The organism is Arthrobacter sp. MMS24-T111 (genome assembly GCF_054888995.1).
This window is the reverse complement of record NZ_JBTZRO010000001.1, coordinates 1,312,743-1,369,220: the sequence shown is the minus strand read 5'-3', so window position 1 is coordinate 1,369,220 and position 56,478 is coordinate 1,312,743. Positions and strand designations below refer to the sequence as shown.

The following is a 56,478-nucleotide window of genomic DNA, read 5'->3' as shown; positions in this document are numbered from 1 at the left end:
AGGGAATGGGCGACGACGGCCGGGCGGCTCCTGCGGCTGCCTCCAGTCCTGCGGCACCAGGCGCTGCCCCGGCCGCGAAGAGTCCAGGCTGCACCGGAGTGGTTTCCAGCCGGCGGGCGATGTCCGCCGCCACGGCGTCATCGAACGCCCGGCCCACCACCGTGACGCCGAACTGGGCGCCGTCCACCTCGCCGGCCGGGACAGCCACGGCACAAAGATCGAACAGGTTGCAGAAATTCGTGTAGGTGCCCATCAACGAGTTCACGCCCACCGGATCCGCGGCCACCTCGGCCAGGGTGGGGTGGAACGGTGCCGTCGGAACCAGGAGGGCATCGAAGCCCTGGAGGCGGCCCATGGCGGTGGCCTTCAATTCCTCCAGCCTGGCGGTGTCGGCGACGTACCGGGAGGCGGACACCGTGCCGGCGGCCCGGATGATGCCTTCCACGGTGGGGTCGATGCCTGCACGGCCGTCCGTGCCGGCGTCGTGCTTTGTCAGGAAGTCCCCCACTGCAGCGTGGCGTTCGGCCACCAGTGCTCCGTCGTAGAGCAGCCGTGCTGCCTGCAGGAACGCGTCGAATTCGATCGGTTCGGCATCCACCCCGCTGGAGCGCAGGCGGTCAACCTGCCGCTGGAATTCGGCAGCCCACCCAGGCGGCAGGGCCGGGAGGCTCGCGGGGTAGGCCACCCGGGGCCGGGACGGCGCTGCGAGCTTTGTGTCCGCCGGCCACGCCCGCGCACCGCCGGCCATGATGCCCATGGCGAGCTCGGCGGTGGCCAGGTTCCGGGCGAAAATGGTGACGGCGTCCCAGGACCGGCAGGCGGGCACCACCCCTGCCGTGGAGACGACGTTCAGCGTTGCCTTGACGCCCACAATGCCCTGCAACCCGGCGGGGACCCGGCCGGATCCTGCCGTGTCGGTGCCGATGGCGATGTCCACCAGTCCCAGCGCCACGGCCACGGCGGACCCGGAGCTGGACCCGCCGGAGATCCGGTCCGGCCGGCGCGAATCCCGGACGGCGCCGTAGGGGCTGCGCGTCCCCACCAGGCCGGTGGCGAACTGGTCAAGGTTGGTTGCGCCGAGGACCAGGGCACCGGCGGCGCGGAGCCGCGCCACGGCTTCGGCATCCTGCTCCGGCACGTAGGCGAAGCCGGGGCAGGCCGCCGTGGTGGGGATCCCGGCCACGTCAACGTTGTTCTTGACGGCCAGCACCAGCCCGGCCAGCGGCAGGTGGGCACCCCGGGCAACGGCGGCGTCGATGGTTGCCGCTTCGGCCAGGACGTCCTCGCGGCCGCGGAGCGTTATCCAGATTTCCGGGCGGTCCACGGCTTTAACCGCGGCCAGTGCTGCTTCGGCGCGCCGCGTGGCGGCGCCGGTGGGTGCCGGGTTCATACCGTTGCCCCTTCCAGTTCCAGGTCCTCAACCTCGAGCAGCGCGAGGTCGCTGCTGCCGAGGACAACCACTGCCTCGCCGGCAACCACCTGCGAACCCGCCGCGGGCAGGACCCGGAGCACCACGCCGTCGCACGGCGCCTCCAGGACTGTTTCCATTTTCATGGCCTCCAGTGACACCAGGGGCTGCCCCTTGGCCACGCGGTCGCCTTCGGCCACATCCACTTTCCAGACGCTTGCGGCGAACGGGGCGGAGACCAGGGACCCGCCGTCCGGAACCACCACGTCATCCGCTGCGGGGGCGGCGACGGCGGCGAGCGCCTCGGCACGGTCGAACTCGCCGGCGTCAGCCCAGGCCTGCCGTTCCACAGCGAAAGCCGCACCCTGCTTGTCCCGGAACGCCTCGATGGACACGCGGTTTTCGGCCAGGAACTGTTCGTGCTCAGCGAGCGAGAACGTGCCGTCCTCGATCTCCACGCCGCGGCCGCGTCCGGCGGCCATGTCGGCGCGCAGGTCCAGGAGTTCCTCCGGGCTGACGGGGTACCAGGAAATCCGGTCGAAGAAGCGGAGCAACCAGGGCGATCCGGGTTCGAACGGAGCGGAATCGGCGTACCGGGACCACACCTGGGTGGTGCGGCCCACGAACTGGTAGCCGCCGGGGCCCTCCATCCCGTAAATGCACATGTAGGCGCCGCCGATGCCCACCGCGTTCTCCGGGGTCCAGGTGCGCGCCGGGTTGTACTTGGTGGTGACCAGGCGGTGCCGCGGGTCCAGCGGCGTGGCCACGGGCGCACCCAGGTACACGTCGCCCAGGCCCAGGACCAGGTATTCGGCGTTGAAGACGGTGTCGAAGACGTCATTGACGGAGTCCAGTCCGTTGATCCGGCGGATGAACTCGATGTTCCACGGGCACCACGGTGCATCATCCCGGACGCCTGCCATGTAGCGTTCGATCGCCTCGCGGGTGGCGGGGTCGTCCCAGGACAGCGGCAGCCGGACGGTGCGGCTGGGAACCACCAGCTCGAGCTCGCCGGCAGGGCTGCCTCGACCTCCTGGACCAAGCCCAGCAGCCGGCGGGTGGACAGGGCGGACGGGTCCACCTTGATCTGCAGCGACCGGATACCCGGGGTCAGGTCAACGATGCCGGGCACCCGGAGCGCTTCGATCTGCTGGTGCAGGGCGTGGACCCGGGCACGCAGGCCCAGGTCCAGCACCATCTCGCCGTATTCCACCAGCAGGTTGTCATCGCCGGAGCGGCGGTACGTGACCGCGGGCCGGCCGGAACCTTCCGGCACCCGGCCCAGCACGCCGTCGTCGCCATCTCCGCGGACCGGCCCCGGCGCTGCCGCTGCCCCTGCCGGAAGCTTCAGGGCGGCACTGCCGGACCAGCCGGCGTCGCCCGGGAGGACCAGCTGGCGGCCGGGTCCCAAGTCCGTGGCCGACGGCGCCTGGCCGGCTTTGATGGGCACGAACCGGACCTTGTCCCCCGGGCGGAGCTGGCCGAGCTTCCAGCGCTCGGCCGTCACGACGGTGACGGGGCAGACGAACCCGCCCAGGCTGGGCCCGTCCGGGCCAAGCAGGATGGGGGTATCGCCGGTGAAGTCCAGGGCGCCCACCGAGTAGGCGGTGTCGTGGATGTTGGAGGGGTGCAGGCCTGCCTCGCCGCCGTCGGTCCGTGCCCAACGGGGTTTGGGGCCGATCAGCCGGACGCCGGTGCGGGCGGAATTGAAGTGCACCTCGTACTCCGCGGCATACAGTTCCTCGATGTCTTCGCGCTGGAAGAACTCGGGGGCACCGTGCGGCCCTTCGGCCACTGCCAGCTCCCAGGTGGACACGAGGACGGGGCGGCTGTCGTCGGGCACCGCTGCGGCCGGCCCTGCGGCCGGTACCCCGTCCACCGTGACCGTGCGAAGTACGTCGCCGGCGCGCAGCACCCGTCCGGCGTGGCCGCCGAACTGGCCCAGGGTAAAGGTGGACGCGCTGCCCAGGTAGGTGGGAATGTCCAGGCCGCCCTGGAACAGGATGTAGCCGCGCAGGCCCTTGCCGGTGGCCGTGCCGGCGTCGAGCGTCCCACCTGCCGGGACGGTCACGGGGGTCCAGGCGGGCACCTCCACGCCGTCGACGGTCACTGTGGCCTCCGCTCCGGTCACGCAGACGGTGGTGGCATGCGTGAACACCAGGCTGGGTCCAGTCATGGTGAACTCCAGGCCCGGGGCTCCTTCGGGGTTTCCCAGCGCCGTGTTGCCCAGGCGGAAGGAGAGGTCATCCATGGGGCCGCTGGGCGGAACGCCGATCTGCCAGAGCCCCGTGCGTCCAGGCCAGTCCTGCACGCTGGTCTGCAGCCCGGGACGTTCCACGGTGATCCGCGGCTCAGGGTCCCCCACGTTGTCCAGGGTGCTGGTGGAGTGCTCGACGGCGCGGACCACGTCCATGCCGCTCACGGCGCGGAGCAACCCTAGGTTGGTCTCGATGCCATCGATCCGGGTGTTGCCCAGCGCAACGGCGAGGCGGTCGAAGGCCTCGGTGCGGCTTGCGCCGGAGGTGATGATTTTGCCCAGGAGGGGATCGTAGTTGGTGGAGACGTCGGTGCCGGTTTCCACCCAGGCATCCACGCGTGCTTCCGCCGGCCCAGGGTAGGCGGCGTTGGTGACGGTTCCGGCACTGGGCTGGAAGCCGCGCGCCGGGTCTTCGGCGTAAACACGGGCCTCCACGGCGTGCCCGGATACCGGCAACGCATCCGGCACGTCCGCCAACACCGTGTGCGCCTCGGCGCCGCCCTGGGCCAGCCGGAGCATCCATTCCACCAGGTCCACCCCGGTGACGGACTCGGTGACGGGGTGCTCCACCTGGAGCCGGGCGTTGACTTCCAGGAAGGAGGCTTCCTTGCGGGCGGAGTCGTAGACGAACTCGACCGTGCCGGCGGAGCGGTAGTTGAGGGAGGCACAGAGGGCGCGGAGCTGCGGTGCAGTTCCTCACGCAGATCGGCGGGCAGGTCCGGGGCGGGGGCTTCCTCGAGGACTTTCTGGTGGCGCCGCTGGAGGGAGCAGTCCCGGTCGCCCAGGCTGACCACCCGGCCTTCGCCATCACCAAAGACCTGGACCTCCACGTGGCGGGCGTTCTCCACATACCGTTCGGCGAAGACCCCTGCCGTTCCGAAGCTGGCACCGGCAAGCCGGGCGACGCGGGGGAAGCTGTCCACGAGCTCGGCCTCCGTGCGGCAGACCGTCATGCCGATCCCGCCGCCACCGCCGGTGGCCTTGAGCATCAGCGGGAACCCAATGGTTGCGGAGGCCGCGACGGCGGCGTCCACGTCCTCAAGCAGGCCGGAACCGGCGATCATGGGTACCCCGGCCGCCCGTGCGGCGTCGCGCGCGGTGTGCTTGGTTCCGAAGATCCGCAGCTGTTCGGGCTTGGGCCCAACAAAGACGAGACCTGCGGCTTCCACGGCCTCGGCGAAGGCCGCGTCCTCGGACAGGAAGCCGTAACCCGGGTGGATGGCGCCGGCGCCGGTTTCCTTTGCCGCGGCCAGGATCGCCTCCACCCGGAGGTAGGACTCCTTGGCGGGCGCTGGCCCCAGCAGCACAGCCTCGTCGGCGAGCCGGACGTGCTTGGCGCCCCGGTCGGCCTCGGAGAAGACGGCGATGGTGCGAAGCCCCAGTTTCCTGGCGGATTCGATGATGCGGCACGCGATTTCGCCGCGGTTGGCGATCAGGAGGGTGTCGAAGAGTTTTGTGGTGGTCACAGTGCAGCCTCCGGACGGGTGACGATCATGCGGACGGGCGTGGGGTTGAAGCCATTGCACGGGTTGTTGATTTGCGGGCAGTTGGAGACGAGCACCAGGGTGTCCACCTCCGCCTTCAGCGCAACGCGCTTGCCGGGGGCGGACAGTCCGTCCACGATCCCCAGGGCGCCGTCCGGGTCCACCGGGACATTCATGAACCAGTTGATGTTGGACACCAGGTCCCGTTTGCCCAGGCCCCAGCGGGAGCCCTCGATCAGGAAGTTCTCCACGCAGGCGTGCTGTTCACGGGTGTGTTGGCCGTAGCGGAGGGTGTTGGATTCCTGCGAGCAGGCGCCGCCAATGGTGTCGTGCACCCCCACTTCGTCCGCCACAACGGTCATCAGGGCAGCACCGGTGTCGGCGCGCAGGACCGAACCGGTGGTGAGGACGATGGACTGCTGTGCGGCGATGGTGGCTGCCGCCGAGTAGCGCACGGTGGTGTCCCCGGCTGCGTAGAGCAGGCAGTCAACGGCCTGGTTGCCTTCCAGGTCCACGATGGTCAGCACGTCGCCGGCTGCCACCACTGCCGACCAGGGGCCGCGGGCTTCGACAAATTCGTCCAGGATCAGGGTGCCGGGGGCCAGTGCCGTGCCTGCAGCGTCCGGGCGGGTCTCAATGGCGGTGTTCATCGGGCGTTCCTTGCGGTGAGATCGTGTTCGGTATTGAGCAGGGCCTGCAGGTGTTCCGGGGCCAGTGGGCCAACCAGGCGGCCTGCTTCGAGTTCGCGAAGGTCCTGCGGCGCGTGCCAGGCAAGGATGTCCACGGCGGTTCCGATGAACTCCCGGCGGGGGTCCAGCGGGTGCGCTGTGTTGGCCAGGACCAGGACGGCGTCCAGGTGGAGAAGGAGTTCGACGGCGGCACCGGGGCCTGCGCTGCCGGTGAAGGTGATGCTGCCGGCCGGGTCAACGGTGATGCCCTTGAAGAAGGACAGCGACGGAGCGACGTCCCGCGGACCCATCCCGTTCTTCAGGGCGCCCAGCGTGAGCAGTTCGCGCGCCGCCGGAGATGCGCTGTGGACTGTTCCCGCACCGTATTTCGCGGTGTTGCCGGTGAGCGTGGTGGCGCCCGTCAGGGCATCATGCCGGGCGGAGGTATCGGCCACGATGGTGGCCATCAGCCGGCCGGCGTCGGACAGCAGCGGGTGCCCGGCAGCGGGATAGGCCTGCCACGGGACCTTGACGGTGTCGGCGACATTCAGTCGTTCGTGGGTTGCACCGGTCCGGTACAGGAGCGCGTGGACGCAGCCGTCGCCGGCGGTATCCGTGAGCCGGATCCGGGTGCCTCGGGCCAATGCCATGGTGGTGTAGCGGCCGAAGGCGAGGGACTCCGCCCAGGTGGGGGACGCGTCGTCGGGCATCCCGGACAGGAGGCGCTTTGGCGCGGAGGCTGCCGGGACGAAGCGCATGGTTTCGGCGGTCTTGCCGTGCTGGTCCCTGGCGTGGGCGCGGGCGCCGGCCGTGGTGGCGGTGCCGGTGGCGGTGCCGGTGGCGGTGCCGGTGGCGGCCGTTTCGATGGTCTGTGTCATGGTCGAGGTCCTGGTTGTTGTCGGGAACGATGGGAATTTAGGCCTCAGGCCTTGGTGGCTGCGAGGTTCCTGCGCCGGACCCAGACGCCCAGGAGCAGGACGGCGGCGACCATGAGCGGTGCGGACCACAGGAGCAGCCCGTTGTCGCCGGAGGGGTCGTACACCTCGGGCCGGGGCCAGGCGAGGTTGACCACCATGAGGCCTCCGTAGAGGACGGCGAGGATGTTGACCGGCAGGCCCCAACGGCCCAGGGAGAACAGGCCGGCAGGCATGGTCTGGCCCACCCGCGCCCAGTCACCGCGGAGGCGGTTGATCAGCTGCGGGACGGTGACCAGGAGGTAGGCGATGTAAACCATTACGATGCAGACGCTGCACAGGGTGGTGAAGAGGGCGGCGTTGCCGACGTTGATGGCCAGCACGGCAACTGCCAGCGCGCCGATCACGATCGAGGGCCACATGGGCGTCCCGCGGGTGGGGTGGACGGAGGAGAGCAAGGCCGACGCCGGGAGCTTGCCGTCGCGGGCCATCGAGAATACGAGCCGGGAACCGGCGGTCTGGATTGCCAGGGTGCAGACGAAGATGGCAATGGCAACGTCAACCAGCAGGACCTTTCCCCAGAAGGTTCCCAGGACGGCGGTGAGGACGTAGGGCAGGCCTTCGGTGGCGAGGCGGCCGTCGTCGAGGCTGGGGGCGGCCATCAGGGCGGTGATGATCATCAGGGCGCCGCCAATGCCGGAGATGAGCAGGGCGGAGAGGATGGTCCGCGGTGCGGTGCGGCGCGGGTCCTTGGTTTCCTCGGAGAGCTCCCCGGCGGAGTTGAAGCCCACCATGACGTAGGCGGCCATGAGCCCCGAGACCAGGAAGGCTCCCACGGCGCCGAGGTCCGAGCCCTCAAGGACGGTGGTGTCCGCCACCACGTCCGGACCGCGCTGGGCGGCGCTGATGAGGGCGAGGATCACGGCTGCGACGCCGACGATTTCGCAGGTGACACCGACGGAGTTCACGTGCGCCATGAGCTTGACGCCCAGGGAGTTGATGATGGTGGTGGCCACCAGCAGGACGGCACCCAGGATCACCGCGTTGGATGCCCCGGTGACGGTGTTGAGGGCGGGGTCACCACCCACCACCTGGAATCCGTCCCACAGCTGGGGCAGGACCACCTGCAGGGCGATGGCTGCGGCTGCCGCGGTGACCACCTGCGCGATGGCCATGAACCAGCCGGCAAACCAGCCCACGGCTTCCCCGCCGACGCGGCGCGCCCACTGGTAAACAGCTCCGGAGAGCGGGTAGCGGGCGGCGAGTTCGGCAAAATTGAGGGCCACGAGCAGCTGGCCCACCAGCACTACCGGCCAGGTCCAGAAGAACGCGGGACCAGCGAAGGAGTAGCCGAAGGCGAAGAGCTGGAAGATGGTGGTGAGGATGGAGACGAAGGAGAAACCGGCGGCAAAGGAAGCGTAGCGGCCGAGCTTTCGGTGCAGGGTGGGCTGGTAGCCAAGGGACGTCAGGTCTGCATCGTCCTGGTGGACGGTGGGAAGAACGGTGGATGTCATGGGAATCTCCGGGGCTGGAAAGGGATCTCGGGGGCGAAGCCTTCCGGCAGTGCAGCGCTCGGCCGAAGGCTGCGGATTACCGGTCACTTGATAGTTTTCCAGCGCGATGTCCCCAAACAGTTTCCCCTCTGTAAAAGGCGGATAGACATCTTGTTTCGGGGATATTTCCATCCCCTCACCGTTCCCGCAGGGCACCTTCGAGCCCGCTTTGCGGTGCAAGAATGAGTCGGTGACTTACGCCGGACCGGGACGCCCCCGCCACCAACAGCCATCACGGCCAGGCGCCACCGCCCGCGACGAAATCCTCGATGCCGCGGCGGAACTGTTCACCACCCAAGGTTTCGCCAGCACCTCCACCCGGTCCATCGCGGACGCGGTCGGGATCCGGCAGTCATCGCTCTACCACCACTTCAAGACCAAGGACGACATCCTTGAGGACCTGCTCGAGGGAACGGTGTCCGGCGGCCTGGAGTTTGCCCGGGCCGTGGCCGCGCTGCCCGCCGGCAGCGCAGGGACCGAAAGCCCGGCCGGGAGCCGGCTGCACGCCGTCGCGCTGTATGACGGCACGCAACTGTGCAGCGCACGGTGGAACCTCGGCGTCCTCTACCACCTGCCCGAGGTCCGGAGCACGCGTTTTGCCCGGTTCCTGGCCGACCGGCAGGAACTGCGGCGGCTCTACGGGGAACTTGGCAGCGGCCTGTCCGCCACCGCCTCCGGGCCGGACGGCGGCGACTTCACCTTCCGCCTGGTCGAATCACTGATCTACCTCCGCGCGGACGGTGCGGCAAACGCAGAATCGGCCCTGCAGGCGGCGGATGCCGGGCTCATCCTTTGTGGACTCGGCGCGGAACTCCCGGACATCCGCGCAGCCAGCAGGGAGCTGATCGGGCGGCTCGCCTGAGCCTGGCCGCACCGGCCAGTGATGCCCGCACCCGGCTTGCTCGGCTAGGCTCGGAACATGACGCGAGAGAACATCAGGACCCCCGACGGCGGCACTGTGGAGCTCTTCTCCACCGGCGCGGAACTCGCTTCGGCTGGTTCGGGCGTGGTGGTGGTGCCGCCCTCCATGGTGACGGCTGCGGACTACACCAAATTTGCCCAGAAACTGAGCGCCGCCCTGGGCCGGCCGGTGCACACGTTCAACCGCCGCGGCCGCGGCTCATCGTCCCCGCAGCCCGAGGACTACACGCTGGACGTGGACATCCGGGACCTGGACATCGTCATGAAGCACACCGCCAGCACTGACGTCTTCGGCCACAGCTTCGGTGGAGCGGTTGCCCTGCACGCGGCACGGACGCTGCCGGTGGAACGGCTGGCGGTCTACGACCCCGCCGTCTCGGTGAACGGCAGCGTCACGGCCAGCTGGATCGTGGAGTACGAACGCGCCGTTGCTGCCGGAGACGACGACCGGGCCCTCGCGGTGATCCAGCGCGGCCTCGAGGCCGGCGGCACGTTCTCCTCGCGCATGCCGCTGTCCATGCTGACGCTGGCCAACAAGCTGACCGCGGGCACCACGGAGGGCAAGCAGCAACGCGAACTGATGCGCACCGGTGTCCGCGAGATCAAGGCCATCATCGCCGCAGACATGCCGGCCGAACCGTTCCAGGCGCTCCCCCTGGAGACGCTGATCGTGGTGGGCGAAAAGAGCCCGGCCTACTTCGGCATCGCGTGCGGCCAGATCCATGACGTCCTCTCCGGCTCCAGCTACACCATCCTGCCCGGCTTCGGCCACGACGGCGCCATCAAGGCCCCCGACAAGCTGATCAAGGAACTGAGCGACTTCTTCGCCGGCTGATCCCGGCCCGGTTGGGCTAGTGGGCGCCGTGGCCCGGTCCGGCGCCTTCAGTCTTGCGCATCATTGCGGACAGCACGACGGCGGCAAGGGCTATGACGGTTGCCGTCAGGAAGGCGGCGCTCATCCCGGCGACAAGCCCCGACGTCGCACTCACCACGGCGAAGATGGACACGAGCAGCGCCGTCCCGGCGGCACCGGCCACCTGCTGGGTGGTGCTCATGATCGCGGAGCCGTGCGAGTAGAGGTGCGGTGGCAGCGGGTTCAGGCCGGTGGTGAAGGCCGGGGTGAACAGCAGGGCCAGGCCGAAACTCAGCCCGACGTGCAGGGTGATGATCCACCACACCGCCGTGCCCGCGTCGAGCATTGAAAACTGCCAGAGCGTCACCACCATCAGGATGGATCCCGTCACGGTGAGCGGCAACGGGCCCACCCTGTCGAACGCGCGGCCGATCACCGGGCCGAGCAGCCCCATGGCCAGGCCGCCGGGGAGCAGCGCGAGTCCGGTTTCCAGCGAGCCCAGGCCCCGGACTTCCTGCAGGTAGAGCGGCAGCAGGATGACCCCGCCGAACAGTGCCATCATGGCCACCACCATCAGCAGGACCGAGACGGTGAACATCCGGAATTTGAACGCACGCAGGTCCAGCAGCGGCGCAGCGGCCTTCTGCAGGCGGACCTGGCGGAGGATGAAAACCGCGAGGGCGGCCACGCCGATGACCAGGGCGGCGATGGCTGCGGCGCCGGGACCGGACTGGCCGCCGTGGCCGCCGCCGATTTGGCTGAGTCCGTACACAAGGCCGCCGAACGCGGGGACCGTGAGGAGCACGGAGGAGAAGTCCAGCTTGGTCTTCTCCGCCTCACCCACGTTGGTGAGGAATTTTGCGCCGATGGCCAGGGCCGCCAGGGCCACCGGCAACACGAACACGAACATGAAGCGCCAGGTGAAGTGTTCGAGGATCAGCCCGGAAACAGTGGGGCCCATGGCCGGGGCGACCGAGATGGCGATGCTGACGTTGCCCATGACCGCGCCGCGTCTGGCCAGCGGGACCAGGGTGAGGATGGTGGTCATCAGCAGCGGGAGCATGATGGCCGTGCCGCCTGCCTGGACGATGCGTGCCAGCAGGAGGACTTCGAATCCGGGGGCCACGGCGGCAAGTGCGGTGCCGCCGGCAAACAATCCCATGGCCAGCATGAAAACGGCCCGGGTGGACAGGCTTTGCAGGATGAAACCGGTGGTGGGGATGACCACGGCCATGGTGAGCATGAACCCGGTGGAGAGCCACTGGACCGTGGGTGCGTCCACGCGGAGGTCCACCATGAGCCGCTGCAGGGCGACGTTCATGATGGTCTCGTTGAGGATCACCACGAACGTCGCCACCAGCAGCGTGCTGATGATGGTCACTGACTCCCGGGACATCTTCTCCGGCGCAGCGGGCCCGGTGCCCGTGCGGGGTTCCGCGACGGTTCCTGCGGCGGGAACGGACTGGCCGCCGGCGTTGGGAGAGACTTCGGTAGACATGGGTGTTCCCTCAGGGGTTCTTGAAAGTGATGGGCGGTCGGCGCCGCTGCAGATGCCAACACTCTACCCGCTGGAGTAATTCCCCGGCACGGGAATTTCCCCTAAACCCTGAGGGAACAGTTGGGGCTTTAGGCTGTCTGGCCCGCGTGCCGGCCTTCCGAGATCTCCTCCACCAGCTTGCTGTTGAATGCCGGGAGGTCATCCGGGTTGCGGCTGGTCACCAGGCCTTGGTCCACCACAACTTCCTGGTCCGACCAGTTGGCGCCGGCGTTCTTCAGGTCCGTCTCAAGGGTGAAGTAGGACGTGACGTTCCGGCCCTTGATGACTCCTGCATCAATCAGCAGCCACGGCCCGTGGCAGATGGACGCCACCGGCTTGTGCTGTTCAAAGAAGCTGCGCGTGAAGGCCCGGGCGTCCTTGTCCACCCGCAGGTGGTCCGCGTTGACAACCCCGCCGGGAAGGACCAGCGCGTCATAATCGGAGGGATTTGCCTCCGCCACCGTGAGGTCGACGTCGAAGGTATCGCCCTTGTCCGTGCCGTTGTAGCCCTGCAGCTTGCCGCTCTTGGGCGCCAAAAGGGTGGGCTCGCCGCCGGCGTCCTTCACGGCCTGCCAGGGACTGGTGAGCTCCACCTGCTCCACGCCGTCAGTCAGCAGGAATGCGACCTTCTTGCCTGCGATGTTGTGCTCCGACATAGCTCCTCCTTGCCTGAGGCGGACCATGCACCACTGCGGTGCCCGGATCCGCTTCCAGAGTTGAATTCCTGACAACTTCCACCCTAGGAAAGGTGAAAGTGATAAGCAAGCTGACTATATTGGAATCCACGTGACGCCGTGGTGGCGGTTCCTTCCCGGGACCTTCGACTCTGGCGGTGCGGCTGTATGCGGGATCGGGGTACAGACAGGACCCGGTTTCCGGCAGTAAGGTTTCACCTACGCGCAGTGCTCTCGTAGCCGCAGCGGCCACCCCACGGGCCACTTCGGATTGGTGCAAGGAGGCCCCGATGACAGTAGAGCGAATGTTCCAAGGCGTCCCCTCGGACCCGGACCCGTGGATGTCCGGCGACACTCCCGAGGACGTCCGGCAGTTCGCCATCGAATCGCTCCGGTGGCAGGCGCAGGAGATTATCGATGAGGTGCTCTGCAGCAAGGATCCGCGGGAAGAGTGGGTGCGGGACCGGCTCCGCGGGTGCGTGGCCAGGAATCCCGGGCGCCCGGAGCGCGCGCTCCTCGAACAGCTCATGAACAGCCCGGACAGGCCGGGCTGGTAGCCCGGGCCATGTGACGCCGGGCTGCAAGCCGCCGGCGCTCAGGAACTCAACGGCATGTTGTCGATCAGGCGGACCGGGCCCACCTTGGCCGCGATGAGGGCCAGGGCGTCGCCGCGGAACGGGGTCTCCCTGCAGTTTTCCGCCAACGGCTCAAGCGTGCCGGGGTCCACCACGTCGAAGTAGTCCAGTTCCACCAGCGGCTGGGACTCCACCAGGGCCAGCGCCGATTCCAGGTCCAGCGGTTCGTGGGCATTTGCGCGCTGTTCCAGCAGCCGCAGTGCCCGGGACAGGACCAACGCGGCTTCCCGCTCGTCCGCGGACAGGAAGCGGTTGCGGCTGGACAACGCCAGCCCGTCCGCAGACCTCACCGTGGGCACACCAACGATCTCCACCGGGAAGTTCAGGTCCGCCGCCATCCGCCGCACCAAGGCCAGCTGCTGGGCGTCTTTGTGCCCAAAGTACGCCCGGTACGCCGGCAGTCCGCCGGGCAAAGCCGGGTTCGCGGACCCGGCCGGAAGACCGGCAGCGGGCATGCCGTAATGCAGCAGCTTCGCCACCACGGTCAGCGCGCCGTCGAAATGGCCCGGACGCGACGCACCCTCCCACTTTTCGCCAAGGCGGCCGGAGGTGATCCGAACCAGGGGTTCCCCGTTTGGATAGACCTCCTCCACGGATGGCGCGAAGGCCAGGTCCACGCCCTGTTCCTCCAGCAGGGCAAGGTCCGCCTCAAGCGTCCGCGGGTAGCGGTCCAGGTCCCCGACGTCGCCAAACTGCAGGGGGTTGACGAAGATGCTCGCCACCACCACGTCGTTCTGCTCGACGGCGGTGCGCGCCAGCGCGGCATGGCCGTCATGGAGTGCGCCCATGGTGGGTACCAGCCCCTGCGAGAGACCCTTCTTGGCGCCAAGGAGCCTGGCGCTCTCGGCGTGCAGGCCTGCGACGGTGGTGACGAGTTGAATGGACATTCAGTCTTCCTTCGGGTCGAGGGCCTCGCGCAGCCCCTTCAGCTGGTCGGGTTTGAGCAGTCCGCGGCCCTCTGCCCGCAGGGCTGTGGCCCGGGCCATCGCCAGGTAGGCTTCCAGCACGTCACCGTGCCCGCCGCCGTCGAACTCCCGCAGCGCTTCCGCGTGGGCACGGACCGTTCCCACGTCACCGCGGGCCACGGGGCCGGTCAGTGCGGATTCCCCGGAGGCCAGCGCGTTTTCCAGCGTTGCCCGCAGGAGCGGGCCGAGCATGCGCTCCGGCAGCTCCACCCCCACCTCGCGCAGCAACTGGGATGCCTGGGCAACCAGGGTGACCAGGTGGTTGGAACCATGGGCCAAGGCGGCGTGGTAGAGGGTCCTGTCCGCTTCGGCGATGGCCACCGGCTCCGCCCCCATCTCCACCACCAGGGCCTGGGCGATCGGCAGCATGGCGGCATCTGCGGTCACGCCAAAGGTGCAGTCCAGGAGCCGGGTAAGGTCCAGGCTCATGCCCGTGAACGTCATGGCCGGATGCAGGGCCAGCGGCACGGCACCGGCGGACCGCACCGGGTGCAGCACGCCCACGCCGAACCGGCCGGAGGTGTGGGCCACCAGCTGGCCGGGCTGCCAGGCGCCGAGCTTCGCCAGTCCCTCCACGAGGCCCGGCAGGGCGTCGTCGGGCACGGCCAGCAGCACCAGCTCGGCGCGCTCCACGATGTCCTGCACCTCCAGGATGGGAACGCCCGGCAGCAGGGCCTCAGCCCGTTCCCGGCTTGCGTCCGAGACCGCCGAGACCCCGACGACGGCGTGCTCTGCTGCGCGCAGGGCCGCGCCCAGCACGGCCCCCACCTTTCCGGCGCCGATGATTCCGACGCCGAGGCGTCCGGGTTTAGCCATGCTGCTGGCCCTCCTGTTGGTAAGGGGTGCTGGTGGTCATAGGTCCCGCGGCCGGGGCAACCTGCTGGAGCCACTGTTCCGTGGTTTGCCGTTTCCGGGCCAGCCGGGCACGCGCAGACTGGTCGTTGAAGAGCTGCCGGGCCTCATCCAGGCCCGCCTGGGCCAGCCGCGGGGCGACGGGCCCGGCGGTGGTGTGCAGCACCAGGTCCGCCACCCGGAACCGCCGCGCCACGGGCCCCTGCTGCAGGGCCAGCGACTGCGTCCGCTGATGGGGAACCACCACCAGCTCACGCCACCACCGCCCGGAGCGGATCAACAGGGCCGTGTCCGTGGCGGCAAAGCCGTTGCGGCGCCACGCAAAGGGTGCCAGCAGCCAGGCCCGCCGCGGCGTGGTGATGAACCCGCCGTCGGAATCCCTGCCGTTCAAGCCGGCTGCAAAGACGGCCGCAGGCTGGTCAGTACCGGGGTCCGGCAGCACCAGCGAGAGCATGGCCAGGACATCGGGAAGTTTACCCACCGGCAGGAGGATGGTCCGGGTATTGCCCTCGACGGCGTTGCCGGACTGCCCGTAACCGGCCACGTTCACCTGCATCCGGTACCAGCCGAACGGGCGCCACAGCGGGGACTGGGCCACTTTTACCGCCTGGATCCGGCCGGGCGGAAGGGTCTGCGCCTGGGTGTCCAGCAGCCCGTACCTCAGCCGGATGCCGTCCGGCGAGACTGCCGCCGTGAAGTTGTAGCCCCTGTTGAAGAAATTCCAGTAGCCGGCCGCCAGGCCCAGCACCGCCGGCACCAGGTAGAAGTAGAAGGCGCGGTTGTCCGTCACCGCGGACAGCACCACGGAGGCGGCGCCGCCCACCACCACGAAAAAGCTCTGCTCACTCAGCAGCAGCGAACCGAGAAGGCGCGACGGCGGGACGGCAAGTACCGGGAATTCCGGCGCCTCGGCGGCCCGGGCCGGCTGTCCCGCCCCGGAAGTGCCGGCCCCGGGCACGGCGACGGCTGCGGCACCGGACGCGCGGGCCAGGATGGTGGCGCGCAGTTGGCGCGCATCGTCGATTTTGAGGTAGGCGAGCCGCACCGCGGACTCCCCTGCGTCGGCCACCTCGAATTTGAGTTCGGCCAGGCCGAAGATGCGGGCCAGCAGCGGCTGCACGATGTCGATGGCCTGCACCCGGTCCAGCCGCGCCTGCCGGTGCTGGCGGAACAGCAAGCCGCTGGTGACCCGGACGTAGCCGCCGGACACCTGGTATTTGGTGAAGTACCAGGTCAGTACGAACCCCAGCACCGCCACCACCAGCACGGCCGCGCCACCGCCCAGGAGCCACGGAGCGCGCCGCCCCAGGCCTTCCTCGAAAACGGGCTGGCCCTGCAGGGCCCGTTCAAAAATGTCCCGCCCAAAGAAGAACGCAATGGCGGCCAGGGCAAACCAGCCCCTCACAAACGGTGACGCGGGGTGCACCCGCTGCCAGCCGTCGTCGGACTCGGCTGCGGTGTCCCGGCCGGCCGCTGCGGGCGGCACCGCCGGCAGCTGGCCGTCAGCGGTCACAGCCCGGCCAGCCTGGCTTCGCCGCGTGCCGTCAGCTCTTCCCTGAGCCGGGCGCCCTCAGCCACCGGCAGGCCGGGAATGCGTGCATGGGTTCCGGGCGAGGCGGTATGGAGCTTCAGCGTGCACAGGCCCAGGGCCCGCTCCACCGGCCCCACGGCGATATCCACGTACTGCATGCGCCCGTACGGCACGGCCATGGTGCGCTGGAAGAAGATGCCGCCCCTGACCAGCAGGTCCTCGTCCCGCTCGGCGTAACCGATGGCCCGGACCTGCCGCGGAATGAGCACCAGCCGCCACAAGGCCAGCACCAGCATGGCGGCCGGGACGGTCACGGCAAGCCACACAGGCGGCCAGGACCACCAGCCCAGGATGACAAACACCAGCGGAGCGGACAGGACCAGCACCGCAACCAGGTTGCCGAGGGCCCACTCCGCCAGCCGGACCGTGACGTACCGTGGCGACACCCGCTGCCAGGAAATACCGGGCGGGTCAATCGCCTCGGTACGCATATTCGCCTTCCCCGGCAGCCTCGCCGCGGGCAGGGCGGCCCTTGCCATCGGTGCTGGTGGTGTCGCCGTCCTCCGGAGGGATCCGGCAGAACCGTTCCACCACGAGCCCCACCACGATCATCACCAGGCCGCCGCCGGCCATGGCCAAGGCAAGCCAGGTGATGCCCTGGTCGCTCCGCAGGCTCCAGATCCGCAACTGGTCCAGGACGATGCCCGCGTGCCAGCCCAGCAGGACCGTTCCGGCGTAGGCGCACGCCTGGGCGAGGATCAGTGTCCTTGCGGCCAGGAGCGGATCAAGTTGGGTCTTCTTTGCCTTGCTGCCGGGCTTGAGGCTGTTGCGCCACCGCACGACGCGGATGCCCAGGATCAGCGTGATGATGACGATGACGCCCATGGTGGCCAGCGCGGTGGCGGGAAGGACTGGTGTGGCAATGCTGTAGCGGCTGGTGACCACGGTCGCCGACCAGCCCGCGACGGCAAGGATGACGCCGATCAGCATCAGGCGCAGCGGGTTGATGGGTTTCATCGCGGCTCCACCGCTCCTGCCGTCGGCATCCCGTCGAAGTCCCCGAAACCGTCGAACGGCGCAAGGTCGCCGAAGTCCGGGGCACGGACCGCCAGGGCGCTGATCCGTTCCCCGCCCAGCATGGCGGCGGGTTCGATCAGCGACCACGGGTACAGGACGAAGGCCCGGGTGGCAGCACGGGGATGCGGGAGCGTCAGCGCCGGATCGTCACTGTGCAGGTCGCCATAGGTGATGATGTCGACGTCGAGCGTCCGCGGCCCCCAGCGGACCTCGCGGACGCGGAGGTGCTTGTTCTCCACCGCCTGGCAGTGCTCCAGCAGTTCCTGCGCACCCAGGCTGGTCTCCACGGTAATCACCATGTTCAGGAAGTCCGGCTGGCCGGACGGGCCGCCCACGGCTTTGGTCTGGACGATCGGGGAGACAGCCAGGAGCCTGACTTCCGGCGGATCCACGAGGTCGGCCACGGCTTCGGTCAGGGTTTCATTCCGCTCGCCAAGGTTGCTGCCCAAGGCCAGCACGGCCTTGGTGTAGGCGCGGTTCATGCCGGCTCCCCGGACAGGCCGCTGTCGGCCGGGACACGGCTCCGGTGGACGGTCACGGCGACGTCGCCAAAAGGCACTGCGATGGGAGCCTGGGGTTTGTGGACGGTGATGTCCACCGCCTGGAGCGGGAATTCGTCAAGCAGGCTCTCGGCAATCCGCACGGCCAACGCCTCGATGAGGTTCAGGGGTTCCCCGGCGATCCAGTCGGTAATACGCTGCGCCACCTCGCCGTAGTGCGCGGTGTCCCGGACGTCGTCTGACTCCGCTGCTGCGGCGAAGTCAAGATAGAGCACCGCGTCCACCACGAAAGGCTGGCCCTCGCGGCGCTCAAAATCAAACACGCCGTGATGACCGACGGCGGTCACGCCCGTCAGCGTAATCCTGTCCATGGGGTCCCCCGGCCCTAGTGCGTCTTGGGTACGGCTTGTGGCGTGGGTACCGCTGCCATGCGGGCAGCGACCTTGACGGCGTCAAGGCTTGGCCCGACGTCGTGCACGCGGACTGCCCATGCGCCGCGCGAGGCGCTGATGGCGGTGATTGCCGCCGTGGCACCGTCCCGTTCCTCCGGAGCGGCGGACTTGCCGGCCACGGTGAGCAGCGTGCCCAGGAACCTCTTGCGGGAGGCCGCCACCAGGACCCGGTGGCCCAGGCTGTCCAGCTGGTCCAGGTTCTGCAGCAGCTCCCAGTTGTGGGCGTCGTTCTTGGCGAACCCCAGGCCGGGGTCCACGATGATCTGCTCGTGGCTGACTCCTGCGGCGTAGAGCTTGTCCCGCACCCCCGCCAGCTCGGCCACGACCTCGCCTGCCACGTCCGTGTACTCAGCGAGTGAATTCATGGTCCGGGCGTCCCCGCGGCGGTGCGTGAGGACGTAGGGGACCTTGGATGCTGCCACGAGCTCCGCCATCTCCGGTTCGATGGTCAGCCCGGAGACGTCATTGATGATGGCGGCGCCGGCCTTCAGGGCGGCGGCCGCAGTGGCGGCGTGGGTGGTGTCGATGCTGACCAGCGCACCGGCCTTCACGAGTGCTTCGATGACCGGCAGGACGCGCCGCTGCTCTTCTTCCGGCGTGACGTCCTCGGCACCGGGGCGGGTGGACTCCCCGCCGACGTCGATGATGTCCGCCCCTGCGTACAACATCCGCAGGCCGGCAGCGATGGCGGTGTCCGCGGTGGGGTGCTTTCCGCCGTCGCTGAAGGAATCCGGGGTGACGTTCAGGATCCCCATGACCAGTGTGCGGCCGGTGGGGAGGTCCTCGAAGCGGGCCGCCGGGCGGGGCTTGCGGAGGATGGGCAGCGGCGAGGTCGCGGGCCCCGTTCCGGGGGCTGCGGCTAGTGAATCCATGGTTTGTTACCTTCCGAGGATGAGGCTCATGGCCTCGGCACGGGTGGCCGGGTCATGCAGCTGCCCGCGGACCGCACTGGTGACGGTCTTCGCTCCGGGCTTGCGGATGCCGCGCATCGACATGCACATGTGCTCGCATTCGACAACGACGATCGCCCCGCGGGGCTTGAGGTAGCGGACCATCGCTTCGACGATCTCCGTGGTCAGCCGCTCCTGGACCTGCGGGCGGCGGGCGTAGATGTCCACCAGCCGGGCCAGCTTGCTCAACCCGGTGACCTTGCCGTCATGCGACGGGATGTAGCCAACGTGCGCCACCCCGTGGAATGGCACCAGGTGGTGCTCGCAGGTGGAATAGAACGGAATGTCCTTGACCAGGACGAGTTCCTCGTGGTCCAGGTCAAAGGTGGTGGACAGGACCTCGGCGGGGTCGTGGTGCAGCCCGGCGAACACCTCGGCGTACGCCTTCGCAACCCGTTTGGGGGTATCTACGAGCCCGCCGCGGTCCGGGTCCTCGCCGATGGCGAGGAGGATCTCGCGGACGGCCGCCTCGATCCGGGGCCGGTCCACTCTTTCATGTTTTGAGGACCGGTGACCGCCTTCCGCCAGGTGATCGGCGGAGGCGGAAACGTCGTCGTCGTCGAAGGAAGTCACAGGGAAAGCTTAGCCGCGAAGGGTGCCGGGCCCCGATTCGGGGGTGCCGCCATGAAACGGCGCATCCTCCGCAACACCTTGGGAATGCGGCGGCTGGGCGTCCAGCGGCTCGTCCATCCGGGCCTTCTTCGCTTCCTCCTGGGCCTCGCGTTCTGCCCGCTCCAGGCGGCTCTCCACCGGACCCGCCATCTGCACGGGGCGGGTTTCCTTGGACAGCCACACCTCGCGGAAGTCACGCTTGCGGACGTCACGGAAGATGTCGGCGATCTCGGCCTGGTTCAGGGTTTCCCGCTCCAGCAGTTCCAGGGCCAGGATGTCCAGGATGTCCCGGTTTTCGGTGAGGATTTCGTACGCTTCGTCATGGGCCTGCTCAATCAGGCGGCGCACTTCCTCATCCACGACGTACGCGATCTGGTCCGAGTAGTTGCGCTCGTGCCCGGCGTCGCGGCCCAGGAACGGCTCGCCGCCGCCCTGGCCCAGCCGGACCGCGCCGACGCGTTCGCTCATGCCGTATTCGGTGACCATCTTCCGGGCGGTGCCGGTGGCCTTTTCGATGTCGTTGGAGGCGCCGGTGGACGGATCGTGGAACACGATCTCCTCGGCGACGCGCCCGCCCATGGCGTACGCCATCTGGTCCAGGAGTTCGTTGCGGGTCACGGAGTACTTGTCGTTGTCCGGCACCACCATGGTGTAACCCAGGGCCCGGCCGCGCGGGAGGATGGTGATCTTGGTGACCGGCGCAGAGTTCCGCAGGGCCGCGGCAACCAGGGCGTGCCCGCCCTCGTGGTAGGCGGTGATCTTCCGCTCGTGTTCCTTCATGACGCGGCTGCGCTTCTGCGGGCCGGCCATGACGCGGTCGATGGCCTCGTCCAGGGCGCGGTCATCAATCAGGTTCGCGTTGGAGCGGGCGGTAAGCAGGGCGGCCTCGTTGAGGACGTTCGCCAGGTCCGCACCGGTGTAACCCGGCGTCTTCTTGGCGACGGCCTTGAGGTCGACGCCCGGAGCCATCGGCTTGCCCTTGGCGTGGACCTTGAGGATCTGGTCGCGGCCGATCAGGTCGGGGGCCTCCACACCGATCTGGCGGTCGAAGCGGCCCGGACGCAGCAGTGCCGGGTCCAGGACGTCGGGCCGGTTGGTGGCGGCGATCAGGATGACGTTGGTCTTGACGTCGAAGCCGTCCATCTCCACCAGCAGCTGGTTGAGGGTCTGCTCGCGTTCGTCGTTGCCGCCGCCAATGCCGGCGCCGCGGTGCCGGCCCACGGCGTCGATCTCGTCCACGAAGATGATGGCGGGCGAGTTGGCCTTGGCCTGTTCAAAGAGGTCGCGGACGCGGGAGGCACCGACGCCGACGAACATTTCCACGAAGTCCGAGCCCGAGATGGAGAAGAAGGGGACGCCTGCCTCACCGGCCACTGCGCGGGCCAGCAGAGTCTTACCGGTGCCTGGCGGGCCGTAGAGCAACACGCCCTTGGGGATCTTGGCGCCGACGGCCTGGAACTTTGCGGGCTCCTGCAGGAATTCCTTGATTTCCTGCAGTTCCTCCACTGCCTCGTCGGAACCTGCGACATCGGCGAAGGTCACCTGCGGCATGTCCTTGCTGACCATCTTGGCCTTGGACTTGCCGAACTGCATGATCTTGGAGCCGCCGCCCTGCATCCGGGTCATCAGGAACCAGAACAGGGCGCCCAGGAGGATCACGGGGATCAGGAGCGAGAGCAGGCCGGAGAACCAGTTGCTCTCGATGGGCTGGTCTGTGAAGCCTTGGGCGGGCTTGGCGTCGGTGACAGCCTTCACCACATCCTGCGCGCGGGCGTCCACGAAGAAGAACTGCACGCTCTTGCCTTTGTCCTGCCCGTTCACCTGCAGGTTGTCCTTCAGCGTGAGGTCAACGCGGTTTTCGCCGTCGAAGATCTTGGCCTGCTCCACCTTGTTGCTGGAGAGCAGCTCCAGGCCCTTGTCCGTGTCGATCCGGGCTGCACCGCCGGGGGCGAGCGTTGCAAAAGCCACCAGGAGCAGACCGACCACAACGACGATCCAGATGCCCGGGCCTTTGAAGAAGTTCTTAGCTTTCATCTGTTCGGGGGCTCGCCCCGTCCCTTCCGGTAGTGCTTCACGGCGAGTAGTCTGCGCGCGTGATGGTGCTGCGTCAGCTTCTAGCTATACACCGTCCGGAGTACATCACGCATAGCGAAAAGCAAAAGTTCCCTGTGGGCGTAGCGGGCCCGGAAGTCAGGGAATGCCCCGGTCAGGGCTGTTCCGGCGGCGCTGCGACGGACCCGCGGGTTACCAGCGGGCAGCCGAGGAGCACCGGGCCGGATGTTCCGCCGCGGGCGCCGGCGCCGCTTCTGGGGGCTTCGCCGGATTCGGCTTCGATGGCGTCGGCTTCGATGGCGTCGATCAGCCGGTCCGCCGCCCACGCACCCATTTCGTAGTGCGGCAGGGCCACGGTGCTCAGGCCGGGGTGGAGGCTGGCGGCAATCAGTTCCTGGTCATCGAAGCCGACGACGGACAGGTCGCCCGGGATGGAGAGGCCCAGTTCCGCGGCCGCGCGGTAGGCGCCCATGGCCATGCGGTCGTTGTAGCAGAAGAGGCCCGACGGCGGGTGGCCGCTTCCCAGCATCCTGCGGGCGGCAGCGTATCCCCCGGCAGCATCGGACGACGCCGGCTCGACGGGGGCGGAGGAACCGTCCAGGCCCGCGCGGGTCAGCGTGTCCCGGAAACCCTGCAGCCGCCGGACGGTGGAGGGAACGTCCTCGGTGTTGTTGATGAACCCGATCCGGGTATGGCCCGCGGCAAGGAGGGCTTCCACCGCGGCGGCCGCACCGCCGTACTCGTCCGGGACCACTGCCGGAAAACTGTCATCCGCTGTGACGGCATCCACCAGAACCGAAGGGACCTTGCCGAGGTTGGCAGGCGCGTGCAGGTACCGGTGGTACATGGTGGCGTAGAGGATGCCGTCCACCTGCCGCTCCAGCAGGGACTCCACGTCGGCTTCACGGGAGCCGTGGTCCGCCGAGCCCGCCGTGTTGATGATCATCAGGGTGTAGCCCCGGGCGCGGGCCGCTTCGTCGGCGCCGAGGATGATGCGGCCGGCATGCGGCGTGGTGGCCACGTCCTCGCTGACCAGGCCCAGCACGCCTGACTTGCGGCTGCGGAGGGCCCGGGCCAGCCGGTTGGGCCCGTACCCCAGCCGGGCCGCCGTCGACTTCACTTTTTCGCGGGTTTCGGGGCTGACGCGGGCGTATGGCGCGTCATTGAGGACATGGGAGACGGTGGTGGCGGACACCCCTGCCGCCCGGGCCACGTCCCTGATGCCAACGTTCCTGCTACCCACGGTGGTGGCCCCGGGCAGCAGGGGCTGCTGTCGCGGGCAGCTTATTCGTAGACGTGCGGGGCGAGGGTGCCCACGAAGTCCAGGTTGCGGTACTTTTCGGCGTAGTCCAGGCCGTAGCCCACCACGAATTCGTTGGGGATGTCGTAGCCAACGTACTTGACGTCGATCTCCACCTTGGCGGCGGTGGGCTTGCGGAAGGCTGTGCAGATCTCCACCGAGGCGGTGCCGCGGGATTCCAGGTTGGTCTTCAGCCAGGACAAGGTGAGGCCGGAATCGATGATGTCCTCGACGATCAGCACGTCCTTGCCCATCAGGTCGGTGTCCAGGTCCTTCAGGATCCGCACCACGCCGGAGGACTGCGTCCCGGAGCCGTAGGAAGACACCGCCATCCAGTCCATGGACACGTGGCTGTGCAGGGCCCGGGCCAGGTCCGCCATGACCATCACGGCCCCCTTGAGGACACCGACAACGAGGATCTCGCGCCCTTCATAGTCCTTGTCGATCTGCGCGGCGAGTTCGGTGATCCGCTGCTGGATCTGTTCCTTGGTGTAGAGAACGTGCTTGAGGTCTGCCTGGACGTCGTTTGAATCCACCAATGGCTCCTGTTTAGATGCGGGGTGCGACTATTTTTCGGGCGGTTTTTGAGGCCGGAATACTAGCTTCCCACAGCGCGCCCGTTCACGGGGAACGGAAGCGGCGCCTCCCGGGCTGCCGGCACCGGCAGGCCGTTCCAGTTGCGCCAGCGACAACCGGTACACGCTCACGCCGCCCGGAAGCTCCACCGGGCCTGCGGAACCCTGCCGCCGAAGCAGCGCTTCCGCCGCCAAAAGGCGCTGGTAGCCGGGCTGCTGGCCGCCGGCGTCGGCCGCTGCCTTGGCAATCACGCGGAACCTGATGGCTGGGGCCAAAGCCCCCAGCGCCTCCTCCGGCAGGCTGAGGTCCGTGCCGTCCCGCTCCACGAGGGAGGCATAGGTGCTTTCCGCCACATCCTCCAGGTAGTCCGCGTCCAGCTGCAGGATCGCGGCGGTGCGGGCCAGGGACTCGGCCACTCCCGGACCCAGCTTTTGCTCAAGGTGCGGGAGCACTTCCACCCTGGTGCGCGAGCGGGCGAAGGCAGGGTCGGTGTTGGTGGGGTCGTGCCAGGGTTCCAGCTCCTCGACGGCGCAGATCTCCTCCGTATCTGCCCGGCGCAGCCCCAGGAAAGGGCGCAGCAGCACGCTGTGTCCGGTTCCTGCGCGGGCGGGCCGCATGCCGGCGAGGGACCGCGTTCCGGAGCCGCGGGCCAGGCCCAGCAGGACCTGTTCGGCCTGGTCGTCGAGGGTGTGTCCCAGGAGGATGGCGCCGGCGCCCTGCTGGTCCGCTGCAGCCTCCAGCGCGGCGTGCCGGGCCTCGCGGGCCGCAGCTTCTGGGCCCATGCCGGCCGCCGAGACCGTGACGGTGCGGATTTCGACAGGATCGAGGCCCAGCTCCCGCAGGGCTTCAGCGGTGCGGGCGGCAACCTGGGCGGACCCTGCCTGCAACTGGTGGTCCACCACCACGGCGCCCACGGCCAGCGGGTGGCCGTCAACGTGGCCGCGCCGGGCGAAGTAGGCGGCCACCGCGGCGAGTGCCAGGGAGTCGGGCCCGCCGCTGCATGCCACGGTGATACGGCGGGGATAGCCGGCGTCGGCGAGCGCTTTTTGCAGCATTTTGCGAGCAGTGCCGACGACGGGGGCGAGCCTGCCGGGACGGCGCCGTCCGCTGCGGCGCGGGGTTGGGTCGGTGGAAGGATTCTCAGGCATGGGCGGGTGGTGCGGCTGGGCGTCCGGCAATCAGAGGCCCATCCGGTCAATCCACAGCTTGGCGTCGTGGATCTCCGGCTCCGTGGGCAAGTGGTCCACCGACTCCCAGACCCTGTTGAAGCCCTCCATGCCGGCCACGTCCACCACCGCGCGGACAAAGCGGGCGCCGTCGGAGTACTGGCGCATTTTCGCGTCCAGGCCCAGGAGGCTCCGGATGAACTTTTCGATCACGCCGCGGTCCTTGCCGCGGTCGTTGAACCGCTGCCGGATGGTCTTCACGGAGGGGACGATGCTGGCGTCAACGGCGTCCATCACCACGTTGGCGTGCCCTTCGAGGAGGCTCATCACCGCGGTGAGGTGGGAGATGGCGGCCTTCTCTTCGGGGTCCTGCAGCAGGTCCAGGATGGCGCCCCGGCCGGGCGTGTTTCCGGTGGCGGAACGGTCCTTCAACGAACGGGCAGCGGCGGAGGCGCGCTCCATCAGGGAATCGACGTTCCCCAGCAGGTGGCCGCTGAGTTCGTCGATCTGTTCGAGCATGTGGTGGCGCAGCCAAGGTGCCGCGGCGAACTGGACCCGGTGGGTCTGCTCGTGCAGGCACACCCAGAGCCTGAAGTCCTCCGGCGCGACGTTGAGTTCACGCTCCACCGAGACGATGTTCGGTGCTACGAGCAGGAGCCGGCCCGCAGCAGGCGCACTGGAGTTCTCGGCCAGGGCCGCGAAAGGATCGTACTGGCCCAGCACCTTGCTGGAGAGGAAGGCGAGCACGGCGCCGAGCTGGCCGCCGGTGATGGCGCCGCTGACGCTGGCCGCGGAGGGGCTCAGGGTGCCGCGGCGGCTGTCCAGCATCTTCTGCATGGCGGGCTTGAGCATCACCGCGAAGCTCTGGGTGTTGGCCTTGGCCCAGGATGCCCGGTCCACCACCAGCACGGAGGAGTCCCGCAGGTCCCGCGCGGCTTCCAGGCCGGTGATGTCGTGGACATGCGGGACGGATGCGTCGGCGAGCCGGCGGAGGCTGTCCACCGCCTCGCCAATGGCCTTTTCATCCAGCACCGGGCCGGCCGGAGCCAGCCGCGCCGCCGCGGAAGCAGCGAGGTCCCAGTTGATCAGGGACTGGGCCGTTGGGGACAACGTCGGTGCGGACTCGCGCGCGGTGGACTCCATGGTCCCATCAGAACACAGCGCGCCGGACAACGTCCTTAAAGTTCGCTGACCGGCGAACTTCCACAGCCACCGCACAGGGCGTCGAAAGCGGCGGCCCAGCCGGCCCGGCCATCGTTGGGGTACAGGCCAAGAACCCTCAGAAGGAGGCCGCCATGATCCCCTACCGCCCCATCCCTCCCCTGGCCGCAGGCCCGCGCAAGGGCTGGGCGTCGGTGCTTGCCGCCGTCGTCATGGCCGCATTGCTGGGCGTGCAGCCGCAGCAGGTCAGCGGCAGCCGCACCCGGCCAGCACCGTGGCCGCACGGTCCAGCGCCTGCTTGTTCCCTGCCGCCCCCGGCGTGAGCCCGTTGCCAATGAACGAGAACACCAGGAGGCGGCCGTCCGCGTCCACCACGTAGCCGCTCAGGGCCAGCACGGTGTTCAAGGTCCCGGTCTTGGCGCGCACCAGGCCTGCCCCGCCCGCCGTGCCGGCATCCCCGTACCGGGTGTCCAGGGTGCCGGACAGGCCGCCCACCGGAAAGCCGTCCAAGGCACCGCGAAGCCTGGCATCGGCACCGGTGGTCATGGCCCTGACCACGTCCGTGAACTGGCGGGCCGATACCTGGTTGCCCAGGGCCAGCCCGCACACGTCCGCCAGTTTGATGGTGTCCGTGGCGACTCCGGCGGCCCCCGCCTCGGCAACGACCGCTGCCGTTGCGCCGTCATTGCTGCCGGACCGGCCGGTGGCCAGCGCCGCCATCCGGCCCATGGTCTCGGCCAGGTAGTTGTCCGATACCTGCAGCATCAGGTCCACCTGCTCGGCCACGGTGGCCGATTCAACCTCTCCCAGCAGGACGGGCTGCGCCTGCACGGCGGCGCCTGCCGCCGCGGCCGTGCCGGGTGCGCGTTCGACGCCGGCCGCGACGGTCAGGCCCGCTCCGGCACCTGCAGCGCGGAGCCGCGCAGCGAATTCACCGGCCGCGGCCATGGCTGCGTCCTGCGGCCGTGGGCCTGTGGTGACCGCAGGATCGAAGCGCGCGGAGTTGAGGGCGAGTGGGTAGAGCGGGGCAATTTCGCCGGCTTCCACGTCGCCCGCCAGCCAGGCCGGGTTCAGCGCCGGACCGGTGAAGAGCGAGTCATCCAGCAGCACTGTAATTTCCCCGGTGGTGCCGGCAGCCCGCAAGGCATCCACGGCCTGCGCCGCAAGGGTGGCCAGGCCGGCGTGGCCCAGGGTTTGTTCGGGCCGCGACTCCCCGGCCCCCAGCAGGACGTCGCCGCCACCTACCAGCACTACCTGCCCCGGAGCGGGACCGCGCAGCACCTTGGTGGCGAAGCGGTGGTCCGGCCCCAGGGTCCGCAGCGCGGCTGCCGACGTCAGCAGCTTGAGGTTGGACGCCGGCACCCGGCCTTCCGAACCGCCCCGGTCAAAAAGGACCTGGCCGGTGGACGCGTCCTGCACCATGCCCGTGAAAGTGCCGCCGCCGTCGGTGGTCAACAGCGGATCCACTTGGGCCGCCACCGCCGAGGGCGCGGGCACCGGCGCGGACTGCTGGAGCGGGGCAAGGACTTGCGGGGCGGACACCGTGGCGGGGGCTCGCTGCCAGGCCGGAACCGGCGCGGCCGGGACAGTCGCTCCGGGGGCGACGAATCCCGGTGCCACCAGCAGGGCCGCCGGGACTGCCAGGACCAACAGCAGCAAGACCACCAGCACCGGGGGGATGGCCGCCCGCAGGGCCTGGCCCAGGCCTGCGGAGCCCAAGGAACGCCGGCCACGCCGGGATTCCGTGCCGGGTGTGTTGCTCATGCTGGTGCTGGTCCTCAAGTCCTGAAATTTCCCCACAAGTTCCTGATTCCAGGGCCTCTCGCTATATCCTCAATAATAGTCGGCGGTACCGACACTCTCTTTTGTGGGCCGTCAAGTGTGCCGCGCACCCCCTGTAATTGCCGAGGAGCATTCCATGAAGCATGACGTGACCATCGAGATCCCCAAGGGATCACGCGTCAAGTATGAAGTTGACCACGAGACCGGCCGCGTCCGCCTGGACCGCGTCCTCTTCACCTCCATGCAGTACCCCACCCACTACGGGTACTTCGAAAACACCCTCGGCGAGGACGGCGACCCGCTGGACGCGCTGGTGCTGCTGCAGGACTTCGACCTGCACCCCGGCGTCATCGTCGAATCCCGCCCCATCGGCGTCTTCAACATGACCGACGACGGTGGCGGAGACGCCAAGATCCTGTGCGTCCCGGTGGATGCCCGCTTTGACCACATCCAGGAAGTGAGCGATGTCAACGAGTTCCTGATCAAGGAAATCGAGCACTTCTTCACCCGCTACAAGGACCTGGAGCCCGGCAAGTGGGTCAAGGCCGAGGGCTGGGGCGACCGTGCCGCCGCCGAAGCCGAATTGGAAGCCTCCATCAAGCGCTACGTGCCCACCGGCCACTAATTCCTGCGGCGGCCCGCCTGGGCGCGGCCTTCGCCACAAGTCCCCGCATCTCGGACTATTCCCCGCATCACGCGATGGGGAATTGTCCGGGAGGCGGGGATTTCTGTTGTCCGGCCACTGGAAATCTGTGGAATCGTGGACCTGTGCCTACCGAGCCGACGCTTAACTCCACGTTGTTGTTCAATCCGCCCTGCGGCCCCGTCACCGGCTGGCGGGACGGCGATGTCCTTCGTGCCACCGGAATCCCGTACGCCCGGGCCCCACGTTTCCAAGCCCCGGCACCGGTCGCGGACTGGACCAGCGACTATGCCGCCACGGCGTTGGCCCCGGCCTGCCCGCAAGGCCCGGTCCCGTTCCTCGACGACGTCCTGGGCACCACCTACGGGGAGCTCCCGGGCAGCGAGGACTGCCAGAACCTCTCCATCACCATGCCCGGCGACCTCCAGCCGGGGGAACGGCTGCCCGTCATGGTGTGGATCCATGGAGGTTCCTACACCACCGGATCCGGAGACCTGGCCATCTTCGATCCCGCCAGGCTGGTGTCCGAAAACCGCGTGGTGGTGGTATCCATGACCTACCGCCTGGGCCTGTTTGGGTTCCTGGCCACGCCGGCCGGGCGTCCAGGCAACCTGGGTCTCCTGGACCAACTGGAAGCCTTCCGCTGGGTACAGCGGAACATCGGGGCGTTCGGCGGCGACCCGGGCCGGGTGACCGCCTTCGGCCAGTCCGCCGGCGGCGACGCGATCGCCCACCTCATGGCCACGCCGGACGCGCCCGGGCTCTTCCAGCGTGCCATCATCCAAAGCGCACCGCTGGGCATTGCCGTGGGACGCGCCCGGATGAACCATGCCATGGGCATCGCCGCCGAAACGGTGACCGAGGAAACGCCGGCCATGGAGGTGGTGGAACGCGAGGCACAGGTGGCCCAGGTGGCGCGGAAGTTCGGGATGCTCGCGGCCATGCCGTTTGGAACGCAGTACGGCCACGATCCGCTCCCGGAGGAGGACGCCATCGAGGCGGCCTGGGACCGGACCGCCCCCGCGATTGACGTGCTGATCGGGCACACAACCGAGGAAGCCCGGTTGTTCCTCCCCGCAGCCCGCGGCTCATGCGGCTGGCCGCCGTTCCGTTGGTGGGTGCCACTGCCGTCCGCGTCATCGACTGGGTGGTCACCGAAACCGTGTACGGCCGGGCCACCCGCCGCTTTGCCCGCCGGCACGCGAAGGCAGGCGGCCGCGCGCACCGGTACGTCCTGGACTGGCACGCCCCCGGCAACATTTTCGGCGCAGCCCACACCATCGACCTGCCCCTACTGCTCGGCACCCGGAAGACCTGGGACGGCGTGGGCCTGATCAACGGTGCCCGGTGGGAGGACGTGGACTCTACCGGCCGTTCAGTGCGGGCCCTGTGGGCCGGCTTTGCCCGGGGCGATGACCTGGGCGAAGCCGGAGCCGTTGACGGGGCGCTGCGCTACAGGCGCGTCTGATCCCGGCATGAAGACCCTCGGCGTGGACCTCGCGGCGGCCACCAGGAAGACCGCGGTGGCGGTCATTGAGTGGGGCGCAGGCAGCACGGGCAGCGGGGCCGCCCGGCTCACCCACCTGGCCCTGGACGTGGACGACCAGCACATCGTGGAGCTGTTCGGCAGCACCGACATGACCGGCGTCGACTGCCCCGTAGGCTGGCCCGATGCCCTGATCCCGTTCCTCACCGGGCACCTGGACAACATCGCGGCCCCCGTCCTTGAACACGACGGAATCGCCGGCCGCCGGCTGCTCGCGTACCGGGACACGGACCGCTTCGTCACGCGCGAAACCGGGCTGATCCCGCTCAGCGTCTCCGCGGACCGGCTGGCCCACCCTGCCATGCGCTGCGCGGTCATCCAGGCAAAGATCGCCCAACTCCACGGCCCGCAGCCAAGGGACGGTTCCGGCCGCCTGGCCGAGGTGTACCCCGCGGCGTCCCTGAAGATCTGGGGCCTCAACGGCCGCGGCTACAAGGGCCGCGGCGTCCCGGAAGCCGAGCGCCTGGCCCTCCTGCTGGCCGCCCTCGAGGAACAGGCGCCGTGGCTGGACCTGGCCGGGCACCGCGACAGCCTGGCAGGCTCGGACGACCTCTTCGACGCCGTCATCGCCTCCCTGACCGCCCGCGCCGCCGCCCGGCGTCGTACCCTCCTGCCGGACAGCACCCACGCAGCGGCCGCCCGCACCGAAGGCTGGATCCACCTTCCGGACTGCCGCCTCGACGAACTCCCGGACAGCCCTAGCCGCCCAGGGTCCAGTTCCGGATTTCCGCCGGGTCCTCGCCATGCGTGCGGGTGTGCTCGCGGGCCCGGTTGCGCCGGTCCTGCAGCTCCTGGCGCAACAGCGCGTGCTTTCCCGCCAGGCCGGGGACACGGTCGATCGCGTCGATGGCCAGCGTGAAGCGGTCAATGCCGTTGAGCATGGCCATGTCGAACGGCGTGGTGGTGGTGCCCTCTTCCTTGTACCCGTGCACGTGCAGGCCCTGCTGGTTGGTGCGGCGGTACGCGAGCCGGTGGATCAGCGCCGGATAGCCGTGGTAGGCGAAAATGACCGGCTTGTCCGCGGTGAAGATCCCGTCGAAGTCGTGCGCGGGGAGGCCGTGGGGATGCTCGCTGTCATCCTGCAGCCGCATCAGGTCCACCACGTTCACCACCCGTACCTTGAGCCCGGGAGCGCCGTCCCGGAGCAGTTCCGCGGCGGCCACGGTCTCCACGGTGGGGACATCACCGGCGCAGGCCAGGACGACGTCGGGCTCCTCACCTGGCACCTCGGACCCCGCGAACGTCCAGATGCCCAGGCCGCGCCGGCAATGGTTGGCGGCCTCCGCCGGACCCAGCCAGGTGGGTGACGGTTGCTTGCCGCTGACCACGATGTTCACGTAGTCCGTGGAGGCCAGGCAGTGCTCCAGGACGGAGAGCAGGGTATTGGTGTCCGGCGGCAGGTAGACCCGGATGACCTCTGCCTTCTTGTTCACCGCGTGGTCGATGAACCCTGGATCCTGGTGCGAGAAGCCATTGTGGTCCTGCTGCCAGACATGCGAGGACAGCAGGTAGTTCAGGGAGGCCACCGGCCGGCGCCATGGCAGCCCGCGGGAAACCTTCAGCCATTTGGCGTGCTGGTTGAACATGGAATCGACAATGTGGACGAAGGCCTCGTAGCAGTTGAAGACCCCGTGCCGGCCGGTCAGGAGATATCCTTCCAGCCAGCCCTGGCACAAGTGCTCGCTCAGCACCTCCAGGACCCGGCCGGACCGCGCAAGGTGCTCGTCGACGTCGTCAATCCTGTACTGCCACACCTTGTCGGTGGCCTCGTAGACGTTCTGCAGCCGGTTGGAGGCCGTCTCGTCCGGGCCGAACAGCCGGAAGTTCTCCATGTTCTGCGCGATGACGTCCCGCATCCAGGAGCCCAGCGTGACCATGGGGCTCACCCGTTCGGTACCCGGGTGGTGTACCTCCACGGCGTGGTCCCGGTAGGCGGGCAGCTTCAGGGCGCGCCTGAGCAGTCCGCCGTTGGCATGCGGTGTGGCGCTCATGCGGAAGTCGCCGGTGGGGGCGCCCTCGGCGACGTCGGCGCGGAGCCGGCCGCCGCCGTCGAACAGTTCCCGGGGCCGGTAGGACTGCATCCATTCCTCCAGCTGCTTCAGGTGGTCACCGTTGGTGCGGACTTCGGACAGCGGCACCTGGTGCGCCCGCCACGTGCCTTCAACCTGCAGCCCGTCCACGGTCCGCGGCCCGGTCCAGCCCTTGGGCGAGCGCAGCACGATCAGGGGCCAGCGGTGTCCGCCCTCCCCCGCCTCTTCACCGGAAGCGTCCTGCCGGTGGGCATCCTGGATGGCCTTGATGTCCGCCAGGCACCGGTCCAGGACGCCGGCGAAATCACGGTGTGCCTGTTCCGTGTTGTCCGGGTCGGCCACGGTGACGAAGTACGGTTCGTGTCCGTACCCGCGCAGCAGCTGCTCCAACTGCTGCTCAGGCATCCGGGCCAGGATGGTGGGATTGGCGATCTTGTAGCCGTTCAGGTGCAGGATGGGCAGCACCGCGCCGTCCGCTGCGGGATCCAGGAAGTTGTGGGAGTGCCAGCTGGCAGCCAGGGGCCCGGTTTCCGCCTCGCCGTCGCCAATCACGACGGCGGTCACCAGCTGCGGGTTGTCGAACACCGACCCGTACGCGTGCGCCAGGGAATACCCGAGTTCCCCGCCTTCGCTGATGGAGCCGGGAGTTTCCGGGGCGGCATGGCTGGGGATGCCGCCGGGGTAGGAGAACTGCTGGAACAGTTCAGCCATGCCGGCCTCATCGTTGCCCACGTGCGCATAGATTTCGGAGTAGGTCCCCTCCATCCAGGCATTGGCGACGACGGCGGGACCGCCATGGCCGGGACCGGCAACAAAGAGCATCTCCAGGGAGTCGCGGCGGATCACGCGGTTCAGGTGGGCGTAGACGAAGTTAAGCCCGGGCGTGGTGCCCCAGTGGCCCAACAGCCGGGACTTGGTGTCCGCCGCCTGCAGCGGCTCCCGCAGCAACGGGTTGGAGCGCAGGTAAATCTGCCCCACGGAGAGGTAGTTGGCGGCGCGCCACCAGCGGTCCACCAGGGCCAGATCGTCCGCCGACGCCCCGGCCTGCCCCCGCCGGTCGTGCCGCATGTCGTCGTGCCCTGTATTCCCGGCCATAGCCATCCTTACATCGGGTGTGCCGCTGGGCGGCCGTTCCCCCATGGCAACAGATGAAGGGGCACGCAGGCAAGGCCCGGCGTCGTGCCCCGCGCCCATTCCAGGACTTTCACACCCCCGGCCGCGGCGGTTTCGTCATTTCTACTTCCGGGTAGTGTGTACCCAGAATGTTCACGCTGACCATCAACCAGACTGACAGCCGGCGCGACGGCGACCAGGTGCCGCAGCTGCTCAAAGCGCTGCGACATATCCCTGCGCGCCTGGATTTTGACCGGTCCGTCGAGGATGAAGTGCAGGGTGTGGTGGACTGCCCGCACCAGGCTGTGGAGGCGGCGCTGATCGCTTTGCGCAGCGGATCCTGGTACGTGGGAATCGGCGCCGGGCCGGTGGACGAGCCGCTGCCCAACCAAATCAAGGACGCCACCGGCCATGGCCTGGTCTACGCGCGCAGGGCCGTGGACCGGCTCCGCAGCAGCAAGGAGCGGATTCCGGTTGCAGTGGAGGGGCCCCTTGCCGATGTGGCCCATGACGCGGAGGCCGTGCTGCGGCTGCTCGGACACATTGTCCGGGACCGTTCCGGCGCCGAATGGCGGGTGCTGGACCTGCTGACGCCCGGGGTCCGCGGCCAGCAAAAAGCGGTGGCGCAGGAACTGGGCATCACCACCCAGGCTGTCAGCAAGGCAGTGTCCCGGGCGCAGTGGAACGAGGAACATTCCGCCCGGCCCGCGGCAGCGAGGCTGCTGGCCCTGATCCTCGAAGCGAGGTAGCAGGGCCCGCCCTGCGCTGGGGCAGGCCTGCTTGGCTGCCGGTCAGGAGGCGGCTGGTTGGACTGCGGGTCGGGCGACCGTGGCGGGTCAGGCGGCTGGTCAGACTCCCGCGGCTGCCATCATCGGTTCACCGTTGAAATACTCCAGTTTCCACCCGTCCACAGCATGGTGGTGTGCCAGGTTCAGGGCGGCGTTGTCCACGCTGGCCAAGGTCTGGCCGATGGCACGGCTGAGGCTGACCCGCAGCAGGGTGCCGTGCGCCACCACCAGTACCCGCTGCCCACGGAATTCATCCGCCAATGCCTCAAGAGCGGCGAGGCCACGGTCCGCCGCCTCGGCTTCGCTCTCCGCGCCCTTGAACCCGCCGGGCACCCGCAGCGCCTCCAGTTCGGGGCCGGCCTGCATTCCTTCGGCCGGGCCGAAGCTGCGCTCGGTCAGCCCGGGGATGCGCCGGGCCACGGCGAGCCCCAATCCTTCGGCGATCAGGTCCGCGGTCTCAGCGGCCCGGCTCAGCGGGGAGGAGACAATCACGTCCCATTCGTACGGGGCCAGGACGGCGACGGCGTCACGCGCCTGGCCGCGTCCGACGTCGTTCAGGGGGATATCGGTGGCACCCTGCAGCCGGCGCTCGGCATTCCAGTCGGTCTGGCCATGGCGGACGAGGGCGAACGTCGTAAGGGTCATGGTCCTATTCTGCCTTGGCGCCGGGTGCCGGCTGGAATCCGGGCTACCGGAGTGGACAGGTCAGAGGAGGCTGCGCAGTACGTGGGCCGCGCCGTCGTCGAACACCGAGTGGGTGACCTCATCGGCCGCCGCAATCACTTCCTCCGGAGCCTGCCCCATGGCAACTCCGCGGCCGGCCCAGCTGAGCATCTCGATATCGTTCCGGCCATCGCCAACGGCCACGGTGCGGTGCTGCTCGATCCCGAGCCGGAGCCGAAGGTTCTCCAGGGCGCTGGCCTTGGTGACCCCTGCCGCTGCGATATCCAGCCACGCGGTCCAGCCCACCGAGTAGGTCACCCCGGCCAGTCCCACGTGTTCGATGGCCTCGTTGAATTCCTCAGGCGTGTTTTCAGTACTGAACACCACCACGCGCACCGCGGTGGCCTCCAGCATGGTGTGGAAGTCGACGCCTACGGCCTCGACGCCGAAACTGGCGTCCTGGAACCGTTCCGTGGAGAGGAAGTTTCCGTCCGCGTCCTCCAATGCGTACTTGGCCGAGGGGAGCCGCTCCCGGAGGGCCCTCAGGGCGGGCCCGGGGTCGAAGGTGGCTTTGTGGATGATCTCGTAGCCGTTGGCCAGTTCGGGGTGGAGCCGGAGGGTCACGCCGCCGTTGCAGCAGACAGCGTAGCCGCGCTCTATGCCGATCTTTTCGATGACGGGAAGGGTGGCATTCAAGGAGCGGCCGGTGGCGATCATTACTTCGTGCCCGGCCGCCACCACCGCCTGCGCCGCGTCCCGCACGCCCGGCGTCATGTGGCCGTCGTGGTCCACCAGGGTGCCGTCCACGTCCAGCGCGACCATCAGCTTCTGGCCGATTCCCGAAAAGCCGTAGGTGTTGGTGTTGTCTTGGTTGTTCTCTCGCCGGTCATCGTTGCCGGCGACTGAGGTTTCAGTCAGCGTTGTCATTGAAACAGTGAAGCAGACCCCACTGACAGGCGCTAGGACGCAGGACACAGCTTTACTGAACTGTTGATTAACTGCGGGTTTCCGCACCTCGCGGCGGGTCACCGGTGGGTCCGCGGTACCGCCTGTCAGAGGCTTGATCGCCGAGCGCACCCTTCAAGAATCTGATTCGCGAACAAGCTTAGGGATACCGGGGGTACGGGCGCTCACCTGCTCCGGATGCCGGCAGCCAGGAGTTTGGCGCGGAGCCGGTCAGGATTCTGCAAGTCGGCCCAGCGCCAACGAACGAAGCCATGACCAAGTGCCCGGATCCGGTCCTCACGGATCTTCTCCCGGTAGACCGCCTCTTCGGCAGTGATTCCTCCGCGCAGGGCGGCCTGAACATACTTGCTTTTGCCATCGAATTCGCCAACCACCCCCGGGTTCGGCCACCAGAAATCAGTCCTCCCAATGAAACCCTCCCGGTCGGCAAAAGTGCGCTGAAGGACCGGCTGCTCAAAGCCAAGGAACTCGAACACTGCCCTGCTGTAGGACTCCCCCACAGATTCCGACAACGGGCTGGCAAGGGAAGCGGCGCGTTCGGCACGTGCCGCGGCGGAAGCATGCGGAAGCGCCCGGATCCCGTCCCGGATGTCCTGAAGCGACCACAAGCTGGCATCAGCGGGCATTCGGCCAGCCTTGTGGAGCTTTCGTGCGGCTCCGTCGGCAACAACCAGGGCCTGGCTCAGGCTGCGGGTTGCCATGATGTCCAAGGTGGTCTCCACCAGCCCGAGACTGAGGAATTCGCCGTGGCGCACAAGTTCATGTACCTGCTTTAGCCGGTATTGGAGGGGGTAGGACCGCACCTCCCGCGCTGCCTGGGCGGCCTTGTCCGTGCCGAGCACCACGAACGGCGACTTCCTGATCCCGCTCCGGCCTGGCAGGCTGGTTGCCAACTCCACACATTGGGGGTCGCCCAGCGTTGGTAGGCCGATGGCCCATGCAGCCGTCTGCCCACAGAGGACCGCGCCGCTGACGGATCTCGCAATCGCCGCCGTCGACCACGCGAAGCGTTGTGCGGGCGTGGCACTGATCCAGTCATTGGTCCGCACGTAGAAGCCTCGCCGGAGCCGTACGAGCTGCCCGGCCTTGAACGCGCGGTGCAGGGCATCAGTGCCGGCGCCGGCGCGGAGAATGGCGGCAGTATCAATCAGGCCAGGTGGTATCTCCATATCCCAAGGATGCGGGGCTGGAGCCTTCCGGACGGATCGCCTGTGGCCCTATGTGGACACTTCTGGGCGAAACCAGAGCTTGTTCGCGCATCCGATCGGTGAAGGACTGGTTGCGCGAACAAGCTTATGAAAAGGGACGGCCCCTACAGGACCGGCAGAACCTCGAGCCCGCCGAGGTACTTCTGCAGCGCCTTGGGTACGTTGACCGAGCCGTCCGCGTTCTGGTGGTGCTCCAGCAGCGCTACGATCCAGCGGGTGGTGGCCAGGGTGCCGTTCAGGGTGGCCACGGCGCGGGTGCCCTTGGCGACGCCGTCAGCGTTGACCGCGCGCTCACGGATGTTGAGGCGGCGCGCCTGGAACGTGGTGCAGTTTGAGGTGGAGGTCAGCTCGCGGTAGGCGCCCTGGGTGGGGACCCACGCTTCGCAGTCGTACTTCCTGGCCGCGGACATGCCGAGGTCGCCCGCCGCGGTGTCGATGACCCGGTACGGCAGCTCGCACTTGGCCAGCATCTCCTCTTCCCAGGCCAGCAGCCGCTGGTGCTCAGCCGCAGCTTCCTCAACGGTGGTGTAGATGAACATCTCCACCTTGTTGAACTGGTGCACGCGGATGATGCCGCGGGTGTCCTTGCCGTGCGAGCCGGCCTCGCGGCGGTAGCAGGAGCTCTGCCCGGCGTAGCGGATGGGCCCGGCGGAGAAGTCCAGGATCTCGTCGGCGTGGTAGCCGGCCAGTGCCACCTCGGAGGTTCCCACCAGGTACAGGTCGTCCTCGGCGAGGCGGTAGATCTCGGCGTCGTGCTTCACATCGAAGCCCGTACCCTGCATGGTCTCCGGACGCACCAGCGTGGGGGTGATCATGGGGATGAAGCCCGCCTCGATGGCCTGGTCCATGGCCATCTGCAGCAGGGCCATTTCCAGCCGGGCTCCAACGCCGCGGAGGAAGTAGAAGCGGGCACCGGAGACCTTGGCGCCGCGTTCCATGTCAATTGCCCCGATCAGCTCACCGATCTCCAGGTGGTCCTTGGGCTCAAAGTCCGGGAACTCGCGCGGGGTGCCAACGGTCTTGACCACCACGTAGTCGTCCTCGCCGCCTTCGGGAACGCCGTCCTCCACCAGGTTGGGGACGGTGCGCAGCAGCTCTTCCTGCTTGGTCTGCGCGGCGTCGGCCTCGGCGGAGGCCGCCTTGACGGAGTTGGCCAGCTCCTTGACCTCTGCCAGCAGCGCCTGCTTCTCCTCACCCTTGGCCTGCGCCACCTTCTTGCCGAAGGCGTTCTGCTCGGCGCGGAGGTTTTCGAAGCGGATCAGGGCTGCGCGGCGAGCGGCATCCGCGGAGATGATCGCGTCCACCACTGATTCGTCGGCGCCGCGGGCGCGCTGGCTGGCACGGAACTTGTCCGGGTTTTCGCTGAGGTCTTTTACGTCGATCACCAGACAAGGGTATCCAATACCGCGCACGACGGCGGGCGGCGGGCCCCGTGCGCCGGGCCGCCGCGCGCCGGGCTACTGTTGAACCACCATGAGCGACTGGATTCTCTACCTGCTGATTGCGGTGGCCCTTGCCTTTGCCACCTCCAGCTGGTGGGGGGTCCGGCGCCTCCAGGCCCTGCACGTGCGCAGCACGGTGGCTGGCGAAGCCTACGATCCGGGCCTGGCGCAGCAGCGGGTGGCCGTTGTCCTCAATCCGATCAAGGCGCGGGCAGAAGAAGCAAAGGCCACCATCCAGCGCGCCTGCCTGGCAGCGGGCTGGGAGGAACCGGCCTTTTTCGAAACAACCGCGGACGACCCCGGCTTTTCCCAGATGCAGGCGGCATTGGCCGGGAAGCCCGACGTCGTGCTGGTGGGCGGCGGGGACGGAACGGTCCGCGTGGTGGCCGAGGCCCTCGCGCACACCGATGTTGCCATGGGTTTGATACCGCTGGGAACCGGGAACCTGCTGGCCCGGAACGTCGACCTTGACGTGAACGACCTCCATGGAAACGTCCAGACGGCGTTGTTTGGGCGGCAGCGCTACATCGACACCGCCCGCATGGCCATTGAGAACTCCCGCACCGGGCACTACTCCGAGCACGTCTTCCTGGTCATTGCCGGGATTGGCATGGACGCGGAAGTCCTGGCGGACACCAACGACGGTTTGAAGAAGGCGGTGGGCTGGCTCGCCTACACCGAGGCGGGCGTCCGGCACCTCCCGGGCCGGCGGAAAAAGGTGTCCATTTCGCTGGACGGCAGCCCGGAGCAGGTGCGGAACATCCGCAGCGTACTTTTTGCCAACTGCGGGCTGGTGCCCGGCGGCATCGACTTCATCCCGCAGGCAATGATTGACGACGGAATGCTGGACGTGGTGGTCATGAGTCCCCGCAGCGCCCTGGGCTGGCTGCTGATGTACATGAAGATCATGTTCAAGCACAGCGGGAAGCTGCCGATCATGACTGTCTACAGGTCGGTCAAGGTGGTCATCAAGTGTCCCGAGCCCATGCCCACCCAAATCGATGGCGACACGTCCGGGGAAGCGACCCAACTCACCGTCCAGGTGGAACCGAAGTCACTGCTGGTCAGGGTCAAAGCACATGAGCCGGGCGGCCCGGGGCCGGCGAAGATCCGCGTTTAGGCGTGGGCGGCCTATCAGCGTCTGAGGGAATGCCGGGCCCGGCCTGACCGGCCGGTTCACGTGGATCAGGCGCCGGAGTCCTTCTTCTCTGCCTCAGCGGCTGCTTTGGCAGCGGCATGGGCCTCGGACTGTTCACGGATCATTGCCTGTTCCTCTTCGAAACGCAGGCGGTCCGCGCGGTCAGCATCGTCGCCGTCCCAGTCCTGGTTGTCTGCGGCAGGCTTGGGGTTGACGATCATCCCCTGGCCGTCATTGTCAGTGGTGCTGGTCATGACCCGCTCCCTTCATTAGGGGCCATACCCCGTGTGGATCAAGCAAGCATACGCATTGTGCACACCCCGCGGAAGTACTCCGCAAGGCATTTGCCTACGCTGTGGGCGAAGACCCGGAACCGCTTTCACCTGCGGTGGATGCCGTGTCAAGTATGGATCCGACCCACTCCCGGGCGGCCGAGAAGGCGGCATCGGCAGTATGCGCCGGCACCGAGGTGGCCTGCCCGTCAGCCCGGGCATACGACCCCAGGAAACGGGTCCCGGGGCTGATGCGGTGCAGACCCGCCAGGGCATCCGCAACGCGTGCCTCGCCGGCGTGGCCATCCGCGTCGATGCTGAAAAAGTAGTGGCCCAGGTACTGCCCGGTGGGACGCGATTCGATCCGGCTGAGGTTGACGCCGCGGCTGGCGAACTGGTCGAGGATCTCCATCAGCGCACCCGGACGGTCCTCCGGCAGCGGGACAACAAGCGTGGTCTTGTCCGCGCCGGTGCGTTCCGGAAGGACACCCGGACGGCTCACCAGGATGAAGCGCGTCACGGCGCCCGGATTGTCACCAATGTTTTCCGCCAAGACCTGCAGGCCCGGATGCGCTTGCGCTACGAGCGGCGCACAGATGGCGGCATCGTAATGGCAGTCGCCGTCCAGCAGTCCGATGGCCGCGGCCGCCGTTGAAGACCCCGGAACATATTCCGCACCGGGCATGTTGTTTTCCATCCACATCCGGCACTGGGCCCACGCGTGGCCGTGGGTGGACACGCGCCGTACGTCCTCCCTGCGCACGCCAGGCCGGGTCACCAGGACAAAGCTGATGGGTACCAGGACCTCGCGGATGATCCGCAGCTCCTGGCCGCTCGCTATCGCGTCGAGGGTGGCGGTGACGCCGCCTTCGACCGAATTTTCAATCGGAACCATGGCAGCGTCGGCAGAACCGCTGCGCACTTGGTCCAGGGCGGCATTGACGTTCGACGCCGGCACCCGGACTGCTTCTTGCGCACCGGGCACCTGCAACAGGGCAGCCTCGGTGAACGTGCCCTCGGGTCCGAGGAACGCGTAGGTGGGGGACTGCCGTGCACTACAGCACCAGCGGCTTGAGTCCGTTGTCGGAAACCAAGGGTTTGCCCGATTCCAGCCACTGGTCCATCCCGCCGGAGACGTTGATGGCGGTGTACCCCTGGCCCGTGAGCCACTGGGCAACACGGAACGACCTTCCGCCGGTCCGGCAGATGACATACACGTCCTCATCCGGATCGAGTTCGCCCAGCCGGGCCGGGATCTGGTCCATGGGAATGTGGAGTGCGCCGTCGGCATGCCCGGCGACCCACTCGTAGTCCTCCCGGACGTCCAGGATGACGGCATCAGCCGGGATGTCGTGGACGGGCACGGTATCGAAATCGCTCATCGGAGTCCTGTCGTGGCGGATCAGAGTCAGGTTAAAGCCTAGTCCTTCCTCCGCAGGTGGTGCGGAAAACCGGCAAGCTAGGCTGGTGGCTCCCGAGGAGGTTTCGATGTCCCGTCAACAGTCTGCCCGCCCGGCGCCACAGCAGTCGTTCCCCGGCCGATATCCCGGCGGGTATGCCGGACCCTCCACGGCCAAGGAGCCGGAGGGCCGGGTCCTTGGCTGAACTCGACGAACTCCCCGCGCTGGACCTGCGGGACCTCCTGCGCGGCGGGACGGTGTCCGCTGCTGAGGCCACCGCACATTTCCTGGGGCGGATCAGCCGGCAGAACCCGCTGCTGGGAGCCTTCATCACCGTTACCGCGGATCAGGCCATGGACCGGGCCCGGGCGGCTGATGACCTGCATGCCCATACCGACGCCGACGACTTGCCGTTGCTGCACGGCATGCCACTGGGTTTCAAGGACCTGACCGATGTGGCGGGCGTGGTGACCACCCACGGAAGCGCCGCCGTCGAACATAAACCGGCTCCCGCGGACGCTCCCCTGGTGGCTCTCCTCACGGAGGCCGGCGCGGTTTCCCTGGGCAAGACCCAAGTACCCGAATTTGGCCTGACGGCCTACAGCGAAAACCGCATCGCGCCGCCGTCGCGCAATCCTTACGCACCCAGCAGGAGTTCGGGCGGATCCTCCGGCGGCAGCGCTGCCGCCGTGGCGGCGGGATTGCTGCCATTCGCGCCGGGGACCGACGGCGGTGGTTCAGTCAGGATTCCGGCAGCCGCCTGCGGCCTGGTGGGGCTGAAGCCGGGCCGTGGGCTGGTGGCTGCCGGGGAAAGCGGCGGTGACCCGGCCCGGCTGGTGGTCCCGGGCCCCCTTGCCCGGAACGCCAAGGATGCCGCCCTGATGCTGGACGCCATGGCACCGGGGAACGGATACCTCGCGGGCATAGGCCAAGAGCCGCCGTCGTTGAGGATCGGCGTCACGCTGGACAGCCCTTGGTCCGGCACCTTCCCCTTCAGCCTCGAGCCTGAAGCACTCGATGCCCTGCGGGCAGCCGAAAGGCTCCTGGAACACGCCGGCCATACCCTGGCCGAAGCCCCCGTGCGGTACGACAACCGCTATCCGGATGCCTTCACCACCGCCTGGACAGCAGGCGTGGGCTCGGCACGGATCAGCCCCTCCCGCGAAGCGCTGCTGGCGCCGTTGACCCGGACCTTCCGGCGGCGGGCCCAACAACGCAGCCCGGCGAAGCTCGCCGAAGCCCTGGCATTCCTGCGGCAGTTCCAGCACGACACCGTGGCGCAGTACGGCCAGTGGGACCTGATGATGATGCCCGCGCTGGCGCAGACACCCCGCCCCGTGGGCTGGTTCACCGGGACCGGCCACGGCGGCGGGCGCTGGCCGGCCGCGCAATGGCCGGGAGATGCGGACGGCGACTACCGGAAGCAGTGCGAATATGCGCCATGGTCCTCAATGGTGAACGTCTGCGGATTGCCGGCCATCACGCTCCCTGTCCACTGGACCGGTGGATCCGACGGAAGCGGACTCCCAATGGGCGTCCAGCTGGTGGGTCCCATGGGTTCGGAAGCCCTCCTGCTGCAGGTGGCGCATCAACTGGACTTCTAGGCGCCGCGGCGGTGTGGTGTTGTTGACCTGAACCTAACGCCCGCTTAACCCGGCGGTAACCCCAGCGGCGCAGACTGGAAAAACCACCTTTCGCACCCTCCGTACGCCTTTCCGCCCAATGAGGAGCTGCACCACCATGAATGCTGAACAGCACGCCACCGGCGCCGGCCCCACCGAAACTGCTGACGACGGGCGGCCGGACCTGAGCAACTCCAACGTCAGGGAGGACCTGGCCATGGCCGGCCGCTGCGGCTTGGTGCACCTGCCCACGGGCCGGGCCTGCCTCCTTCCGCTGCGCCACGGTGGTCCCTGCGAGTTCCACCGCCCGCAGGAGGCGCAGGATGTGGTGACGGGCGGCCGCTGACAGGCGCATGCCAGCGGCCATGCCGGACTATCGACTCCACCGCCGATGTGGAGGACGATTAAAGGGCAGTCACCATGAGGAGGTCTGTGATGTGCTATTCATCAAGCAAGGACTTCGGGTGGGGCGCCAGGAAAGAAACCGGGCGCCAGCCTGAAGAGCGGCCTGAGACCCACGAAACTCCGCAGCCGGCCAAGGCACCGGAATTCACCTTCTGGGCCTTCCCGAACTGGCGCAGGACGCCTCCGTCGGGAACGCCCACCGGCGAACGGAACAAACAACGGGTCTGATGTCCGGACGGCCATGAGCCGGACAAGGGAGCCGATGGAGGGGCTCCCGGGCCGGGCCCCGTCGTTTCCCGCATGCTGTCCCGGTGCAGCCCTGCCGGCGCCACAGCATGAGACCGCCGGGCAACGCGCCGCGCGCTCGTTGTGCTGCGGCAACGCGGGCGTCTATGGTTACATCATAAGCATGCTTAGCATTCTGCGAAAGGAACGGGCATGAGCGAAGGACAGTACACGCCAGGATCAAACAGCCAGGCGGACCCGGACGCCAACGTCACGCAGGCGAACGCGGACCGGCCGGCTGGCGGCCGGGAAGCAACCTACGGTGGCGCGCCGTCCTACGCCCCGGATGCCCCGGATGCGCCCGTAGTTCCAGCACCGCCGGCAAGCACCGAAAAGGCCGCAGCCGGTGGCCGCACGCCCGAAAGCAAAGTTACCCGCGCCGGCGTCATCTGGGCCGGCGTTGTGGCCTCGCTGATCCTGTTGATCCTGCTGATCATCTTCATCCTGCAGAACCAGGAACAGGCCATGGTGAAGTTCCTGGGCTTTGAGGGTTCTGTTCCGCTGGGCATGGCACTCTTCATTGCCGCCGTCACCGGCGGGGTCCTGGTGGCTGTGGCAGGCGGGGCGCGCATCCTGCAACTGCGCGCCACCGCCCACCGGGCCAAGGTCCGTCAACGCCGCTAGGGCAAACGACGGCCGGGGCCGCCGGGGCGAATACGCCGGCGGCCGCGTCCGTGCGGTGCGTCAGTTGCCACCCAGGTTCCGGTACTTCCGGAACCGCGCCCCTACCAGCCATGCCACGGGGATGTCGGCAACGGACGCGAGTTCGTATTCAATGGCACGGGCTATCCGGGCACAGAATTCGCGCGGCTCCAGGGATGCGTCGTCGCGCTCGTCCACGATGTGGTCCACCAGTCCGTTCGCATACAGCGCAGCCACATTGACGCCCTGCGCCTGCGCCATCCCGGGCGCGAAGGCCGTGGTGCGGTGCACGATCGCGCTGGCTCCCTCGGGCGGCAGCGGCGACAGCCAGCTGTGCTGCGCGGCGATGGTCCTGTCCGCGGGCAGCAGCGCCAACGCCCCTCCCCGGCCCCCTGGCCAAGCAGCACCGAGACCGACGGCGATTCCAGGCCGATCAGCTCATACAAGGAGCGTGCGATCTCGCCGGCGAGCCCGCCTTCCTCCGCCTCCTGGGAGAGCGCGGCTCCGGCGGTGTCGATGACCGTGAGCAGGGGGAGCCGCAGTTCTTCGGCCAGCTTCATGCCGCGGCGCGCTTCCCGCAATGACCCGGGCCCCATTCCGGCGGCGTCCTTGCGCAGCGGGCGGGCATGGCCGAGCACAATGCAGGACCGGCTGCCGAACCTGGCAAGCGCCAGCAGCAACCCGGGGTCCTTTTCCCCTGCCCCGTCCCGTTCAGCGGCAGGGCATCGCTGGCGCCGAACTTGAGGAGCTGGCGCAGGTCCGGCCGCCGCGGCCGGCGCGAAATCCCGATCGACGTCCAGGCGTCCACGGCGGCCGGCCGCACGGCCAGGGTGGCCGGTGCGGCGGGCCGGACCACCGTCCCTGACGCCGCCTCCCGGCGCGGCGCCAGGATGTCCAGCGCCCGGGCCACCAGTTCCGCGAGGTCCTCGGGCTTCACGACGCCGTCGATCAGCCCCTTGTTGAAGAGGTTTTCCGCCACCTGCACGTTGTCAGGGAAGGACTCCCCATGCAGTGCTTCGAACACGCGGGGGCCCAGGAATCCGAGCAGGGCGCCCGGTTCGGCAACATTGATGTGGCCCAGGGACCCCCAGGATGCCATGACTCCCCCGGTGGTTGGATGCCGGAGGTAGACCAGGTAGGGCAGGCCTGCTTGGCGGTGCGCCCGGACGGCTCCGGTGATTTTGACCATGGAAAGGAACGCCGGCGTCCCCTCCTGCATCCGGGTTCCCCCGGAGGCCGGGCCTGCCAGCAGGGGCAGTCCCTCGGATGTGGCCCGTTCGACGGCGGCAACGATACGCTGCGCCGCGGCGTGGCCGATGGAGCCGGCGAGGAAGGAAAACTCGCTGACGATCAGCGCCACCCGGCGCCCCCGGATCAGCCCGGTGCCGGTGAGCACCGATTCGTCGGCTCCGCTGCGTTCGCGGGCTTTGGCCAGGTCACGGGCATACTCTTCGGACAGCGCCGGCTGGTGCGGCGGCGTATCCCAGGGGACAAACGAATCCTGGTCCACCACGGCGTCGATCAGTTCAGCTGCGCGCAAGTGCCGCACTTTCTCGGTGGTTGGCATGCTAGTTCACCCCGGCCGCCACGGGAGCCGGCAAACCGAGCCACTCACGGATGGCGGGCCCGTCCGCGTCCAGCAGCGGCGGCGCGGCGTGGTCCGTCAGGGTGGTTTCGGCTGCGTCCCCCTGTTCGAAGAACCGCAGCGGGGGCCCGGGGAGGCTGACCGCTCCGAGCAATGGATGCTCCACGTCCACCACGAGCCCCTGGGAGGCCACCTGGTCCCAGGCGTACACCTCGTCCAGGGAGCGCACCTTCCCTGCCGGGATCCCGGCGTCGTTCAGTTTCTCCAGCAGTTCCGCCGCGCCGTAGCCGGCGAAAGCGCGTTCGACGGCGGCAATCACCCCGGCGCGGTTCCGCACCCGTTCGGCGTTGCTGGCGAATCCGGGCGCGGCCGGGTCCAGGCCGAAGGCCGAAGCAAATGACTGCCAGAGCTTCTCGCTGCCGACGCTGATCTGCACGCTGCCGTCCTTGCAGCCGAACAGCCCGTAAGGGGCGATGGACGGGTGGTGGTTGCCCTGGGCCTGCGGAACCTCGCCGGCCACGGTGGTCCGGGTGCCCTGGAAGGCGTGGACGCCAATCAGTGACGCCAGGAGGGAGGTGCGCACCACCTGGCCGCGGCCGGTGCGGTTCCGTTCCACCAGCGCCGCGAGCACGCCAAAGGCGCCGTTCATGCCGGAAAGGAGGTCTGCAATGGGGACGCCGACGCGCTGGGGGTCGTCGGGCCCGGAGCCGGTGAGTGACATGAGTCCGGCCTCGCCCTGGAGGATCTGGTCGTAGCCGCTGCGCCGTGATTCGGGCCCGTCATGGCCGAAGCCCGTGATGGACAGGATCACCAGCCGGGGGTTGAGCTCATGGATGGCTGCCGTGGAGAAGCCCAGCCGGTCCATCACGCCGGGACGGAAGTTCTCGATGACCACGTCCGCACGCTCCAGCAGCCCGCGCAGCACCGCCTGCCCGTCCTGGCTCTTCAGGTCCAGGCTGATGGACTCCTTGTTGCGGTTGCAGGACATGAAGTAAGTGGACTGCAGGTCATCTTCCGGGCCCACGAAGGGCGGCCCCCAGCCGCGGGTGTCATCCCCTGTGCCGGGGTTTTCCACCTTGATCACGCGGGCGCCGAGGTCCGCCAGCATCATGCCGGCGTGCGGGCCCGCCAGTGCGCGGCTCAGGTCGACGACGGTGTGCCCGGCCAGGGGGCCTCGGGAATTTTCGGCGGTGCTCATGTGCTGGGTTTCCTTTCTCAAGTACGGGCGGCGTGCAGGGTGGCTGCGCCGGCTAGAGCCAGCCGGGGACCACCAGCGCCAGCCAGGCCAGGATGGGTCCGGCCACGATCACGATGCCGCTGTAGCCGAGGATCTTTTTGTAGAACCGGTCCTTGTCCACGCCCTCCGGGGCATTGGCCAGGACCAGGGCGCCGTTGGTGGAGAACGGGGAGACGTCCACGATCGTGGCGGAGACCGCGAGCGCGCAGATGACGCCGACGGCGCCGATCTCACCGGTGGAGAGGAAGGGCACGGCCAGCGGGATGAGCGCGGCCAGGATGGCGGTGGAGGAGGCGAAGGCGGACACGATGGCGCCAATGAAGCAGATGATGAGGGCCGCCAGCAGCGGCATTCCCATGCCGGCCACGCCGCTGGAGACGAATTCGATGGTGCCCGCTTCTTCCAGGACGCCGACGAAGGTCAGCATGCCGCAGATCAGCAGCACGGTGGACCAGCTGATCTTGTTGATGGCACCCTTCTGGGCCGCCGGCGAGACCAGCGCAAGGACGATCGCGATGGTGATGGACACGAAGCCGACGTCCATCTTGAAGCCGAGGGCCACGACGGCCAGTACGACCAGCCCTGCAATGGTGACCAGCTGCGGAATCCGTTCCTTGCGCTCCTTGGTGGCGGCAACGCCGTCGCCTGCCGGGTCGCGGGGGCCGTACATGCCGGAGCCGAAGCCTTTGAACGGAACGTCGGTGCCGGCTTTGGCGCCGACGCTGACGGCCATCCGTGCCTCGGCGGCCTGCTCCACGAACTGGCCCACCTTGGAGGACATGAGGTTTTTGCCACCCAGGACCACAAAGAGGACCAGGGAGATGACCAGGTTGAAGATGAAGCTTGAAAGGAAAAGTGCTGCCGGGCTGAAGGCGAGATCGGTCTTGGCGATGATGCCGTTGACGGTGACGCCGTAGACGGCGATGGGCGAGAAGCCCCCGGCCTGGGCGCCGTGGATCACCATCATGCCCATCAGCAATGGGCTGATCTTGTATTTTCCGGCGAAACTGAGGGCAATCGGGGCAATGATGGCGACGGCGGCGGGAGACAGCGCGCCCACGGCCGTGATGACGGCGGTGATGGCGAACATGACCCAGGGGATCAGGGCGACGCGGCTGCCCACCAGCTTGACGGCACCCCGGACCAGGAGGTCGATGGTGCCGTTGTTTTGGGCGATGGCGAACAGGTAGGTGACGCCGACGATCGTCAGGAAGAGGCCGCCGGGGAAGTTGGCAAGGATGTCATTGGTGGACATGCCCAGCACCAGGGAGCCAAGCAGGAACGCGCCCACGAAGGCGAGGGCGCCCATGTTGAGGGGCAGGACGGTGGCGAGCAGGAACATCGCCGCCAGGATGATGATCGATAAGACAGGAGCGGACATCGTTGGTCCTCCATTGGAACGAAAGAATGTGACGTGAGTTACTGGCTCACTGGACTAGCCTCTTAGACAGTGAGTCTATCTGTCAATAGATGAAGAGGGTATTCTGGTCCGAGAACCTCGGGAGGAACTGTGGAAAAGACGGCACGGGCAGGCCTGGAACGGGTCTCGCGCCCCCGGCTCTATGAGCAGCTGGTGGAGCAGATCCTCGCCTATATCGAGTCGGCCCAGCTCCGCCCCGGAGACCTGTTGCCTGCCGAACGCGACCTTGCTGAGCGGCTGGGAGTTTCCCGGGCCACCCTGGCCCAGGCCCTGGTGGCCCTCGAAGTGCTGGGCGTGATCGACGTGCAGCACGGCACCGGCGCAGTCCTGGCACGGCGCCCCAGCGTGGCATCCGTCATCAAGGGCCTCCGCGAGCACCAAAGCCGGCTGCCGGAGATCGTCGAAGCCCGCAGCACGCTGGAAGGGAAGCTCGCGGCACTGGCCGCCGAACGCCGGACCGAAGACGATCTCGCCGCTATCGACAACGCCCTCGACGTCATGGCCCGGGAAATCAACGACGGCGACCGAGGCACCCACGGCGATGAACTCTTCCACCAGGCCATAACCGCGGCGGCGCATTCCTCAGTGCTGGCGCAGCTGATGGCCTTCATCGCCGAGATGATCCTGGAAACCCGGATGGAATCGCTGGGCCAGCCCGGACGTCCGGAACAGTCGCTGGCGTCACACCGCCGGATCGCCGACGCCATCCGCGCGCAGGATCCGGCCGCGGCGACGGAGGCCATGCTGGCGCACATCGACCTCGTTTCGGATGTGGAGCTGCTCCGCTAGCGGCACGCCGCCGGGTTCCCAGCGGCTAATCCCCCTCGCGTGGACCAGCCCCCCTGCCATACGCAGGGGAGCAGTCCATCCGGGGGGACTTTGCTCGGGGCCGACCCTTAACCGCCCCGCGGCGGGGGCAGGGCGTCTAGAAGGTCCCGGAATTCGCACCCGTGGTGCTGGCGACGGTGAGGCCGATGATGAGCAGCAACCAGATGGCGCCGTACCCCAGCAGGCACAGGTAGCCCAACACCAGGCCGGAGATGGACATCCCCTTGCCGGACGGCTCGCGCCTGAGGGCGAGGTGGCCGGTAATAATGGCGGCCAGCTGGGGAAGGAGCAGCCAGCCCATGATGACCGAGGCGATGCCGCAGACCATGCTGGCGATGCTCAGGGTCTTCGGCTCGGCCTGGCTGCCGTAATAGGCCGGCTGGCCGTAGTACTGCCCCTGGCCGTACGGGGACTGGTTGTACTGGCCTTGCCCATACTGCGTCTGGCCATATTGGGCCGGCGGCTTGTAGCTGGGCCACGGCGCATCGTTGCCCTGGTGGTCGGGACGCTGGTAGTCGGGCCCCTGGGACGGCTGGTCAGTCATGGTTTCTCCCCTGCGGATCTGGCTCCAGCCTACTTCAGTGCAGGACCAGGCGGACGGCCAGCACCAGCATCAAAACACCGATGCCGGCATCAATCCAGCGCCAGGTGCGCGGGCTGCCCAGGATGCCCGCCAGGGCCCGCGCCCCGTACCCCAGCCCTGAGAACCACAGGATGCTTCCGGCCACGGCGCCGGCGGCAAAGATCCAGCGGAGGTCCGGTCCCTGCTGGTTGGCCAGGCTGCCGAGCAGCACCACGGTGTCCAGGTAGACGTGGGGATTCAGGAATGTGAGGGCCGCCGTGGTGGCGAAAACTGAGTGTTTGGACCGGGGCTCCTGCTCCGCCAACACTGAGGGATTCGCTGCCGCCAGGAAGGACCGGACCGCGAACCACAAAAGGTAGGCGGCCCCGGCCCACCGCAGGACTTCCAGCGCCGCGAAAAAGCGGGTCACCACTGCCCCGATTCCGGCGGTACCGCCCACGATCAGCAGCGCGTCGCCGGCCATGCACACCGCCACCACCACGCCGATGTGTTCGCGGCGCATCCCCTGCCGCAGGACGAAGGCGTTCTGGGCACCGATCGCCACGATGAGCGCCAGCCCGGTCAGCATGCCGGTTATCCACGAGGTCCACATGACTACGACGGTAGGGTCAGGAAGGATACGTAGGCAAATAAAGGATTCTGCGTACACATTAGAATCTCTTCATGAATCTGGAGCATCTCAAGGCCCTGGTTGCGGTCATCGACGAAGGAACGTTCGAGGCGGCGGCGGACCTCCTGCGCATCACGCCGTCAGCCGTCAGCCAGCGCATCAAGGCCCTCGAGGGATCCGTGGGCCAGGTCCTGGTCCGCCGGCGGTTGCCCTGCACCACAACGGATGCCGGCGCGCTGCTGCTGCGCATGGCGCGTCAGGTCCAGGTGCTCGAGGCGGAGACATCCGCAGCGCTCGGTGCGGGGCCGCCAGCCCGCGCCCACCTGCCCGTGGCCATCAACGCGGACTCCCTGGCCACCTGGTTTGTCCCCGTCCTCCAGCGGGCCGCCGGGTGGGAGGACGCCGTGCTGGACCTGCGTGTCGAAGACCAGGGCTACAGCAGCCAGCTGCTCCGCGAAGGAGACGTGATGGGCGCCGTGACCTCTGATCCCGTGCCCGTCAGCGGGTGCCGGGCAGAAATACTGGGTTCCATGCGGTACCTCCCGGTGGCCAGCGCCGGATTGCGGCGCCGGTTTGCAGCCTCCGGCGGTGTTGACTGGGCAGCCATGCCGGTCCTGAAGTTCAACGCCAAGGACAACCTCCAGCTGCAACTGCTGGCGGCCAAGGGCATTGGGCAGCCTCCCCCACGCATACCGTGCCGTCGTCGGAGGGCTTCTTCGCGGCGGTCAAGGCGGGCCTGGGCTGGGGCATGATCCCGGAACTCCAGCTCGCGGATGGCCTTTCGGACGGCACCCTGGTCCGGCTGGACGACGGCTACCAGGATGTGGCCCTCTACTGGCAGGCCTGGACCCTCGATTCTGACGGCCTCAACAGGATCACCCGCGCGGTACGGGCCGCGGCCAAAGACCGGCTGCGGCCCGGCGCCGGACTGGGTGTCAGCGGGCCAAGTAGGGCAGGAAATAAACGGCAAAAATGACGAAGGCCGCCAGCAGGGCCAACTTCCCGCCGCTGGTGCCGCTCTGCTGCGCTTTGGCTTTCCCGCCGCGCCGGCCGGCCGGAATGCCTGCCGGCGCTCCTGCCCGGGATCCGCCTGCCGGCAGGTTGCGGCCGGCCGGATGCCGGGACATGCTTCCGCTGCGGCCCTTGCCGTCAAAAGGCCTGCTCCCTTCCGCCGTACCCGCGACGGGGCCGGCAGGCGGCAATGCCCCTGCCGGGCGCACCACGGTTCCGGGGCGGACGTTCCGCAGGGCCGTGATGCCGGGCTCCTGTTCATGCGTGAGCTGCTGGCCCAGTTGTTCGTACAACCCCACCACCGCCTGCGGATCCAGCACCGGCGGAAGCGCCTCAATGGTCCGCACCACCCGGTGGGAACCCGCCACGGCTACATCGGAGGCGGTCACCCCGAAGAGATCCTGCTGGGCCGCCATGCAGATGAGCGGACGCACCAGGCGGCGGTGCTGGGGGGCCAGCACCGAGGCGACGGCGGCGCACTGGGCCAGCGCCCCCTCCACGGCCTGGGTCCGGGCGTAGCGGCCCTGCCAGAGCACTCCGGACACCACGCGCACTTCCCCGGTCCAATTCTTCGAATCCACCACCACCACCCCGCCGGGGCCCACCAGGACATGGTCAAGATTGGCCTTGGGCCGGCCCGGCCAGTGGACATCGTGCAGCAGGTACCAGCCACGAGGGACCAGTTCGCTGAGCTTGTCCGCCACCACCCGTTCGCCCAGGGCTCCGGCGTCCCAGGCCTTGGTGGAACGTTCGGCCTCATCCAGCTGGCGCTTCAGCCTGGCAACGCGTTCGGCAGCGAGCCTGGACTGCTCGGCTGCCCCGTCTCCTGCCCCCATTGGACGTCCCCGCTTCCTTGCCGGACGGGACGATCGGCGGTGCCGCCGTCGTCCGTTGCCTTCGCTTGCGTGCCTGGAATTTTCTTGAAAATAGCAGGGCGCTGAAGGGCCGGTATATAGGTACTTTCACGGCCCTGTACTCAGGTGGACTACTTGGTTGGTGACGTCATTGCGTCTCACAGCGTCCGGATCCTGGGCAATTCGTTTTGACTCCCGCCAGGTTCTGGCATGCTGGTCCCATGGCTAGCCGCGCGGGTACAGTTGCCCAACCCCAGGACCTTGTTGACATCACTGCGCTACTTGACGCGTATTACGACATCGCGCCGGACCTGGGTGATCCCGGCCAGCGCGTGGTGTTCGGCACCTCCGGACACCGGGGCTCCAGCCTCAAGGCGTCCTTCAATGAGCAGCACATCGTGGCCATCACCCAGGCGATCGTGGAATACCGGGCGGCGCAGGGCGTCACCGGCCCGCTGTTCCTGGCCAAGGACACCCATGCCCTGAGCGAACCGGCGCAGAACTCCGCCTTGGAGGTGCTGGCCGCCAACGGCGTCCACGTCCTGGTGGACGCCCGCCACGGCTACACCCCCACCCCGGCCTTGAGCCACGCCATCCTCACATACAACCGGAAGGCCGCGCCCGGCGCCCCGCAGGCTGACGGCATTGTGGTGACCCCCAGCCACAACCCGCCGGCCGATGGCGGCTTCAAGTACAACCCGCCGCACGGCGGACCCGCGGACTCGGACGCCACCGGCTGGATTGCCAACCGTGCCAACGAACTGCTGGAGAACGGACTGCGCGGCGTCAAGAGGATCCCGCTGGCCGACGCGCAGGCCGCGGACACCACCGGCAAGTTCGACTTCCTGAGCAGCTACGTGGATGACCTTCCGTCCGTCCTGAACCTGGACGCCATCCGCGAGGCCGGAGTCCGGATCGGCGCCGATCCCATGGGCGGGGCGTCCGTGGACTACTGGGGCGAGATCGCCGAACGGCACCACCTGAACCTCACCGTCGTCAACCCCACCGTGGACCCGCAGTGGGCCTTCATGACCCTGGACTGGGACGAGAAGATCCGGATGGACTGCTCGTCGCCGTCCGCCATGGCCTCCCTGATCAGCCGGATGTCCGTGGGTGCCGACGGGTCCGTGCCCTTCGACGTCGCCACCGGCAACGACGCCGACGCCGACCGCCACGGGATCGTCACCCCCGACGGCGGCCTGATGAACCCGAACCACTACCTCGCGGTCGCCATCGACTACCTCTACCGCAACCGCAGCGGCTGGAACCCCGAATCCGTGGTGGGCAAGACCCTCGTGTCCTCCTCGATCATCGACCGGGTGGCGGAGAGCCTGGGCCGCAAGTTGGTGGAAGTCCCGGTGGGCTTCAAATGGTTTGTCCCCGGTCTGCTCTCCGGTGAAGGCGCGTTCGGTGGCGAGGAATCCGCCGGCGCATCCTTCAACAAGCTGGACGGCAGCGTGTGGACCACCGACAAGGACGGAATCCTGCTGGCGCTGCTGGCCTCCGAGATCACCGCCATGACCGGGAAGTCGCCGTCACAGCTGTACAAGGGGTTGACCGACCAGTTCGGCGCTCCCGTCTACGCCCGCATTGACGCAGCCGCCACACGTGAGCAGAAGTCCAAGCTGGGCAAGCTCTCCGCCGCTGACGTCACGGCCACCGAACTGGCCGGGGAGGCGATCACCGCCAAGCTCACCGAGGCACCCGGCAACGGCGCTGCCATCGGCGGCCTGAAAGTGGTCACCGAGAACGCCTGGTTCGCTGCCCGCCCGTCCGGCACCGAGGACGTGTACAAGATCTATGCCGAGTCCTTCAAGGGTGAGGAACACCTCAAGCAGGTGCAGGCCGAGGCCAAGGCGCTGGTGGACAGCGTCATCGCCTGACCGGAAGCCCCGCAGCTTAAGCACGAACGCCCCATCACCAAGTGATGGGGCGTTCGTGGTTTAGCCGCGGAACGTGCCGTGGCGTCAGACGGTGCGGACGGCGTCGTCGTAGGAGTACTTGGGCTTCGCCTCGCCCCAGGCTTCCTCGCCGGGCTGGCCGATGTTGACCACCAGGAAGCTCTTCTGGTCGCCGGCCGGGAAGAAGGCGGTGTCGATGGCCTTGAAGTCGGCGCCCGTCATCGGGCCGGCGGCGAAACCGAGTGAGCGGACGGCCAGGATGAAGTAGCCGGCCTGCAGGTGGGCGTTGTTGTTTCCCGTCGCGGCGGCGAGCTCGGGATCGGCGTCGTACATGGCCTTGGGGGCGTTGTAGCCGGGCAGGAAGTTGTCCCACTTGCCCGCCCAGTCGGTGTCATAGCTGAGGATGGCCACCAGAGGAGCCGACGCGGTCTTGGCCTGGTTGCCGCGGGACAGCGCATCCACCAGGGTGGCGCGGGCTTCGGGCGAGCGGACGTAGGTAACGCGCAGCGGCTGGGAGTTGAAGGCGGTGGGCCCGAACTTGGTCAGTTCGTAAATGGCCTGCGCCTGCTCCTCGGTCACCTCGCCGGTGAACGTGTTGGCGGTGCGGGCCTGGGCGAAGATCGCGTCCACGGCTGCCGAATCGATAACCGCTTCTTCGTGGGCAATGGTCATTGGCTTACCTTTCGCTGTGCCGCCCGCTTGCCGGGGTGGCCTCTGTGCTTTCCATAGTTGCAACTTCAAGTGCTTGGTTCCTCTTCCCATGACGGCAGGTGACGTTGGCCACACGGGACGGCAGTCAAATACTTGGCGGTATTCTGGACCGAGTTATCCTTCGCCCCCTCGCGGCACCCCCTGAAAGGCATTCCTTCCCATGAGCATGCTCGGAATCAAATGGAAGCTGCACGGCACCGGCAAAACCATCAAGCCCGGCCAGGTGGTGGCCCCGGATGAGCGGCTGGCCTGGCCCCTGACCATCGGCGTAGGCATGCAGCACGTGGTGGCAATGTTCGGCGCCACCTTCCTGGTGCCCATCATCACCGGGATGCCGCCGGCCACCACGCTGTTCTTCTCCGGCATCGGAACACTGCTGTTCCTGGTAGTCACCAAGGGCCGGGTGCCCAGCTACCTCGGCTCCAGCTTTGCGTTCATCGCGCCCATCACGGCCTCGCAGGCACAGTTCGGCATCCCCGGCGCGCTGGGCGGCGTCGTGCTCGCCGGCGCCACCCTGGCCCTCGTGGGTGCCGTAGTGCAGAAGTTCGGCGCCGGGTGGATCAACCGGCTGATGCCGCCCATCGTCACCGGCGCCATCGTCGCGTTGATCGGCCTGAACCTTGCCCCCGCAGCCAAGCAGAACTTCGACGCCGCACCCATCACCGCCGTCGTCACGCTGGCCACGATCATCCTGGTCAGCGTCCTGTTCCGCGGAATCCTCGGCCGGCTCAGCATCCTGGTGGGCGTCGTGGTGGGTTACCTGGTGGCCATGCTCCGGGGCGAGGTGGCCTACGACAAAATGGACGCCGCAGCCTGGGTTGGCCTGCCGCATTTCCAGACCCCCGAGTTCCACATCGGCGTGCTGGGGCTGTTCGTCCCCGTCGTCCTGGTGCTGGTGGCAGAGAACATTGGCCATGTGAAGTCGGTCGCCGCCATGACGGGGCAGAACCTCGACGGCGTCTCCGGCCGGGCGCTGATGGCCGACGGCGCGGCAACAGTCCTCGCCGGCCTCGGCGGCGGCTCGGGAACCACCACCTACGCCGAAAACATCGGCGTCATGGCGGCTACCAAGGTCTATTCGACGGCGGCCTACTGGGTGGCCGGCATGTTCGCCGTCCTGCTGAGCTTCTCCCCCAAGTTCGGCGAACTGATTGCCACCGTCCCGGCCGGCGTCCTGGGCGGCGCGGCCACCATGCTCTACGGCATGATCGGCATCCTGGGCGTGAAGATCTGGGTGCAGAACAAGGTGAACTTCGCCAATCCCGTAAACCTGACCACCGCGGCCGTGGCCCTGATCATCGGCATCGCCGACTACACCTGGACCATCGGCGACCTCAAGTTCACCGGCATCGCGCTCGGTTCGGCAGCCGCACTGGTGATCTACCACGGCATGCGGTCCATCGCCAAGGCGCGGGGAACAGCAGCCGAGCCCGAAACCGAGCAGACGGGACTGCCACCGGCCGTCAAGGCTGCCATGAATGCAGCCTCGAAGCGGACGCCCAGGAAGCGCTGACCCGGACCGGCCTCAGGCCACCCGGCCCGCCTTCCCGTCCGGGCCGCCGGCTGCCGCGCCGGGGCCCGTCGCCGGGTGCCCCGGCGGGAAGGGACCGGGAAGGCCTTGGCCGAAGACCGGCCCGGCCTGCGGCCGCTTGGCCGCCAGCGCGTCGGCCTGGTGGGGCCGCAACTGCTTGAGTA

48 protein-coding genes and 5 pseudogenes (2 of these 53 running past the window's edge) are annotated in these 56,478 nt (G+C 68.2%); 15 read left to right on the top strand and 38 right to left on the bottom strand.

All coding sequences use genetic code 11. The features are described from left to right. The 5 genes and pseudogenes from atzF to ACX5I6_RS06310 all read right to left on the bottom strand — a co-directional run. On the bottom strand, window positions 1–1,390 hold the 5' portion of the coding sequence (atzF, locus tag ACX5I6_RS06330) for an allophanate hydrolase (protein ID WP_461839872.1). 473 nt of this gene lie to the left of the window's left edge; only the first 1,390 of its 1,863 coding nucleotides appear in the window; the start codon lies at window positions 1,388–1,390; the stop codon falls past the left edge of the window. Beyond that, window positions 1,387–5,131, bottom strand: a pseudogene (gene uca / locus ACX5I6_RS06325) (urea carboxylase). The gene atzF and the pseudogene uca overlap by 4 nt, the downstream one beginning before the upstream one ends. Beyond that, entirely contained in the window at window positions 5,128–5,799 is a 672-nt protein-coding gene (locus tag ACX5I6_RS06320) for an urea amidolyase associated protein UAAP2 (RefSeq protein ID WP_018762640.1), read from the bottom strand. The pseudogene uca and the gene ACX5I6_RS06320 overlap by 4 nt, the downstream one beginning before the upstream one ends. Continuing rightward, complete coding sequence (locus tag ACX5I6_RS06315; protein ID WP_461839871.1) at window positions 5,796–6,695, bottom strand: urea amidolyase associated protein UAAP1; 900 nt, start codon at window positions 6,693–6,695, stop codon at window positions 5,796–5,798. Before ACX5I6_RS06315 ends, ACX5I6_RS06320 begins: the two co-directional genes overlap by 4 nt. Window positions 6,696–6,739: 44 nt before the next feature. Next, complete coding sequence (locus ACX5I6_RS06310; protein WP_018762642.1) at window positions 6,740–8,245, bottom strand: amino acid permease; 1,506 nt, start codon at window positions 8,243–8,245, stop codon at window positions 6,740–6,742. A 229-nt stretch (window positions 8,246–8,474) separates the two neighbouring features. Here ACX5I6_RS06310 and ACX5I6_RS06305 point away from each other — a divergent pair, with 229 nt between their 5' ends. Together ACX5I6_RS06305 and ACX5I6_RS06300 are read left to right on the top strand one after the other, a co-directional pair. Further along, the gene (locus ACX5I6_RS06305) at window positions 8,475–9,146 is read left to right on the top strand and encodes a TetR/AcrR family transcriptional regulator (RefSeq protein WP_461839870.1); all 672 of its coding nucleotides are present in this window, start codon (window positions 8,475–8,477) and stop codon (window positions 9,144–9,146) included. A 57-nt stretch (window positions 9,147–9,203) separates the two neighbouring features. Then, window positions 9,204–10,040: an alpha/beta fold hydrolase gene (locus ACX5I6_RS06300; protein WP_461839869.1), complete on the top strand. Its 837-nt coding sequence runs from the start codon at window positions 9,204–9,206 to the stop codon at window positions 10,038–10,040. Between the two features lie 16 nt (window positions 10,041–10,056). Here the strand turns inward: ACX5I6_RS06300 and ACX5I6_RS06295 are convergent, their stop codons facing one another. After that, window positions 10,057–11,556, bottom strand: a complete 1,500-nt coding sequence (locus ACX5I6_RS06295; RefSeq protein WP_018762645.1) for a DHA2 family efflux MFS transporter permease subunit — start codon at window positions 11,554–11,556, stop codon at window positions 10,057–10,059. A gap of 128 nt (window positions 11,557–11,684) precedes the next feature. Then, on the bottom strand, window positions 11,685–12,251 hold the full coding sequence (locus ACX5I6_RS06290) for a type 1 glutamine amidotransferase domain-containing protein (RefSeq protein ID WP_018762646.1): 567 nt from the start codon (window positions 12,249–12,251) through the stop codon (window positions 11,685–11,687). Between the two features lie 308 nt (window positions 12,252–12,559). Between ACX5I6_RS06290 and ACX5I6_RS06285 the strand changes: the two genes are divergently transcribed. Then, complete coding sequence (locus ACX5I6_RS06285; protein WP_018762647.1) at window positions 12,560–12,826, top strand: hypothetical protein; 267 nt, start codon at window positions 12,560–12,562, stop codon at window positions 12,824–12,826. Between the two features lie 38 nt (window positions 12,827–12,864). Here ACX5I6_RS06285 and ACX5I6_RS06280 read toward each other — a convergent pair whose 3' ends face one another. The 15 genes from ACX5I6_RS06280 to ACX5I6_RS06210 all read right to left on the bottom strand — a co-directional run bounded on the left by ACX5I6_RS06280 (window position 12,865) and on the right by ACX5I6_RS06210 (window position 27,862). Beyond that, entirely contained in the window at window positions 12,865–13,791 is a 927-nt protein-coding gene (locus ACX5I6_RS06280) for a 4-phosphopantoate--beta-alanine ligase (RefSeq protein WP_461839868.1), read from the bottom strand. Next, window positions 13,792–14,685, bottom strand: a complete 894-nt coding sequence (locus ACX5I6_RS06275) for a Rossmann-like and DUF2520 domain-containing protein (protein WP_109044062.1) — start codon at window positions 14,683–14,685, stop codon at window positions 13,792–13,794. It lies immediately after the preceding gene. Next, window positions 14,678–16,234, bottom strand: a complete 1,557-nt coding sequence (locus ACX5I6_RS06270) for a PH domain-containing protein (RefSeq protein WP_461839867.1) — start codon at window positions 16,232–16,234, stop codon at window positions 14,678–14,680. The genes ACX5I6_RS06275 and ACX5I6_RS06270 overlap by 8 nt, the downstream gene beginning before the upstream one ends. Further along, a complete protein-coding gene (locus ACX5I6_RS06265) occupies window positions 16,231–16,743 on the bottom strand; it encodes a PH domain-containing protein (RefSeq protein ID WP_018762651.1) in 513 nt (170 codons plus the stop codon). The genes ACX5I6_RS06270 and ACX5I6_RS06265 overlap by 4 nt, the downstream gene beginning before the upstream one ends. After that, on the bottom strand, window positions 16,724–17,269 hold the full coding sequence (locus ACX5I6_RS06260; RefSeq protein ID WP_018762652.1) for a DUF3180 domain-containing protein: 546 nt from the start codon (window positions 17,267–17,269) through the stop codon (window positions 16,724–16,726). The genes ACX5I6_RS06265 and ACX5I6_RS06260 overlap by 20 nt, the downstream gene beginning before the upstream one ends. Continuing rightward, the gene (gene folK / locus ACX5I6_RS06255) at window positions 17,266–17,811 is read right to left on the bottom strand and encodes a 2-amino-4-hydroxy-6-hydroxymethyldihydropteridine diphosphokinase (protein WP_018762653.1); all 546 of its coding nucleotides are present in this window, start codon (window positions 17,809–17,811) and stop codon (window positions 17,266–17,268) included. The genes ACX5I6_RS06260 and folK overlap by 4 nt, the downstream gene beginning before the upstream one ends. Beyond that, window positions 17,808–18,200, bottom strand: coding sequence for a dihydroneopterin aldolase (folB, locus tag ACX5I6_RS06250; protein ID WP_043424218.1), 393 nt, complete (start codon window positions 18,198–18,200; stop codon window positions 17,808–17,810). The genes folK and folB overlap by 4 nt, the downstream gene beginning before the upstream one ends. A 14-nt stretch (window positions 18,201–18,214) precedes the next feature. Next, on the bottom strand, window positions 18,215–19,153 hold the full coding sequence (gene folP, locus ACX5I6_RS06245; RefSeq protein ID WP_018762655.1) for a dihydropteroate synthase: 939 nt from the start codon (window positions 19,151–19,153) through the stop codon (window positions 18,215–18,217). A 6-nt stretch (window positions 19,154–19,159) separates the two neighbouring features. Next, on the bottom strand, window positions 19,160–19,804 hold the full coding sequence (gene folE / locus ACX5I6_RS06240; RefSeq protein WP_026264829.1) for a GTP cyclohydrolase I FolE: 645 nt from the start codon (window positions 19,802–19,804) through the stop codon (window positions 19,160–19,162). A gap of 9 nt (window positions 19,805–19,813) precedes the next feature. Next, window positions 19,814–21,877, bottom strand: coding sequence for an ATP-dependent zinc metalloprotease FtsH (gene ftsH, locus ACX5I6_RS06235; RefSeq protein ID WP_018762657.1), 2,064 nt, complete (start codon window positions 21,875–21,877; stop codon window positions 19,814–19,816). A gap of 172 nt (window positions 21,878–22,049) precedes the next feature. Next, entirely contained in the window at window positions 22,050–23,138 is a 1,089-nt protein-coding gene (locus ACX5I6_RS06230) for a LacI family DNA-binding transcriptional regulator (protein ID WP_109044069.1), read from the bottom strand. A 41-nt stretch (window positions 23,139–23,179) separates the two neighbouring features. Continuing rightward, window positions 23,180–23,731 (bottom strand): hypoxanthine phosphoribosyltransferase, encoded by a 552-nt coding sequence (hpt, locus tag ACX5I6_RS06225; RefSeq protein WP_018762659.1) that lies wholly within the window; start codon window positions 23,729–23,731, stop codon window positions 23,180–23,182. A gap of 30 nt (window positions 23,732–23,761) precedes the next feature. Then, window positions 23,762–24,826, bottom strand: coding sequence for a tRNA lysidine(34) synthetase TilS (tilS, locus tag ACX5I6_RS06220; protein ID WP_285319066.1), 1,065 nt, complete (start codon window positions 24,824–24,826; stop codon window positions 23,762–23,764). Between the two features lie 123 nt (window positions 24,827–24,949). Further along, complete coding sequence (locus tag ACX5I6_RS06215; protein ID WP_018762661.1) at window positions 24,950–26,080, bottom strand: zinc-dependent metalloprotease; 1,131 nt, start codon at window positions 26,078–26,080, stop codon at window positions 24,950–24,952. A 264-nt stretch (window positions 26,081–26,344) separates the two neighbouring features. Beyond that, window positions 26,345–27,862: a D-alanyl-D-alanine carboxypeptidase/D-alanyl-D-alanine-endopeptidase gene (locus ACX5I6_RS06210; protein WP_461839866.1), complete on the bottom strand. Its 1,518-nt coding sequence runs from the start codon at window positions 27,860–27,862 to the stop codon at window positions 26,345–26,347. Between the two features lie 154 nt (window positions 27,863–28,016). Between ACX5I6_RS06210 and ACX5I6_RS06205 the strand changes: the two genes are divergently transcribed. The 3 genes and pseudogenes from ACX5I6_RS06205 to ACX5I6_RS06195 all read left to right on the top strand — a co-directional run. After that, the gene (locus ACX5I6_RS06205; protein WP_018762663.1) at window positions 28,017–28,505 is read left to right on the top strand and encodes an inorganic diphosphatase; all 489 of its coding nucleotides are present in this window, start codon (window positions 28,017–28,019) and stop codon (window positions 28,503–28,505) included. 143 nt (window positions 28,506–28,648) lie between these two features. Further along, window positions 28,649–29,991, top strand: a pseudogene (locus ACX5I6_RS06200) (carboxylesterase family protein). A 7-nt stretch (window positions 29,992–29,998) separates the two neighbouring features. After that, window positions 29,999–30,760, top strand: a pseudogene (locus ACX5I6_RS06195) (DUF429 domain-containing protein); the annotation flags it as partial. Between the two features lie 7 nt (window positions 30,761–30,767). Here ACX5I6_RS06195 and ACX5I6_RS06190 read toward each other — a convergent pair. After that, window positions 30,768–33,194: a phosphoketolase family protein gene (locus ACX5I6_RS06190; protein ID WP_461839865.1), complete on the bottom strand. Its 2,427-nt coding sequence runs from the start codon at window positions 33,192–33,194 to the stop codon at window positions 30,768–30,770. A gap of 167 nt (window positions 33,195–33,361) precedes the next feature. Between ACX5I6_RS06190 and ACX5I6_RS06185 the strand changes: the two genes are divergently transcribed. Beyond that, the gene (locus tag ACX5I6_RS06185; protein ID WP_018762667.1) at window positions 33,362–33,961 is read left to right on the top strand and encodes a hypothetical protein; all 600 of its coding nucleotides are present in this window, start codon (window positions 33,362–33,364) and stop codon (window positions 33,959–33,961) included. 99 nt (window positions 33,962–34,060) lie between these two features. Here ACX5I6_RS06185 and ACX5I6_RS06180 read toward each other — a convergent pair whose 3' ends face one another. The 4 genes from ACX5I6_RS06180 to serS all read right to left on the bottom strand — a co-directional run bounded on the left by ACX5I6_RS06180 (window position 34,061) and on the right by serS (window position 38,222). Beyond that, window positions 34,061–34,645, bottom strand: coding sequence for a histidine phosphatase family protein (locus tag ACX5I6_RS06180; protein ID WP_461839864.1), 585 nt, complete (start codon window positions 34,643–34,645; stop codon window positions 34,061–34,063). A gap of 60 nt (window positions 34,646–34,705) precedes the next feature. Beyond that, complete coding sequence (locus ACX5I6_RS06175) at window positions 34,706–35,590, bottom strand: HAD family hydrolase (protein ID WP_461839863.1); 885 nt, start codon at window positions 35,588–35,590, stop codon at window positions 34,706–34,708. Between the two features lie 203 nt (window positions 35,591–35,793). Next, on the bottom strand, window positions 35,794–36,798 hold the full coding sequence (locus ACX5I6_RS06170) for a hypothetical protein (protein ID WP_461839862.1): 1,005 nt from the start codon (window positions 36,796–36,798) through the stop codon (window positions 35,794–35,796). 143 nt (window positions 36,799–36,941) lie between these two features. Continuing rightward, window positions 36,942–38,222, bottom strand: coding sequence for a serine--tRNA ligase (serS, locus tag ACX5I6_RS06165; protein ID WP_461839861.1), 1,281 nt, complete (start codon window positions 38,220–38,222; stop codon window positions 36,942–36,944). Window positions 38,223–38,310: 88 nt separating this feature from the next. On the opposite strand from serS, the gene ACX5I6_RS06160 reads away from it, so the two are divergent. Next, the gene (locus tag ACX5I6_RS06160; protein ID WP_461839860.1) at window positions 38,311–39,399 is read left to right on the top strand and encodes a diacylglycerol/lipid kinase family protein; all 1,089 of its coding nucleotides are present in this window, start codon (window positions 38,311–38,313) and stop codon (window positions 39,397–39,399) included. Window positions 39,400–39,464: 65 nt separating this feature from the next. On the opposite strand, the gene ACX5I6_RS06155 is transcribed toward ACX5I6_RS06160, so the two are convergent. From ACX5I6_RS06155 to ACX5I6_RS06145, 3 genes are all read right to left on the bottom strand, one after another. After that, a complete protein-coding gene (locus ACX5I6_RS06155) occupies window positions 39,465–39,671 on the bottom strand; it encodes a hypothetical protein (protein WP_285246746.1) in 207 nt (68 codons plus the stop codon). A gap of 94 nt (window positions 39,672–39,765) precedes the next feature. Beyond that, window positions 39,766–40,680: a prephenate dehydratase gene (gene pheA, locus ACX5I6_RS06150; RefSeq protein WP_461839859.1), complete on the bottom strand. Its 915-nt coding sequence runs from the start codon at window positions 40,678–40,680 to the stop codon at window positions 39,766–39,768. A 64-nt stretch (window positions 40,681–40,744) separates the two neighbouring features. Beyond that, complete coding sequence (locus ACX5I6_RS06145) at window positions 40,745–41,071, bottom strand: rhodanese-like domain-containing protein (protein ID WP_018762675.1); 327 nt, start codon at window positions 41,069–41,071, stop codon at window positions 40,745–40,747. A 215-nt stretch (window positions 41,072–41,286) separates the two neighbouring features. Here ACX5I6_RS06145 and ACX5I6_RS06140 point away from each other — a divergent pair, with 215 nt between their 5' ends. From ACX5I6_RS06140 to ACX5I6_RS06130, 3 genes are all read left to right on the top strand, one after another. Continuing rightward, entirely contained in the window at window positions 41,287–42,693 is a 1,407-nt protein-coding gene (locus ACX5I6_RS06140) for an amidase (RefSeq protein ID WP_461839858.1), read from the top strand. Window positions 42,694–42,829: 136 nt separating this feature from the next. Next, the gene (locus ACX5I6_RS06135; RefSeq protein ID WP_018762677.1) at window positions 42,830–43,057 is read left to right on the top strand and encodes a hypothetical protein; all 228 of its coding nucleotides are present in this window, start codon (window positions 42,830–42,832) and stop codon (window positions 43,055–43,057) included. Window positions 43,058–43,554: 497 nt separating this feature from the next. Continuing rightward, complete coding sequence (locus ACX5I6_RS06130) at window positions 43,555–44,025, top strand: LapA family protein (RefSeq protein WP_461839857.1); 471 nt, start codon at window positions 43,555–43,557, stop codon at window positions 44,023–44,025. A 60-nt stretch (window positions 44,026–44,085) separates the two neighbouring features. Here ACX5I6_RS06130 and ACX5I6_RS06125 read toward each other — a convergent pair. The 3 genes and pseudogenes from ACX5I6_RS06125 to ACX5I6_RS06115 all read right to left on the bottom strand — a co-directional run bounded on the left by ACX5I6_RS06125 (window position 44,086) and on the right by ACX5I6_RS06115 (window position 48,246). Then, window positions 44,086–45,610, bottom strand: a pseudogene (locus tag ACX5I6_RS06125) (carboxyl transferase domain-containing protein). 1 nt (window position 45,611) lies between these two features. Continuing rightward, window positions 45,612–46,826 carry a CaiB/BaiF CoA transferase family protein gene (locus ACX5I6_RS06120; protein WP_461839856.1) on the bottom strand — a complete coding sequence of 405 codons (1,215 nt, stop codon included), beginning with the start codon at window positions 46,824–46,826 and terminating at the stop codon, window positions 45,612–45,614. Between the two features lie 52 nt (window positions 46,827–46,878). Beyond that, window positions 46,879–48,246 carry an SLC13 family permease gene (locus ACX5I6_RS06115; protein ID WP_285246739.1) on the bottom strand — a complete coding sequence of 456 codons (1,368 nt, stop codon included), beginning with the start codon at window positions 48,244–48,246 and terminating at the stop codon, window positions 46,879–46,881. A gap of 129 nt (window positions 48,247–48,375) precedes the next feature. On the opposite strand from ACX5I6_RS06115, the gene ACX5I6_RS06110 reads away from it, so the two are divergent. Then, the gene (locus tag ACX5I6_RS06110; protein WP_461839855.1) at window positions 48,376–49,074 is read left to right on the top strand and encodes a FadR/GntR family transcriptional regulator; all 699 of its coding nucleotides are present in this window, start codon (window positions 48,376–48,378) and stop codon (window positions 49,072–49,074) included. A 136-nt stretch (window positions 49,075–49,210) separates the two neighbouring features. Here ACX5I6_RS06110 and ACX5I6_RS06105 read toward each other — a convergent pair whose 3' ends face one another. Together ACX5I6_RS06105 and ACX5I6_RS06100 are read right to left on the bottom strand one after the other, a co-directional pair. Continuing rightward, complete coding sequence (locus ACX5I6_RS06105) at window positions 49,211–49,657, bottom strand: DUF4190 domain-containing protein (protein ID WP_461839854.1); 447 nt, start codon at window positions 49,655–49,657, stop codon at window positions 49,211–49,213. Between the two features lie 34 nt (window positions 49,658–49,691). Then, window positions 49,692–50,288, bottom strand: a complete 597-nt coding sequence (locus ACX5I6_RS06100; RefSeq protein ID WP_461839853.1) for a LysE/ArgO family amino acid transporter — start codon at window positions 50,286–50,288, stop codon at window positions 49,692–49,694. Between the two features lie 71 nt (window positions 50,289–50,359). Here ACX5I6_RS06100 and ACX5I6_RS06095 point away from each other — a divergent pair. Further along, window positions 50,360–51,282, top strand: a pseudogene (locus tag ACX5I6_RS06095) (LysR family transcriptional regulator ArgP). On the opposite strand, the gene ACX5I6_RS06090 reads toward ACX5I6_RS06095, so the two are convergent. Further along, window positions 51,242–52,153: a nuclease-related domain-containing protein gene (locus ACX5I6_RS06090; RefSeq protein WP_461839852.1), complete on the bottom strand. Its 912-nt coding sequence runs from the start codon at window positions 52,151–52,153 to the stop codon at window positions 51,242–51,244. The pseudogene ACX5I6_RS06095 and the gene ACX5I6_RS06090 sit on opposite strands and share 41 nt — an antisense overlap. Before the next feature lie 239 nt (window positions 52,154–52,392). Here ACX5I6_RS06090 and pgm point away from each other — a divergent pair, with 239 nt between their 5' ends. Next, window positions 52,393–54,054 carry a phosphoglucomutase (alpha-D-glucose-1,6-bisphosphate-dependent) gene (gene pgm / locus ACX5I6_RS06085; protein ID WP_461839851.1) on the top strand — a complete coding sequence of 554 codons (1,662 nt, stop codon included), beginning with the start codon at window positions 52,393–52,395 and terminating at the stop codon, window positions 54,052–54,054. An 84-nt stretch (window positions 54,055–54,138) separates the two neighbouring features. Here pgm and ACX5I6_RS06080 read toward each other — a convergent pair whose 3' ends face one another. Next, window positions 54,139–54,744, bottom strand: a complete 606-nt coding sequence (locus ACX5I6_RS06080) for a malonic semialdehyde reductase (protein WP_461839850.1) — start codon at window positions 54,742–54,744, stop codon at window positions 54,139–54,141. A gap of 199 nt (window positions 54,745–54,943) precedes the next feature. Between ACX5I6_RS06080 and ACX5I6_RS06075 the strand changes: the two genes are divergently transcribed. Beyond that, window positions 54,944–56,296 carry a uracil-xanthine permease family protein gene (locus tag ACX5I6_RS06075; protein ID WP_461839849.1) on the top strand — a complete coding sequence of 451 codons (1,353 nt, stop codon included), beginning with the start codon at window positions 54,944–54,946 and terminating at the stop codon, window positions 56,294–56,296. A gap of 12 nt (window positions 56,297–56,308) precedes the next feature. Here ACX5I6_RS06075 and ACX5I6_RS06070 read toward each other — a convergent pair whose 3' ends face one another. After that, window positions 56,309–56,478 carry the 3' portion of an SGNH/GDSL hydrolase family protein gene (locus ACX5I6_RS06070; protein ID WP_461839848.1) on the bottom strand. Its footprint extends 736 nt past the window's final position, so the window shows 170 of its 906 coding nt (coding positions 737–906); the start codon falls outside the window, past its right edge — the gene reads right to left on this strand; its stop codon occupies window positions 56,309–56,311.

Bases quoted from the DNA above. Each gene is read 5' to 3' on its own strand.
- ACX5I6_RS06320 (WP_018762640.1), bottom strand. From the start codon at position 5,799: ATGAACACCGCCATTGAGACCCGCCCGGACGCTGCAGGCACGGCACTG.
- ACX5I6_RS06315 (WP_461839871.1), bottom strand. From the start codon at position 6,695: ATGACACAGACCATCGAAACGGCCGCCACCGGCACCGCCACCGGCACC.
- ACX5I6_RS06310 (WP_018762642.1), bottom strand. From the start codon at position 8,245: ATGACATCCACCGTTCTTCCCACCGTCCACCAGGACGATGCAGACCTG.
- ACX5I6_RS06300 (WP_461839869.1), top strand. From the start codon at position 9,204: ATGACGCGAGAGAACATCAGGACCCCCGACGGCGGCACTGTGGAGCTC.
- ACX5I6_RS06295 (WP_018762645.1), bottom strand. From the start codon at position 11,556: ATGTCTACCGAAGTCTCTCCCAACGCCGGCGGCCAGTCCGTTCCCGCC.
- ACX5I6_RS06290 (WP_018762646.1), bottom strand. From the start codon at position 12,251: ATGTCGGAGCACAACATCGCAGGCAAGAAGGTCGCATTCCTGCTGACT.
- ACX5I6_RS06285 (WP_018762647.1), top strand. From the start codon at position 12,560: ATGACAGTAGAGCGAATGTTCCAAGGCGTCCCCTCGGACCCGGACCCG.
- ACX5I6_RS06280 (WP_461839868.1), bottom strand. From the start codon at position 13,791: ATGTCCATTCAACTCGTCACCACCGTCGCAGGCCTGCACGCCGAGAGC.
- ACX5I6_RS06275 (WP_109044062.1), bottom strand. From the start codon at position 14,685: ATGGCTAAACCCGGACGCCTCGGCGTCGGAATCATCGGCGCCGGAAAG.
- ACX5I6_RS06265 (WP_018762651.1), bottom strand. From the start codon at position 16,743: ATGCGTACCGAGGCGATTGACCCGCCCGGTATTTCCTGGCAGCGGGTG.
- ACX5I6_RS06260 (WP_018762652.1), bottom strand. From the start codon at position 17,269: ATGAAACCCATCAACCCGCTGCGCCTGATGCTGATCGGCGTCATCCTT.
- folK (WP_018762653.1), bottom strand. From the start codon at position 17,811: ATGAACCGCGCCTACACCAAGGCCGTGCTGGCCTTGGGCAGCAACCTT.
- folB (WP_043424218.1), bottom strand. From the start codon at position 18,200: ATGGACAGGATTACGCTGACGGGCGTGACCGCCGTCGGTCATCACGGC.
- folP (WP_018762655.1), bottom strand. From the start codon at position 19,153: ATGGATTCACTAGCCGCAGCCCCCGGAACGGGGCCCGCGACCTCGCCG.
- ftsH (WP_018762657.1), bottom strand. From the start codon at position 21,877: ATGAAAGCTAAGAACTTCTTCAAAGGCCCGGGCATCTGGATCGTCGTT.
- tilS (WP_285319066.1), bottom strand. From the start codon at position 24,826: ATGCTGCAAAAAGCGCTCGCCGACGCCGGCTATCCCCGCCGTATCACC.
- ACX5I6_RS06215 (WP_018762661.1), bottom strand. From the start codon at position 26,080: ATGGAGTCCACCGCGCGCGAGTCCGCACCGACGTTGTCCCCAACGGCC.
- ACX5I6_RS06210 (WP_461839866.1), bottom strand. From the start codon at position 27,862: ATGAGCAACACACCCGGCACGGAATCCCGGCGTGGCCGGCGTTCCTTG.
- ACX5I6_RS06205 (WP_018762663.1), top strand. From the start codon at position 28,017: ATGAAGCATGACGTGACCATCGAGATCCCCAAGGGATCACGCGTCAAG.
- ACX5I6_RS06190 (WP_461839865.1), bottom strand. From the start codon at position 33,194: ATGGCCGGGAATACAGGGCACGACGACATGCGGCACGACCGGCGGGGG.
- ACX5I6_RS06185 (WP_018762667.1), top strand. From the start codon at position 33,362: ATGTTCACGCTGACCATCAACCAGACTGACAGCCGGCGCGACGGCGAC.
- ACX5I6_RS06180 (WP_461839864.1), bottom strand. From the start codon at position 34,645: ATGACCCTTACGACGTTCGCCCTCGTCCGCCATGGCCAGACCGACTGG.
- ACX5I6_RS06175 (WP_461839863.1), bottom strand. From the start codon at position 35,590: ATGACAACGCTGACTGAAACCTCAGTCGCCGGCAACGATGACCGGCGA.
- ACX5I6_RS06170 (WP_461839862.1), bottom strand. From the start codon at position 36,798: ATGGAGATACCACCTGGCCTGATTGATACTGCCGCCATTCTCCGCGCC.
- ACX5I6_RS06160 (WP_461839860.1), top strand. From the start codon at position 38,311: ATGAGCGACTGGATTCTCTACCTGCTGATTGCGGTGGCCCTTGCCTTT.
- ACX5I6_RS06155 (WP_285246746.1), bottom strand. From the start codon at position 39,671: ATGACCAGCACCACTGACAATGACGGCCAGGGGATGATCGTCAACCCC.
- ACX5I6_RS06145 (WP_018762675.1), bottom strand. From the start codon at position 41,071: ATGAGCGATTTCGATACCGTGCCCGTCCACGACATCCCGGCTGATGCC.
- ACX5I6_RS06135 (WP_018762677.1), top strand. From the start codon at position 42,830: ATGAATGCTGAACAGCACGCCACCGGCGCCGGCCCCACCGAAACTGCT.
- ACX5I6_RS06130 (WP_461839857.1), top strand. From the start codon at position 43,555: ATGAGCGAAGGACAGTACACGCCAGGATCAAACAGCCAGGCGGACCCG.
- ACX5I6_RS06120 (WP_461839856.1), bottom strand. From the start codon at position 46,826: ATGAGCACCGCCGAAAATTCCCGAGGCCCCCTGGCCGGGCACACCGTC.
- ACX5I6_RS06115 (WP_285246739.1), bottom strand. From the start codon at position 48,246: ATGTCCGCTCCTGTCTTATCGATCATCATCCTGGCGGCGATGTTCCTG.
- ACX5I6_RS06105 (WP_461839854.1), bottom strand. From the start codon at position 49,657: ATGACTGACCAGCCGTCCCAGGGGCCCGACTACCAGCGTCCCGACCAC.
- ACX5I6_RS06100 (WP_461839853.1), bottom strand. From the start codon at position 50,288: ATGTGGACCTCGTGGATAACCGGCATGCTGACCGGGCTGGCGCTCATC.
- ACX5I6_RS06090 (WP_461839852.1), bottom strand. From the start codon at position 52,153: ATGGGGGCAGGAGACGGGGCAGCCGAGCAGTCCAGGCTCGCTGCCGAA.
- pgm (WP_461839851.1), top strand. From the start codon at position 52,393: ATGGCTAGCCGCGCGGGTACAGTTGCCCAACCCCAGGACCTTGTTGAC.
- ACX5I6_RS06080 (WP_461839850.1), bottom strand. From the start codon at position 54,744: ATGACCATTGCCCACGAAGAAGCGGTTATCGATTCGGCAGCCGTGGAC.
- ACX5I6_RS06075 (WP_461839849.1), top strand. From the start codon at position 54,944: ATGAGCATGCTCGGAATCAAATGGAAGCTGCACGGCACCGGCAAAACC.